The organism is Mycobacterium bohemicum DSM 44277, from assembly GCF_001053185.1.
Classification (GTDB): Bacteria; Actinomycetota; Actinomycetes; order Mycobacteriales; family Mycobacteriaceae; genus Mycobacterium; species Mycobacterium bohemicum.
Genome location: NZ_CSTD01000004.1, coordinates 1 through 57671 on the forward strand (window position 1 = coordinate 1; position 57671 = coordinate 57671).

The 57671-nt window shown below is 69.3% G+C and carries 45 protein-coding genes and 6 pseudogenes (1 of these 51 running past the window's edge); 20 read left to right on the plus strand and 31 right to left on the minus strand.

Features of this window, described 5'->3' with window-relative positions:
• On the minus strand, window positions 1–770 hold a 770-nt coding region (locus BN971_RS17205; RefSeq protein ID WP_428978065.1), incomplete at its 3' end, for a coiled-coil domain-containing protein.
• A gap of 240 nt (window positions 771–1010) precedes the next feature.
• Window positions 1011–1559: an Rv1476 family membrane protein gene (locus BN971_RS17210; protein ID WP_085179982.1), complete on the minus strand. Its 549-nt coding sequence runs from the start codon at window positions 1557–1559 to the stop codon at window positions 1011–1013.
• 279 nt (window positions 1560–1838) lie between these two features.
• Between BN971_RS17210 and BN971_RS17215 the strand changes: the two genes are divergently transcribed.
• Both BN971_RS17215 and BN971_RS17220 read left to right on the plus strand, forming a co-directional pair.
• Complete coding sequence (locus BN971_RS17215; RefSeq protein WP_139027129.1) at window positions 1839–4673, plus strand: aconitate hydratase; 2835 nt, start codon at window positions 1839–1841, stop codon at window positions 4671–4673.
• Window positions 4674–4684: 11 nt separating this feature from the next.
• On the plus strand, window positions 4685–5248 hold the full coding sequence (locus BN971_RS17220) for a TetR/AcrR family transcriptional regulator (protein WP_085179980.1): 564 nt from the start codon (window positions 4685–4687) through the stop codon (window positions 5246–5248).
• Here BN971_RS17220 and BN971_RS17225 read toward each other — a convergent pair.
• The 3 genes and pseudogenes from BN971_RS17225 to trxA form a co-directional block, all read right to left on the minus strand.
• The gene (locus BN971_RS17225; RefSeq protein ID WP_085179979.1) at window positions 5245–6873 is read right to left on the minus strand and encodes an ABC-F family ATP-binding cassette domain-containing protein; all 1629 of its coding nucleotides are present in this window, start codon (window positions 6871–6873) and stop codon (window positions 5245–5247) included. The two genes, BN971_RS17220 and BN971_RS17225, sit on opposite strands and share 4 nt — an antisense overlap.
• Before the next feature lie 19 nt (window positions 6874–6892).
• Window positions 6893–7720: pseudogene (locus BN971_RS17230) on the minus strand (enoyl-CoA hydratase); the annotation flags it as partial.
• An 18-nt stretch (window positions 7721–7738) separates the two neighbouring features.
• Window positions 7739–8098, minus strand: a complete 360-nt coding sequence (gene trxA / locus BN971_RS17235) for a thioredoxin (protein ID WP_085179977.1) — start codon at window positions 8096–8098, stop codon at window positions 7739–7741.
• Window positions 8099–8327: 229 nt separating this feature from the next.
• Here trxA and BN971_RS17240 point away from each other — a divergent pair, with 229 nt between their 5' ends.
• Together BN971_RS17240 and BN971_RS17250 are read left to right on the plus strand one after the other, a co-directional pair.
• On the plus strand, window positions 8328–10157 hold the full coding sequence (locus tag BN971_RS17240) for an acyl-CoA dehydrogenase (RefSeq protein ID WP_085180017.1): 1830 nt from the start codon (window positions 8328–8330) through the stop codon (window positions 10155–10157).
• 93 nt (window positions 10158–10250) lie between these two features.
• Window positions 10251–11039, plus strand: coding sequence for a hypothetical protein (locus tag BN971_RS17250; protein ID WP_245836593.1), 789 nt, complete (start codon window positions 10251–10253; stop codon window positions 11037–11039).
• Between the two features lie 21 nt (window positions 11040–11060).
• Here BN971_RS17250 and BN971_RS17255 read toward each other — a convergent pair whose 3' ends face one another.
• Window positions 11061–12398: an APC family permease gene (locus tag BN971_RS17255; RefSeq protein WP_085179975.1), complete on the minus strand. Its 1338-nt coding sequence runs from the start codon at window positions 12396–12398 to the stop codon at window positions 11061–11063.
• 160 nt (window positions 12399–12558) lie between these two features.
• Between BN971_RS17255 and BN971_RS17260 the strand changes: the two genes are divergently transcribed.
• Window positions 12559–13263: a DUF5666 domain-containing protein gene (locus BN971_RS17260; protein WP_372511818.1), complete on the plus strand. Its 705-nt coding sequence runs from the start codon at window positions 12559–12561 to the stop codon at window positions 13261–13263.
• Between the two features lie 29 nt (window positions 13264–13292).
• Here the strand turns inward: BN971_RS17260 and BN971_RS17265 are convergent, their stop codons facing one another.
• The 7 genes from BN971_RS17265 to BN971_RS17295 are packed head-to-tail and all read right to left on the minus strand — an operon-like array spanning window position 13293 to window position 19526.
• On the minus strand, window positions 13293–13640 hold the full coding sequence (locus BN971_RS17265; RefSeq protein ID WP_085179973.1) for a metal-sulfur cluster assembly factor: 348 nt from the start codon (window positions 13638–13640) through the stop codon (window positions 13293–13295).
• Window positions 13615–14082, minus strand: a complete 468-nt coding sequence (gene sufU / locus BN971_RS17270) for a Fe-S cluster assembly sulfur transfer protein SufU (RefSeq protein ID WP_090350471.1) — start codon at window positions 14080–14082, stop codon at window positions 13615–13617. Before sufU ends, BN971_RS17265 begins: the two co-directional genes overlap by 26 nt.
• A gap of 18 nt (window positions 14083–14100) precedes the next feature.
• Window positions 14101–15354: a cysteine desulfurase gene (locus BN971_RS17275; RefSeq protein WP_085179971.1), complete on the minus strand. Its 1254-nt coding sequence runs from the start codon at window positions 15352–15354 to the stop codon at window positions 14101–14103.
• A 5-nt stretch (window positions 15355–15359) separates the two neighbouring features.
• Window positions 15360–16142, minus strand: a complete 783-nt coding sequence (gene sufC / locus BN971_RS17280) for a Fe-S cluster assembly ATPase SufC (protein ID WP_085179970.1) — start codon at window positions 16140–16142, stop codon at window positions 15360–15362.
• Window positions 16139–17302, minus strand: a complete 1164-nt coding sequence (gene sufD / locus BN971_RS17285; protein ID WP_085179969.1) for a Fe-S cluster assembly protein SufD — start codon at window positions 17300–17302, stop codon at window positions 16139–16141. Before sufD ends, sufC begins: the two co-directional genes overlap by 4 nt.
• Window positions 17299–18705, minus strand: a complete 1407-nt coding sequence (gene sufB, locus BN971_RS17290) for a Fe-S cluster assembly protein SufB (protein ID WP_372511817.1) — start codon at window positions 18703–18705, stop codon at window positions 17299–17301. The genes sufD and sufB overlap by 4 nt, the downstream gene beginning before the upstream one ends.
• Window positions 18706–18743: 38 nt before the next feature.
• On the minus strand, window positions 18744–19526 hold the full coding sequence (locus BN971_RS17295; protein WP_090350389.1) for a helix-turn-helix transcriptional regulator: 783 nt from the start codon (window positions 19524–19526) through the stop codon (window positions 18744–18746).
• Window positions 19527–19597: 71 nt separating this feature from the next.
• Here BN971_RS17295 and mptB point away from each other — a divergent pair, with 71 nt between their 5' ends.
• The 4 genes and pseudogenes from mptB to BN971_RS17315 all read left to right on the plus strand — a co-directional run bounded on the left by mptB (window position 19598) and on the right by BN971_RS17315 (window position 24067).
• A complete protein-coding gene (mptB, locus tag BN971_RS17300) occupies window positions 19598–21283 on the plus strand; it encodes a polyprenol phosphomannose-dependent alpha 1,6 mannosyltransferase MptB (protein ID WP_085179967.1) in 1686 nt (561 codons plus the stop codon).
• A complete protein-coding gene (locus tag BN971_RS17305) occupies window positions 21280–22221 on the plus strand; it encodes an ABC transporter ATP-binding protein (RefSeq protein ID WP_085179966.1) in 942 nt (313 codons plus the stop codon). The genes mptB and BN971_RS17305 overlap by 4 nt, the downstream gene beginning before the upstream one ends.
• Before the next feature lie 62 nt (window positions 22222–22283).
• Window positions 22284–22994 carry an ABC transporter permease gene (locus BN971_RS17310; protein ID WP_276010670.1) on the plus strand — a complete coding sequence of 237 codons (711 nt, stop codon included), beginning with the start codon at window positions 22284–22286 and terminating at the stop codon, window positions 22992–22994.
• 150 nt (window positions 22995–23144) lie between these two features.
• A pseudogene (locus tag BN971_RS17315) lies at window positions 23145–24067 on the plus strand (COX15/CtaA family protein).
• Here the strand turns inward: BN971_RS17315 and BN971_RS17320 are convergent.
• Window positions 24017–24850 carry a hypothetical protein gene (locus tag BN971_RS17320; protein ID WP_085179963.1) on the minus strand — a complete coding sequence of 278 codons (834 nt, stop codon included), beginning with the start codon at window positions 24848–24850 and terminating at the stop codon, window positions 24017–24019. The pseudogene BN971_RS17315 and the gene BN971_RS17320 overlap by 51 nt on opposite strands.
• A gap of 19 nt (window positions 24851–24869) precedes the next feature.
• Here BN971_RS17320 and BN971_RS17325 point away from each other — a divergent pair, with 19 nt between their 5' ends.
• The gene (locus BN971_RS17325; protein WP_085179962.1) at window positions 24870–25844 is read left to right on the plus strand and encodes a quinone oxidoreductase family protein; all 975 of its coding nucleotides are present in this window, start codon (window positions 24870–24872) and stop codon (window positions 25842–25844) included.
• A 167-nt stretch (window positions 25845–26011) separates the two neighbouring features.
• Here BN971_RS17325 and BN971_RS17330 read toward each other — a convergent pair whose 3' ends face one another.
• Window positions 26012–26950: a heme o synthase gene (locus BN971_RS17330; RefSeq protein ID WP_085179961.1), complete on the minus strand. Its 939-nt coding sequence runs from the start codon at window positions 26948–26950 to the stop codon at window positions 26012–26014.
• Window positions 26951–27234: 284 nt separating this feature from the next.
• On the opposite strand from BN971_RS17330, the gene tkt reads away from it, so the two are divergent.
• Genes tkt through BN971_RS17360 form a run of 6 tightly spaced genes read left to right on the plus strand, consistent with a single transcriptional unit; the run spans window position 27235 to window position 34049 of the window.
• Window positions 27235–29325, plus strand: coding sequence for a transketolase (gene tkt, locus BN971_RS17335; RefSeq protein WP_085179960.1), 2091 nt, complete (start codon window positions 27235–27237; stop codon window positions 29323–29325).
• A 15-nt stretch (window positions 29326–29340) separates the two neighbouring features.
• A complete protein-coding gene (tal, locus tag BN971_RS17340) occupies window positions 29341–30462 on the plus strand; it encodes a transaldolase (protein WP_085179959.1) in 1122 nt (373 codons plus the stop codon).
• A complete protein-coding gene (gene zwf / locus BN971_RS17345) occupies window positions 30459–32000 on the plus strand; it encodes a glucose-6-phosphate dehydrogenase (RefSeq protein WP_085179958.1) in 1542 nt (513 codons plus the stop codon). Before tal ends, zwf begins: the two co-directional genes overlap by 4 nt.
• Entirely contained in the window at window positions 31997–32908 is a 912-nt protein-coding gene (opcA, locus tag BN971_RS17350; protein ID WP_090350472.1) for a glucose-6-phosphate dehydrogenase assembly protein OpcA, read from the plus strand. The genes zwf and opcA overlap by 4 nt, the downstream gene beginning before the upstream one ends.
• Entirely contained in the window at window positions 32905–33660 is a 756-nt protein-coding gene (gene pgl, locus BN971_RS17355; protein ID WP_085179957.1) for a 6-phosphogluconolactonase, read from the plus strand. Before opcA ends, pgl begins: the two co-directional genes overlap by 4 nt.
• A complete protein-coding gene (locus BN971_RS17360) occupies window positions 33660–34049 on the plus strand; it encodes an ATPase (RefSeq protein ID WP_090350391.1) in 390 nt (129 codons plus the stop codon). Before pgl ends, BN971_RS17360 begins: the two co-directional genes overlap by 1 nt.
• Before the next feature lie 3 nt (window positions 34050–34052).
• Here the strand turns inward: BN971_RS17360 and BN971_RS17365 are convergent, their stop codons facing one another.
• Window positions 34053–34880, minus strand: coding sequence for a DUF1206 domain-containing protein (locus BN971_RS17365; protein ID WP_245836591.1), 828 nt, complete (start codon window positions 34878–34880; stop codon window positions 34053–34055).
• 16 nt (window positions 34881–34896) lie between these two features.
• Window positions 34897–37183 (minus strand): annotated as a pseudogene (locus tag BN971_RS17370) (phosphoenolpyruvate carboxylase).
• A 159-nt stretch (window positions 37184–37342) separates the two neighbouring features.
• On the opposite strand from BN971_RS17370, the gene BN971_RS17375 reads away from it, so the two are divergent.
• A complete protein-coding gene (locus BN971_RS17375; protein ID WP_085179953.1) occupies window positions 37343–39370 on the plus strand; it encodes an APC family permease in 2028 nt (675 codons plus the stop codon).
• A 31-nt stretch (window positions 39371–39401) separates the two neighbouring features.
• Here the strand turns inward: BN971_RS17375 and secG are convergent, their stop codons facing one another.
• From secG to BN971_RS17415, 8 genes are all read right to left on the minus strand, one after another.
• Window positions 39402–39635 (minus strand): preprotein translocase subunit SecG, encoded by a 234-nt coding sequence (gene secG, locus BN971_RS17380; protein ID WP_085179952.1) that lies wholly within the window; start codon window positions 39633–39635, stop codon window positions 39402–39404.
• A 44-nt stretch (window positions 39636–39679) separates the two neighbouring features.
• A complete protein-coding gene (gene tpiA, locus BN971_RS17385) occupies window positions 39680–40465 on the minus strand; it encodes a triose-phosphate isomerase (RefSeq protein ID WP_085179951.1) in 786 nt (261 codons plus the stop codon).
• Window positions 40462–41697 carry a phosphoglycerate kinase gene (locus BN971_RS17390; RefSeq protein ID WP_085179950.1) on the minus strand — a complete coding sequence of 412 codons (1236 nt, stop codon included), beginning with the start codon at window positions 41695–41697 and terminating at the stop codon, window positions 40462–40464. The genes tpiA and BN971_RS17390 overlap by 4 nt, the downstream gene beginning before the upstream one ends.
• 5 nt (window positions 41698–41702) lie before the next feature.
• The gene (gap, locus tag BN971_RS17395; protein WP_085179949.1) at window positions 41703–42722 is read right to left on the minus strand and encodes a type I glyceraldehyde-3-phosphate dehydrogenase; all 1020 of its coding nucleotides are present in this window, start codon (window positions 42720–42722) and stop codon (window positions 41703–41705) included.
• A gap of 286 nt (window positions 42723–43008) precedes the next feature.
• Entirely contained in the window at window positions 43009–43893 is an 885-nt protein-coding gene (locus tag BN971_RS17400; protein ID WP_085179947.1) for a L,D-transpeptidase, read from the minus strand.
• A 151-nt stretch (window positions 43894–44044) separates the two neighbouring features.
• Window positions 44045–45472: a phytoene desaturase family protein gene (locus BN971_RS17405; protein ID WP_090350393.1), complete on the minus strand. Its 1428-nt coding sequence runs from the start codon at window positions 45470–45472 to the stop codon at window positions 44045–44047.
• Window positions 45469–47256, minus strand: a complete 1788-nt coding sequence (locus BN971_RS17410) for a DUF3556 domain-containing protein (RefSeq protein ID WP_090350395.1) — start codon at window positions 47254–47256, stop codon at window positions 45469–45471. Before BN971_RS17410 ends, BN971_RS17405 begins: the two co-directional genes overlap by 4 nt.
• A 261-nt stretch (window positions 47257–47517) precedes the next feature.
• Window positions 47518–47712: a hypothetical protein gene (locus tag BN971_RS17415; protein WP_090350396.1), complete on the minus strand. Its 195-nt coding sequence runs from the start codon at window positions 47710–47712 to the stop codon at window positions 47518–47520.
• A 61-nt stretch (window positions 47713–47773) separates the two neighbouring features.
• On the opposite strand from BN971_RS17415, the pseudogene BN971_RS17420 reads away from it, so the two are divergent.
• The 3 genes and pseudogenes from BN971_RS17420 to BN971_RS17430 form a co-directional block, all read left to right on the plus strand.
• Window positions 47774–48106: pseudogene (locus BN971_RS17420) on the plus strand (glycerol acyltransferase); the annotation flags it as partial.
• Between the two features lie 36 nt (window positions 48107–48142).
• The gene (fadD12, locus tag BN971_RS17425) at window positions 48143–49744 is read left to right on the plus strand and encodes an acyl-CoA ligase FadD12 (RefSeq protein WP_264028519.1); all 1602 of its coding nucleotides are present in this window, start codon (window positions 48143–48145) and stop codon (window positions 49742–49744) included.
• Window positions 49741–51030, plus strand: coding sequence for an alpha/beta hydrolase (locus tag BN971_RS17430; RefSeq protein WP_085179942.1), 1290 nt, complete (start codon window positions 49741–49743; stop codon window positions 51028–51030). Before fadD12 ends, BN971_RS17430 begins: the two co-directional genes overlap by 4 nt.
• A 4-nt stretch (window positions 51031–51034) precedes the next feature.
• On the opposite strand, the gene BN971_RS17435 is transcribed toward BN971_RS17430, so the two are convergent.
• The 6 genes and pseudogenes from BN971_RS17435 to BN971_RS17460 all read right to left on the minus strand — a co-directional run.
• Window positions 51035–52462, minus strand: coding sequence for a WS/DGAT/MGAT family O-acyltransferase (locus BN971_RS17435; RefSeq protein WP_085179941.1), 1428 nt, complete (start codon window positions 52460–52462; stop codon window positions 51035–51037).
• A gap of 83 nt (window positions 52463–52545) precedes the next feature.
• Window positions 52546–53492 (minus strand): annotated as a pseudogene (gene whiA, locus BN971_RS17440) (DNA-binding protein WhiA).
• Window positions 53489–54512: pseudogene (gene yvcK / locus BN971_RS17445) on the minus strand (uridine diphosphate-N-acetylglucosamine-binding protein YvcK). The pseudogenes whiA and yvcK overlap by 4 nt, the downstream one beginning before the upstream one ends.
• A gap of 8 nt (window positions 54513–54520) precedes the next feature.
• Window positions 54521–55426 carry an RNase adapter RapZ gene (gene rapZ, locus BN971_RS17450; protein WP_085179939.1) on the minus strand — a complete coding sequence of 302 codons (906 nt, stop codon included), beginning with the start codon at window positions 55424–55426 and terminating at the stop codon, window positions 54521–54523.
• Entirely contained in the window at window positions 55423–57405 is a 1983-nt protein-coding gene (gene uvrC / locus BN971_RS17455; RefSeq protein ID WP_085179938.1) for an excinuclease ABC subunit UvrC, read from the minus strand. Before uvrC ends, rapZ begins: the two co-directional genes overlap by 4 nt.
• A gap of 37 nt (window positions 57406–57442) precedes the next feature.
• A protein-coding gene (locus BN971_RS17460) for a DUF732 domain-containing protein (RefSeq protein WP_139027130.1) crosses the window boundary here: on the minus strand, window positions 57443–57671 show its 3' portion. 83 nt of this gene lie beyond the right edge of the window; the window shows 229 of its 312 coding nt (coding positions 84–312); its start codon lies off the right edge, out of view; its stop codon occupies window positions 57443–57445.

The following is a 57671-nucleotide window of genomic DNA, read 5'->3' on the forward strand; positions in this document are numbered from 1 at the left end:
TCCCAGCGGTCACCCGACCCCGGGGCCCCGGCGCCGCCCGGCCCCGCGGACCACTGCCGCCCGGCCTCCTGCTTGGCGGCCTCGAGCCTGGCTTCGGCCTCGTCGCGCTGGGCGGCCAGCGCGGTGATCTGTTCGCGCTGGTCCTCGAACTTGTGCTTGGAGTTCGTCAGCGCCTCGACCGCGGCGTCCTGGCTGGCCTTGGCGTCGGCGGCGGCCTTGTCGGCCTTCTGCTTGGCCAGCCGAGCCGCCGATTCTTTGTTCACCTGCTCGGTGCGGGCGCGCTGCAGCTTGGTGAGCACGGCCTGCGAGCTGGCCGCCAGGCTTTGCGACGCGGCCTGGGTGGCGATGATGTCCTCCGGGCTGCTCGCGGTCAGGTAGCTACCGGACGGCCCGTTCATGTAGGTCGCCGCGGCGAACGTGTCGAAACGCTTTTGCGCGGCGGCGATGGCCGCGTTGGCGTCTTTGACCGCCTGCTGGTCGGCCTCCAGGTCGTGTTCGGCGGCGGCGACGTTGTCGCGTGAGGTCTCCACGTCGACCAGGGCCTTGTTCACGCTTTCCTGCTCGGTCTGGATTTCGGCGCTCAGGTCCTGCAGGCGCTGGTTTGCCTTGGCGACGTCGGCGATCAGGGCGGCGATGCCGTCGGCGGAGGCATCGCCGTGGGCCAGCTCGGGCGTCCAGACGAGCATGGCCACGCTGATGATCGACGGGACAACAGGCCGGACCAGCCTCGCGACCGGTCGCGCGGAAGAGCCCCTGCGTGCGCGTCTCATTCGACTCAGCTCTCCCTATGGCTCCACGCGGACGGCGGCGCCAGCCACATTGCTCTCCGTGGCGCCAAAGACAACATCAGCATCATTTGCACCGTACGTCACAGAAGTCGCCATGCAAGCGCCCACAGAAAACTGCACTCTGTACGTGCGTTTAATGTGACCGAACAGTGACCTGTGGGGTTTGCCGCAAACTTGATCGGCCGGTTGCCCGACGGGGGCCCACGAGGCGGACGAGCGTGGTTAGGCGGTGTTGCTGGGCGTTGCCATCTGCGTTTCGGCGGCGTTCGCCGACGTTGCTGAGCGCCTCGCGCGCAGCTGCAGCAGCCGAACGCCGGCGGCCGCCGCCAGCACGGCGATCAGCAAAAAAATCGTCAGCCCCGTCCACGGGAATTCGCGGCCCTCCAGCTCATTGACAAAATGCTGCGCGGAGACCACGGGGTTGCCGGTCTTGGCAATGTCCTCGCCGGCCTCGAGCGTCACGCGCGGGAACTGGGTGCTGTAGGTCCCGACGAAGCTCGGGCTCAGGGTCAGCACGGTCGCGTCGTGGTAGTCCGCGCCGACGACCGTGGAGATGTCGCGCAGCGGGGTGTCGCTCGGGGGGTTGTGGTCGAGCAGCACGATCTTGAGGTTGATGCCGTGGGCGTGCGCCTGGTTGACCACGTCGAGCAGTCCGGGCATTTCGTTCGGCGGCGCGCTGACGCCGGCCGCGGTGACCTGGGCCTTGATCGCGGCCATGTCGACGTCTTGCGGAATGTAGAGCGGTACGACGAGGGAGTCGTGCCCGGTCATGATGTCCCTCCTGCGGTAGTGCTGAGAGGCACGCTACGCGAGTCACCCCGCGCCTCGGTCCGCGACACTTGCACCACGCACACGACACGCCGAACCGCGTGTGCCTGGTGCACGTCTCGCGAGCGCCCGGGCCTTTAAACGCCGGCCGCATCGGACAAGAGTGGGTGTTACGGGCGGCCCCCCGTAATGCAGGACAAGCGTACTGTTAAAGTTGGCTCGCTACTTTGAAGCGCCGCCGACACGGCCCGTCGGTGAAAGAACTAAATCCAGGGAGTTGATGTGACTAGCAAGGACTCGGTGAACTCGTTCGGAGCACGCGACACCCTCAAGGTCGGCGATAACAGTTACCAGATCTATCGCCTGGACGCGGTCCCCAATACCGAAAAGCTCCCCTACAGCCTCAAGGTCCTCGCCGAGAACCTGCTGCGCAACGAGGACGGCAGCAACATCACCAAGGACCACATCGAAGCCATCGCCAACTGGGACGCCAAGGCGAAACCCAGCATTGAGATCCAATACACGCCGGCCCGGGTCGTCATGCAGGACTTCACCGGAGTGCCGTGCATCGTGGACCTGGCCACCATGCGGGAGGCGATCGCCGACCTGGGCGGCAAGCCCGAGAAGGTCAATCCGCTGGCGCCGGCCGACCTGGTGATCGACCACTCGGTGATCGCCGACCTGTTCGGCCGCGCCGACGCGTTCGAGCGCAACGTCGAGATCGAGTACCAGCGCAACGGCGAGCGCTACCAATTCCTGCGCTGGGGCCAGGGCGCGTTCCGGGACTTCAAGGTGGTGCCGCCGGGCACCGGCATCGTGCACCAGGTGAACATCGAATACCTGGCGAGCGTCGTGATGTCGCGCGCCGACGCGCAAGGGACGGTAGTGGCCTACCCCGACACCTGCGTGGGCACCGACTCGCACACCACGATGGTCAACGGCCTGGGCGTGCTGGGCTGGGGCGTCGGCGGTATCGAGGCCGAGGCCGCGATGCTCGGCCAGCCGGTGTCGATGCTGATCCCGCGGGTTGTCGGCTTCAAGCTGACCGGTGAGATCCAGCCCGGCGTCACCGCAACCGACGTCGTGCTGACGGTCACCGAGATGCTGCGCAAGCACGGCGTCGTCGGCAAGTTCGTCGAGTTCTACGGCGACGGCGTGGCCGAGGTGCCACTGGCCAACCGCGCCACCCTGGGCAACATGAGCCCCGAATTCGGCTCCACCGCAGCGATTTTCCCGATCGACGAGGAGACCATCTCCTACCTGCGGTTCACCGGCCGCAAGCCCGAGCAGCTGGCACTGGTCGAGGCCTACGCCAAAGAGCAGGGCATGTGGCACGACCCCCGGCACGAGCCCGAGTTCTCCGAATACCTCGAACTCAACCTGTCCGACGTCGTGCCGTCGATCGCCGGCCCCAAGCGGCCCCAGGACCGGATCGTGCTGTCGGACGCCAAGTCGATGTTCCGCAAGACGATCCCCGGCTACGTCGGCGACGATCCCGACAAGCAGGAGTACTCGAAGCTCGACGAGGCCGTCGACGAGTCGTTCCCGGCGAGCGATCCCGGACAGCCACAGAACGGCCACGCCGACGACGCGCCGAAGATTCACTCGGCCGCCGAGCACGCCAACGGCCGGGTGAGCAACCCGGTGAAGGTGAAGTCCGACGAGTACGGCGAATTCGTGCTCGACCACGGCGCGGTGGTGATCGCGGCGATCACGTCGTGCACCAACACCTCCAATCCCGAGGTGATGCTGGGCGCGGCGCTGCTGGCCCGCAACGCCGTCGACAAGGGCCTCACGGCCAAGCCGTGGGTGAAGACCACGATGGCGCCGGGCTCGCAGGTGGTCAGCGACTACTACGAAAAGGCCGGGCTGTGGCCGTATCTGGAGAAGCTGGGCTTCTACCTGGTGGGCTATGGCTGCACCACCTGCATCGGCAACTCCGGCCCGCTGCCCGACGAGATCTCCAAGGCGATCAACGACAACGACCTGTCGGTGGCCGCGGTGTTGTCCGGCAACCGCAACTTCGAGGGCCGGATCAACCCCGACGTCAAGATGAACTACCTGGCGTCGCCGCCGCTGGTGGTCGCCTACGCGCTGGCGGGGTCGATGGACTTCGACTTCGACTCCGACCCGCTGGGTACGGACAAGGAGGGCAAGGACGTTTTCCTCAAGGACATCTGGCCGTCGCAGCAGGACGTCTCGGACACCATCGCGTCGGCGATCAACTCCGAGATGTTCACCAAAAACTACGCCGACGTGTTCAAGGGCGACGAGCGGTGGCGCAACCTGCCGACCCCAAGCGGCAACACCTTCGAGTGGGACCCGGAATCGACGTACGTGCGCAAGCCGCCCTACTTCGAGGGGATGTCGGCCGAACCCGCGCCGGTCGGCAACATCACCGGGGCCAGGGTGCTTGCGCTGCTGGGTGATTCGGTGACCACCGACCACATCTCCCCCGCCGGCAGCATCAAGCCGGGCACGCCCGCGGCCCGGTATCTCGACGAGCACGGCGTGGACCGCAAGGACTACAACTCCTTCGGTTCGCGGCGCGGCAACCACGAGGTGATGATCCGCGGGACGTTCGCCAACATCCGGCTGCAAAACCAGTTGCTCGACAACGTCTCCGGCGGCTACACCCGCGACTTCACCCAGGACGGGGCGCCCCAGGCGTTCATCTACGACGCCGCGCAGAACTATGCGGCGCAAGGGATCCCGCTGGTCGTCCTGGGCGGCAAGGAGTACGGCTCCGGATCGTCGCGCGACTGGGCGGCCAAGGGCACGCTGCTGCTGGGGGTGCGGGCGGTGATCGCCGAGTCGTTCGAGCGCATCCACCGCTCCAACCTCATCGGCATGGGCGTCATCCCGCTGCAGTTCCCCGAGGGGAAGTCGGCCAAGGAACTGGGTCTCGACGGCACCGAGGTGTTCGACATCACCGGCATCGACGCCCTCAACGACGGCAAGACGCCCAAGACGGTGCACGTCAAGGCCGCCAAGGAGGGGGCCGACGCGGTCGAGTTCGACGCGGTGGTGCGCATCGACACCCCCGGCGAGGCCGACTACTACCGCAACGGCGGCATCCTGCAGTACGTGCTGCGCAACATGCTCAAAGCTGACTGATCCGGCCTCCGGTGCCCAAGGTCAGCCAGGACCATCTGGCGGCTCGCCGCCGTCAGATCCTGGACGGTGCCCGCCGGTGCTTCGCCGAATACGGTTACGAGAAGGCGACGGTGCGACGGCTGGAACAGGCGATCGGGATGTCGCGCGGGGCGATTTTCCACCACTTCCGCGACAAGGACGCCCTGTTCTTCGCCCTCGCGCACGAAGACGCCGAGCGGATGGCCGACGTGGCGTCGCGGGAGGGCCTCATCCAGGTGATGCGCGACTTGCTCGCCGCGCCCGACCAGTTCGACTGGCTCGCAACGCGATTGGAGATCGCGCGCAAACTGCGCAACGACCCGGCGTTCAGCCGCGGATGGGCGGAGCGCTCCGCCGAGCTGGCGGCCGCGACCACCGATCGGCTGCGCCGGCAGAAGGCGGCGCAGCGGGTGCGCGACGACGTCCCCGGCGACGTGCTGCAGTGCTACCTGGAGCTGGTGCTCGACGGGCTGGTGGCCCGGCTGGCCTCGGGCGAGGACCCCAAGCGGCTGGCCGCCGTCCTGGATCTGGTGGAGAACTCGGTGCGCCGCAACTAGGCCAGCTCGATGAGGTCGCGGTACTCCTCGGACCAGTAGTCCTCGGTGCCGTCGGGCAGCAGCACGACCCGCTGCGGGTCCAGGGCCTCGGCGGCGCCGGGGTCGTGGGTGACCAGAACCACCGCGCCTTGGTAGCTGCGCAGCGCGTCGAGCACCTGTTCGCGCGACGCGGGATCGAGGTTGTTGGTCGGCTCGTCGAGCAGCAGCACGTTCGCGGTGGACGCCACCAGACCGGCCAGCGCCAGCCTCGTCTTCTCGCCGCCGGACAGCGTCCCCGCCGGCTGATCGAGCTGCGGGCCGCTGAACATGAACGCACCGAGCAGGCCGCGCAGCTCCTGCTCGCCGGAGTCGGGCGCGGCGTGGCGGATGTTCTCCCACACGGTCGCATCGTTGTCGAGGGTGTCGTGCTCCTGCGCGAAATAGCCGATCCGCAAACCGTGCCCGGGCTCGACGGCCCCGGTGTCGGGGCACTCGACGCCGGCGAGGATGCGCAGCAGCGTGGTCTTGCCGGCCCCGTTCAACCCCAGCACCACCACCCGCGAGCCGCGATCGATGGCCAGATCGACGCCGGCGAAAACCTCCAGCGATCCGTAGGACTTGCTCAGCCCCGAAGCCGTCATCGGTGTGCGACCGCACACGGCCGGGGTGGGGAACCTGATCCGGGCGACCTTGTCGGCGACCCGTTCCTCGTCGAGCGAGGCCATCATCCGGTCGGCGCGACGCAACATGTTCTGCGCCGCAACGGCTTTGGTGGCCTTGGCGCCCAGCTTTGCGGCCTGCGTGCGCAGCGCGGCGGCCTTGCGTTCGGCGTTGGCGCGCTCGCGCCGGCGGCGCTGCTCGTCGGTGGCGCGGGCGTCGAGGTACTTCTGCCAGTCCATGTTGTAGACGTCGACCTCGCCGCGCACCGCGTCCAGGAACCAGACCCGGTTGACGACGTCGGCGAGCAGCTCGACGTTGTGGCTGATGATCACCAGCCCGCCGGAATGGCCGCGCAGGAAGTCGCGCAGCCAGCCGATCGAGTCGGCGTCGAGGTGGTTGGTCGGCTCGTCGAGCAGCAGCGTGGTCGACGATCCGGCGCCGGTGTCCGAGGCCGCGAACAGGATGCGCGCCAGCTCGACCCGGCGGCGCTGGCCGCCGGACAGGGTGCGCAGCTTCTGGGTCAGCACCCGCTCCGGCAGGCCGAGGCTCGCGCAGATGCGGCTGGCCTCGCTCTCCGCCCCGTAGCCCCCCAGCGCGACGAACCGCTCCTCCAGCTGCCCGTAGCGGCGGATCGCGCGGTCGCGGGCGTCGTCGTCGGCGACCTCGGCCATCAGGGCCTGCTGCTTTTCCAGGTCGGTGAGCAGCACGTCGAGCCCGCGGGCCGACAGCACCCGGTCGCGGGCCAGGATGTCGAGGTCGCCCTCCTTGGGGTCCTGCGGCAGGTAGCCGATCTCACCGGCGCGCACGACCGATCCGGCGTAGGGCTCGCTCTCCCCGGCCAGGATGCGCAGGGTGGTGGTCTTGCCCGCGCCGTTGCGACCGACCAGGCCGATGCGGTCGCCGGGCTGCACGCGCAGGTCGGGGCCGTCGGGCGAGAGCAGGATGCGCGCGCCAGCGCGGACCTCCAGGTCCGTGGCCGTGATCACGATCGCTCCCTTGGTTGAGTTACTTGTCGTCGGTGAACACCGCGGGTCGGCGCTCTTTGCGCGCGGCGACCGCTTCTTCGAAGTTGCCGGTGAGAAGGCGGACGAACAGCTGTCCCAGGCCCTCGGCTTGCATGTGCGCTTCCAGGCTACCCGCGTCGAGCCCGCTCCACAGTGTGCGCTTGGTCAACTCGGTGCCCGGCCGGGAAAAGGCCGCGATCCGGGCGGCGATCCCGTAGCAGGCCTCCAGCAGCTCCCCGTCGGGCACCTGGGACGACACCAGGCCGATCCGCTCGGCTTCCTCGGCGGTGACGTCGCGCCCGGTGAGCATGATCTCCGACGCGCGCGACGACCCGATGGCCCGCGGCAGCAGGTAGCTCAGCCCGAGCTCGCTGGCCGTCAACCCGTTGTTGATCCCGGCGGCCCGGAAATAGGCGCTGCTCGCGGCCACCCGGATGTCGCAGGCCAGGGCCAGGCACAGCCCGCCGCCGATGGCAGGGCCGTTCACCGCGGCGATCACCGGCTGGTGCAACCGGCGCAGCGCCAGGATGACGTCGTCGAGCACCTCCATGGAGCGCAGGGCATAGGTGGGACGGGTCAGCCCGTCGACGTTGGGCACCGAGCCGGCGGACTTGTGGTCGGCGCCCGAGGAGAACCCCCGGCCCGCACCGGTCAGCACGACCACCCGAACGGAGTTGTCGTAGGTCACCTCGTCCAGGGCTTCCTTGAGTGGAACCATGACGTCGAAGGCCATGGAGTTCATCCGCTCCGGCCGGTTCAGGGTGATCAGCGCGACTCCGGGCCGCGGGTGCTCTAGCAGTACCAGGCTCACCCGTGAACGGTAGCGTGCAGCGCCGCGGCAAGCGTGTCAGGCCTGGTCGGACTGCTCCTGAACGGCGGCGTCGACGTCGAAGGCCCGGACCTGCTGCACGAGGTCCTCCAGCGCCGCGGGCGGCAGGGCCCCGGCCTGGTTGAAAAGCAGCTTGCCCTTCTTGAAGGCCATGAGCGTGGGAATGGACCGGATCTGGGCGGCCGCCGCAAGCTGTTGTTCGGCTTCGGTGTCGACCTTGGCGTGGACGATGTCGGGGTGTTTCTCCGACGACGCCTGAAAGGTCGGCCCGAACTGCCGGCACGGGCCGCACCACGATGCCCAGAAGTCGACGAGCACGATGTCGTTGCCCTCGATGGTCTCGTTGAACTTCTCTGCGGTGAGATCGACTGTTGTCACATTTGCCGTAACGCGGCAGCCGGTCCTGGTGTTCCCGGAAACCGGGCCGGCGCCTCCACCATAGGGATTGCTGATCGGAGACTTCGGTGCCCGAGGCATCAGCCCCGACGGCATGGGGCCGGCGGGCTGCTCTTCGGCGCGCACGGGTAGCCGCGCCTACTTACGGTTGCGTACGTTTTCTCCCCTCCGACACACTTAGCACCGATGAGCCTGAGTGGAGGGAATCGCGTTGGGCCACTACATCGCTAACGTTCGCGATCTCGAGTTCAACCTGTTCGAGGTGCTCGACCTCGGCGCGGTTCTGGGCACCGGGCGCTTCGGCGACCTCGACGAGGACACGGTCCGCACGATCCTGGCCGAGGCCGCCCGGCTGGCCGAAGGCCCGGTCGCGGAGACCTTCGCGTTCGCGGACCGCCATCCCCCGGAGTTCGACCCGGCGACCCACAAAGTCAGCATCCCACCCGAGTTGGCCAAGACCGTCGAGGCCATCAAAGAGGCCGGGTGGTGGCGCCTCGGCCTGGCCGAAGAGCTCGGCGGCATGCCCGCGCCGCCGCCGCTGGCCTGGGCGGTGAACGAAATCATCTGGTGCGCAAACCCTTCCGCCAGCTTCTTGAACTTCGGCCCCTACATGGCCCACGCGCTGTACCAGGTGGCCAACGAAGAGCAGCGCCGGTGGGCGGTGGAGGGCGTGGAGCGCGGGTGGCAGGCCACGATGGTGCTCACCGAACCCGATGCCGGCTCCGACGTGGGCGCGGGCCGCACCAAGGCCATCGAACAGCCCGACGGCACCTGGCATATCGAGGGCGTCAAACGGTTCATCTCCGGCGGCGACGTCGGCGACACCGCCGAGAACATCTTCCATCTGGTGCTGGCCCGACCGGAGGGCGCCGGCCCCGGCACCAAGGGGCTGAGCCTGTTCTACGTCCCCGAGTATCTCTTCGATCCGGACACGTTCGAACTCGGGGCCCGCAACGGGGTTTTCGTCACCGGGGTGGAGCACAAGATGGGCCTCAAGTCTTCGCCGACGTGCGAATTGACCTTGGGCGCAACGGATGTCCCCGCCGTCGGTTACCTGGTCGGGGGCGTGCACAACGGCATCGCGCAGATGTTCACGGTGATCGAGCAGGCGCGCATGACGATCGGCGTCAAGGCCGCGGGCACGCTGTCGACGGGCTACCTCAACGCGCTGGCCTTCGCCAAGGAGCGGGTGCAGGGCGCCGACCTGACCCAGATGGCGGACAAGACCGCGCCGCGGGTCACGATCATGCACCACCCCGATGTGCGTCGCAGCCTGATGACCCAGAAGGCGTACGCCGAGGGGCTGCGGGCCCTCTACATGTACGCCGCCGCACATCAAGACGACGCTGTCGCGCAACGGGTTTCGGGCGCGGACGCGGACATGGCGCATCGCGTCGACGATCTGCTGCTGCCGATCGTCAAGGGCGCGAGCTCGGAGCGCGCCTACGAGGTGCTGACCGAGTCGCTGCAGACCTTGGGCGGCTCGGGGTTCCTGATGGACTATCCCATCGAGCAATACATCCGCGACTCCAAGATCGACTCGCTGTACGAGGGCACCACCGCCATCCAGGCGCTGGACTTCTTCTTCCGCAAGATCGTTCGCGACCGCGGGCAGGCGCTGCGGTTCCTGACCGACCAGATCAGCCACACCATCGACACCTCCGACGAGGCGCTGAAGCCGCAAGCGATGGCGGTTCAGGCCGCGCTGGACGACGTCGCGGGGATGACCGCCGCCCTCACCGGATACCTCATGTCGGCCGGCCAGCACCCCACCGAGATCTACAAGGTGGGCCTGGCGTCGGTGCGCTACCTGCTTGCCGTGGGCGACCTGCTCATCGGGTGGCGACTGTTGGCGCAGGCCGGCGTCGCGCACGCGGCGCTCGCCGCGTCCCCCTCCGGCGCCGACGAGCCCTTCTACCGGGGCAAGATCGCGACGGCGGCGTTCTTCGCCAAGAACATGCTGCCGAAACTGAGCCCGCTGCGCTCGGTGATCGAGTCGATCGACGGCGACATCATGCGCGTGCCCGAAGACGCCTTCTGACCGATCGCATCACACAGCCCCCGCACAGCTGCGTCGGGTAAACCTTTCCCTGGTTCACACTCACTGGTTCGATTCACGATCGGGGGACATGCATTGATCACTGCCAGCAGGCCCGGGCTCACCCGGTTCGCCATTCTCGCCGTCACGGGAGCCACCGCGCTGTCGGTCGCCGCGTGCGGCTCGTCGAACAAGTCGGCCCCGACGTCCACCTCGACTTCCACGTCCACGGTGACCTCGACGACCACGTCGCCGGCACCGGCCCAGGGCGAGGCCAAGGTGAGCGGACTGATCGCCTCGGTGGCCGGCAACTCCATCCAGGTCACCAAGGAAGACAAGACCAACGCGACGGTGAACTTCACCTCCACGACGAAGGTCACCGAGGTCATGCCGGCCACGCTGAGCGATGTCACCACGGGCAGCTGCGTGACGGTGCGGCCCACGAAGGCCGAAGCCCCGGCCGGTCAGCCGGTCACCGCGGCGTCGGTGCGGGTCAGCCCGTCGGTCAACGGCACCTGCCCGCAGCCGAAGGCGGGGCCGGGCGCGAACACCACGTCGCCGTCGCCGTCGCCGGCACCCGAGCAGCCGAAGCCGGTGCGGGGCTCCGTCGCTTCGGTGAGCGGCAACACCGTCACCGTTGCGGGCACCGACGCCAGCGGCAACACCACCCAGACGGCCGTGACGGTCGACGACAAGACCAAGTACTCGAAGCTGGCCACCGCCACGCCCGAGGCGATCACGCAGGGCAAGTGCGTGATGGCGCGCGGGACGATGGACGGCGGAACCCCGGACAAAGCCACGCTGCAGGCGACGGCGATCACCTTGCGGCAGGCCGTCGGCGGCACGTGCGGCGGCAAGCCGGGCCAGCCGGGTCCGGGACGCTGATCGCGCGCCGGGTGTCCACGGTCAGCCGGCGTGGGGCTCGGGTCGGGGGGCGCTCGCCGCGGCCGGATCGAGCCTGAGGCGGCGGCCGCTGCGCCGTCGGTACGCGTACTCGACGACAAAGCTTCCCGCCAGGACCACCACCAGGGTGATCCACGTGCTGGGCGGGCCGGTGTAGACGCTGTATCCGAGGAGCAGCGCGAACAAGGCGAGGTTGAGCGTCACCGCGGTGACCAGAAGCCAGGGCTTGGCACCGGTCTCGCGCCAGACCCGCAGATGGCCGAGGCTGACCGTGCCGTAGACGATCAAGAAGGCCAGGCTGGCCATCTGCCCCACCGCCGCCAGCGGGAAGAACAGCACGAAGCCCGCGGTCAGCGCGGCCGCCCCGAACAGCCCGCCGGTTCCGCCGTGCCACACGCCGCGGGCGAAGCCGCGCGGCAGCTCCCCGGTCTTCGCGACCAGGAACGCCAGGTTGGCGTCCCCGAACATGGTGGCGTTGACCCCCGACGCGGTGGCCAACAGCGCGGCCAGCCCGATGACGATGAAGCCGGCCCGTCCGAGGACCTCGCGGCCGACCTCGGACAGCACGTGCCCGGAGGCGGCCTCGATGGCGGGCAGCGTCATCGTCATCACGACGACCGAACTGACCAGCAGGTACACCGCTATCACGATGCCGAGCGCGCAGAACATCGCCCGCGGGAGTTCGGCTGCCGGGTCGCGCATTTCGCCGGCCGAGTTCGTCACGACGCCGAACCCCTCGTAAGTGACATAGAGCAAGCCGGCGGCGAACAGGACGCCGATGAAGGTGTGGTCGCCGTTGTGGGCGAAGCGCCCCACATCCGTTTTGGTGAGTCCGAAGCCGACGAATGCGGCGAGTATCGCGACTTCGACGGCGACGACGAAGAATTCCGAGCGGCCCACGAACTTGCTGCCCACCAGGTTGACGAACACCACCGCGACGATCAGCGCGATCCCGATGGCCTTCTCCGACCAGTCGGGAATCTCCCAGGGCAGCAGGGCCCGCGCGTAACCGGCAAACCCGGCGGCGTAGAGCGCCATGGCGATGATCCAGCCCAGGAACTGGAAGATGTTGAGGCCCCCGGCGATCAGGCCGTCGCCGAAGCAGCGGATCAGAAATTGGGCGGCGCCGCCGCGGCTGGGGTACCGGGCGCCGAGCTTGGCGTAGGAGTACACGCTGAACACCGACACCACGCCGCCGATCAGGAAGGCGACCGGCAGCCACACGCCGGCCGTCGACGATGCCAGGCCCAGCAGCGTGTACAGCCCGGCGCCCATCATCCCGCCGACGCCGATGGCCGTGGCACTGGCGACGCTGATCATTGCCTTGGGCGTGGACTGCATGCGGGACAAACTATCGCGGTGGCCCGGTGTCGGCAGGGTACAAGCGCCCGAGAATCGCGTCACAGAAGGTGGGAAACATTTGAAAACGGCGTTCCAGCGGGTATCCGAGCGGGCGATGGCCGTCACCGCCCGGGTTAACCCCCTGCTGATTCGACTCGCGATGCTCGCGCTCGTCATCGCCACAATCGCGTTCGCGATCGCCATGTGCGCCCCCTCGAACGACGCGTCGCACGGCACCGGCAAGCCCGAGGTTTCGGCGATCCCGCCGAGCCGGCCACCGAACGCCGCCACGCCCGCACCGGCCCCCGCCCCACCACCCGCCGGTAAGGACTACGTCGAGGGCATGGTCGAATCGGTATCGGGCGGCTCGATCGCGCTGCGCACGCGAAGCGGTTCGGCCACGGTCGATTTCGCGCCGTCGACCCCCGTCTTCCGGGTCTCCCCGGCGCAGCTCACCGACGTCACGCCGGGCAGTTGCGTGAACGTCCGGGCCACGCCGCAGGGCGACCCGGGCGCGGGGTTCACCGCGCAGGCGGTCACGATCACCGCGGCCATCGACGACAAATGCCCGCCCCCCGCCGGCTTCTACGGGACGGTGGCCTCCGTCTCAGGCAACACGATCGCCGTCAACGGGATCGGCGGCCAGCCGGCCCCGACGACCGTCACCGTCACCGACACGACCTCCTACAAGAGGCAGACGGTGTCCAACGCGCAGGCGATCACGAACGGGACGTGCATGGGCGCCCAGGGCACCGACGACGGCGGCGCGCTGCGCGCGACGACGATCAGCCTCGAGCAGTGTCCGCCGATGGGGCCGCCGCGCCACCGGTTCCACCTGCCGCACCTCCCCCACCTGCACCTGTGAGGCGAAGGTCCCTATCAGGAAGTCCGCTATCAGACGGTGAAGCCGAGGGCGCGCAGTTGTTCGCGGCCGTCCTCGGTGATCTTGTCCGGACCCCACGGCGGGTTCCACACCCAGTTGATCCGCAACTCGTCGACCAGGCCGCTGCCGATCAGCGCGCTGCGCGACTGGTCTTCGATGACGTCGGTCAGGGGACAGGCCGCCGACGTGAGCGTCATGTCGATGAGGGCGATGGTGCCCTCGTCGCCCTCTTCGACGTTCAGGCCGTAAACCAGGCCCAGGTCGACAACGTTGATGCCGAGCTCGGGGTCGACGACGTCGCGCATCGCCTCCTCCATGTCGGCAAGCAGTTCGTCACCCGGTGCGGTGGTCTCGCTCATCACTAACCTCCTCGAAATCCGTAACCGCCTGGGCCAGCGCGTCTTTGAACGCCAGCCAGCCCAACAACGCGCACTTGACCCGCGCGGGGTAGCGGGCCACCCCGGCGAAAGCCACCCCGTCGCCCAGCACCTCTTCGTCGCCCTCGACCGTGCCGCGCGAGGACACCATGTCGGTGAAGGCGGAGACGGTGGCCAGCGCGTCGGTGACGGTCTGGCCGATCACCTGCTCGGCGAGCACCGAGGTGGCCGCCTGGCTGATGGAGCAGCCCTGTCCGTCGTAGGAGACGTCGGCGACGCGCTCGCCGTCCGCGGACAACGCGACGCGCAGCGTCACCTCGTCGCCGCAGACCGGGTTCACGTGAGACACCTGGGCGGCGTAGGGCTCCCGCAGGCCGCGGTGCTGCGGGTGCTTGTAGTGATCGAGGATCACGTCCTGATACATCTGCTCCAGGCGCACGGGTCAGTCTCTCCCGAAGAAATCGAGCGCGCGCCGCACCCCGGCCACCAGTCGGTCGACCTCGTCGGCCGTGTTGTACAGCGCGAACGACGCCCGCGCGGTGGCGGCCAGCCCGAAGTGGCGGTGCAGCGGCATCGCGCAGTGGTGGCCCACCCGCACCGCGACCCCGTCGTCGTCGAGCACCTGCCCGACGTCGTGGGCGTGCACGCCGTCGACGACGAACGAGACCGGCGAGCCGCGGTCTTCCATCGAGGTAGGTCCGACGATGCGCACGCCGTCGATGCCCGACAGGCCCTCGATGGCCGCGGCGACCAATTCGCGCTCGTGGGCTCCGACCGCGTCCATGCCGATGGCGCCGAGATAGCGGGCGGCCGCCCCCAATCCGACCACCTGCGAGGTCATCGGGGTGCCGGCCTCGAAACGCTGCGGGGCCGGCGCGTAGGTGGAGGTCTCCATGGTCACGGTCTCGATCATCGACCCGCCGGTGAGGAACGGCGGCAGCTTGGACAATACGGCGCGGCGCGCGTACAGCGCGCCGATACCGTTGGGCCCCAGCATCTTATGCCCGGAGAACGCCGCGAAGTCGACGTCGAGGGCGTGCAGATCGACCGGCTGGTGCGGCACCGACTGGCAGGCGTCGAGCACGGTCAGCGCGCCGACGGCCCTGGCCCGGGCGACCAGTTCGGCCACCGGCGCCACCGCTCCGGTGACGTTGGAGTGATGGCTGAAGGCAACGACTTTCACGCGCTCGTCGAGCCGCAGCGAGTCCAGGTCGATGCGGCCATCGCCGGTGACGGCGTACCAGCGCAGCGTGGCGCCGGTGCGCCGGGCCAGCTCCTGCCACGGGACGAGGTTGGCGTGGTGCTCGAGCTCGGTGGTGACGATGACGTCGCCCTCGCCCACCGCGCGGTCGAACCTGTTGTCCCCCAGCACGTATGACGCGAGGTTGAGCGCCTCGGTGGCGTTCTTGGTGAACACCACCTCGTCGGCGTCAGCGCCCACGAACGCCGCCACGTCGGCGCGACCCTGCTCGTAGGCGTCGGTGGCCTCCTCCATCAGCTGGTGCGCACCGCGATGCACCGCCCCGTTGGAGGTGACCAGAAAGTCGCGCTCGGCGTCCAGCACCGGCAAGGGCCGCTGCGACGTCGCGCCGGAATCCAGGTACGCCAACTGCTTTCCGCCGCGCATGACGCGCTTGAGGATCGGGAAGTCGGCACGAATGGCGGCGACATCCAGCGGCGTAACCGATGTCGTCATGTGGTCTACGCCCCCGCGGCCGCCGCTGAGGTGAAGCGCTCGTAGCCGTTTTCCTCCAGCTCGTCGGCGAGTTCCGGGCCGCCGGACTCGACGATGCGGCCCCCGACGAACACGTGCACGAACTGCGGGTGGATGTAGCGCAGGATCCGGGTGTAGTGCGTGATCAGCAGCACGCCGGCGTGCTCGGCCTCGGCGTAGCGGTTGACGCCCTCGCTCACCACGCGCAGCGCGTCGACGTCCAAGCCGGAGTCGGTCTCGTCGAGGATCGCGATCTTGGGCTTGAGCAACCCCAGTTGCAGGATCTCGTGGCGCTTCTTCTCCCCGCCCGAGAAGCCCTCGTTGACGCTGCGCTCGGCGAAGGCCGGCTCGATGCCGAGGTCGGTCATCGCGGCCTTGACCTCCTTGACCCAGTGCCGCAGTTTCGGCGGCTCGCCGCGGACCGCGGTGGCGGCGCTGCGCAGGAAGTTCGACATCGACACCCCCGGCACCTCGACCGGGTATTGCATGGCGAGGAAGAGGCCGGCGCGCGCGCGCTCGTCGACGCTCATCGCCAGCACGTCCTGGCCGTCGAGGGTGATGGAGCCCGACGTCACCCGGTACTTGGGGTGGCCGGCGATGGCGTAGGACAGCGTGGACTTTCCGGAGCCGTTGGGGCCCATCACCGCATGCGTCTCACCGGAGCTCACGGTGAGGTCGACGCCGTTGAGGATCGGGATGTCGCGCTCGGCCTCCGGCGCGTTGGGGTCTTCGACGCTGACGTGCAGGTCTTTGATTTCCAGGGTTGTCATGGGGTTACTGTCTTCTCCGCCTTCTCGGTGATGGCCAGTTCGTGTTCGATGGCTGCGGTCAGCCGCTCCCGAATGTCCGGGAGGGCGATCTTGGAAATGATCTCGCCGAAGAATCCGCGGATCACCAGCCGGCGGGCCTGCTCTTCGGGAATGCCTCGGGAGCGCAGGTAGAACAGTTGCTCGTCGTCGAATCGTCCGGTGGCGCTGGCGTGTCCGGCGCCGACGATCTCGCCTGTCTCGATCTCGAGGTTGGGCACCGAGTCGGCACGGGCGCCGTCGGTGAGCACCAGGTTGCGGTTGACCTCGAAGGTGTCGGTGTCGGTGGCCTGCGCGCGGATCAGCACGTCGCCCACCCAGACCGTGTGGGCTTCGGGCTTCGGTGATGCCGGATCCCCTTGCAGCGCACCCTTGTACAGCACGTTGGACTTGCAGTTGGGCTGCGCGTGGTCCACCAGCAACCGCGACTCCAGGTGCTGGCCGTCGTCGGCGAAGTACAGGCCGAGCAACTCGGCGTCCCCGCCCGGCGCGGCGTAGCGCACGTTGGCCGACATCCGAACGACCTCGCCGCCGAGGGTGACCGCGACGTGGCGCAGCACCGCGTCCTTGCCCAGCCTGGCGTGGTGCGCGCTGACGTGGACGACGTCGTCGTCCCAGTCGGCGATCCACACGACCGTGAGCCGGGCGGCGTCACCGACGACGAATTCGACGTTGTCGGCGTAGGTTCCGCCGCCGCGATGGTCGATGACGACCACCGCCTCGCCGAGCTCGTCGACCCTGATCTGCAGGTGCCCGTAGGCGACCGCGCCCGGGCCGGGGCCCGTCACGGTGATGTTGACCGGTTCGGCGATCTGGATGTCGCGCCCGACGGTGACCACCGTTGCGGCGTTGAACGACGAGAACGCTTGGGCGGCAACGCGGTCGGTGGGCACACCGCCCTGCCCCAGCCGCTCGTCGCCACGGCGGACCGTCTCGGTCCGCACGCCGGGTCGTTCGTCGACGGCGATGTGCGCGGCACCGGTCGCGGGCGCCGAGCCGTCGTGCAGGCCGCGCAGTCGGCGCAGCGGGGTGAAACGCCAGATCTCGTCGCGGCCGCCGGGGACCTCGAAGGCGTCGACGTCGAACGACGCGAACAACTCGCCTTTGTTCAGAGTGGCCGTCATCCGACGGAGCCCTCCATCTGCAGCTCGATCAGCCGGTTGAGCTCCAGTGCGTACTCCATGGGCAGTTCCTTGGCGATCGGCTCGACGAAGCCGCGCACCACCATCGCCATCGCCTCTTCCTCGGTGAGGCCGCGGCTCATCAGGTAGAACAGCTGGTTCTCGCTGACCTTCGACACGGTGGCCTCGTGGCCCATCGTGACGTCGTCCTCGCGGATGTCGACGTACGGGTAGGTGTCGCTGCGGCTGATCGTATCGACCAGCAGCGCATCGCATTTCACGCTGGAGCGCGACCCGTGCGCGCCCTTGTTCACCTGCACCAGGCCGCGGTAGGAGGTGCGGCCGCCGCCGCGGGCCACGGACTTGGAGATGATGTTGCTCGACGTGTTCGGCGCCAGGTGCAGCATTTTGGCGCCGGCGTCCTGGTGCTGGCCCTCGCCGGCGAACGCCACCGAGAGCACCTCGCCCTTGGCGTGCTCACCGGTCATCCACACGGCCGGGTACTTCATGGTCACCTTCGACCCGATGTTGCCGTCGACCCACTCCATGGTGGCGCCGGCCTCGGCGCGGGCCCGCTTGGTGACCAGGTTGTAGACGTTGTTCGACCAGTTCTGGATCGTGGTGTACCGGCAGCGGCCGCCTGGCTTGACGATGATCTCCACCACCGCCGAGTGCAGCGAGTCCGAGGTGTAAATCGGTGCGGTGCAACCCTCCACGTAATGGACGTAGGCGTTCTCGTCGACGATGATCAGCGTCCGCTCGAACTGGCCCATGTTCTCGGTGTTGATCCGGAAGTAGGCCTGCAGCGGAATGTCGACGTGCACGCCCGGCGGGACGTAGATGAACGAACCGCCGCTCCACACCGCGGTGTTCAGCGCGGAGAACTTGTTGTCCCCGGCCGGGATCACGGTGCCGAAGTACTGCCTGAACAGTTCCGGGTGCTCGCGCAAACCGCTGTCGGTGTCCAGGAATATGACGCCCAGCTTCTCCAGGTCCTCGCGGATGGAGTGGTAGACGACCTCCGACTCGTACTGCGCGGCAACCCCGGAGACCAGCCGCTGCTTCTCGGCTTCCGGGATGCCCAGCCTGTCGTAGGTGTTCTTGATGTCCGCCGGCAGATCGTCCCAGGTCGCCGCCTGCTTCTCGCTGGAACGCACGAAGTACTTGATGTTGTCGAAGTCGATGCCGCTCAGGTCCGAACCCCAGTTGGGCATCGGCTTGCGGTCGAAGATGCGCAGCGCCTTGAGCCGGGTGTCCAGCATCCACTCGGGTTCGTTCTTCTTCGCCGAGATGTCGCGGACCACCGCCTCGGAGAGCCCGCGCTGCGCGCTGGCGCCCGCGATGTCGGAATCGGCCCAGCCGTAGCCGTAGCGGCCCAGGGAGGCGATGGTCTGCTCCTGGGTCAACGGGCCGGAGGTGGCCAGGGCCTTGTCTGCCTCAATCGTCACAACGACGCTCCTTCTTGGGTGCTTGTGGTGCGGCGCGGGCTGGGCGCCTCGGTGGATGTCTGTGCCAGGGGGACGTGCGTGGTGCAGGCGCAGTTGCCGTTGACGATCGTGGCCAACCGCTGCACGTGGGTGCCCAGCACCTCGGCCATCGCCTGTTGTTCGGCGTCGCACAACTCGGGGAACTCCTCGGCGACGTGCGACACCGGGCAGTGATGCTGGCAGATCTGTACGCCGTGAATCGGTCCGCCGACGCGCGCGGTGGTGGCGACGTAGCCGGCGTTGGTCAGCGCACCGGCAATCCGCTCGGCGGCCGCCTCGACGTCCTCGTCGGCGGCGCTGTGGGCGGCGGGGACGTCGGCCAGGATGGCGTCGATCCGCTGCCGGGCGAACGCTTGCACGGCGTCCTCGCCGCCGATCGCCCGCAGCTGCCGCATGGCCGCCGACGCCAGGTCGTCGTAGGCGTGGTCGAGCTTGGCCCGCCCGGCCGGGGTGAGCCGGTAGCGCTTGGCGGGCCGGCCGCGACCGACCTGCTGCCAAGCCGCCGCCGCCGTCGACTCGGCGTCGCCCGCCTCGATCAGCGCGTCGAGATGGCGCCGCACACCGGCGGCCGATATACCGAGCCGGTCGCCGATCTCGCCGGCGGTGATCGACCCCGATTCGACCAGCAGCCGTACGATTGCGCGGCGGGTCTGCCCGTCCGCCACCGGGGCGGCCGGCAGCGCCGAGGCCGCGGGGATTTTCACAACACCAGTGTGACGCAATTCCGTGGATCGGTCCAGGGAGGGTCCCCTTCGCCGGAGTTGCGCTGGTCACACGGTAGATAAACGGCGGTCCCCGCTACGCTGCACAGATGGCCGCCCGCCACCACTCGCTGAGCTCGTCGATCGCCAGCCTGCACGGCGACGAGCAGGCGGTGGGCTCGCCGCTGAACGCCGCCGAACTCACCGCGCTCCGCCGGACCCGGCTGTTCGGCGCGACCGGCACCGTGCTGATGGGGATCGGCGCCCTGGGCGCCGGTGCCCGCCCGGTCGTGCAGGACCCCACGTTCGGGGTCCGGTTGCTGAACCTGCCGTCGCGGATCCAGACGGTGTCGTTGACGATGACCACGACCGGCGCGGTCATGATGGCGCTGGCCTGGCTCATGCTCGGCCGGTTCGCGCTGGGCCGCAGGAAGATGTCGCGCGGCGATTTGGACCGCACCCTGATGCTGTGGATCCTGCCGCTGCTGATCGCTCCCCCGATGTACAGCAAGGACGTCTACTCCTACCTGGCGCAGAGCCAAATCTCGCTGGAAGGGCTCGACCCCTACCGGGTCGGTCCGGCGTCCGGGCTGGGCCTGTCCCACGTGTTCACGCTCTCGGTGCCCAGCCTGTGGCGCGAGACGCCCGCGCCGTACGGCCCGCTGTTCCTGTGGATCGGGCGGGGCATCTCGGTCGTCACCGGCGAGAACATCGTCGCCGCGGTGCTGTGTCACCGGGTCGTTGTGCTGATCGGCGTGGCCCTGATCGTGTGGGCGACCCCGCGGCTGGCCCGCCGCTGCGGCGTCGCGGAGGTCAGCGCGCTGTGGCTCGGCGCGGCCAATCCGCTGCTGATCATGCATCTGGTCGCCGGCATCCACAACGAGGCCCTGATGCTCGGCATGATGCTGGCCGGCGCCGAGTTCGCGCTGCGCGGTATCGATTCGCCCCGGCTGATGCCCTCGTCGTGGCGGCTGGACGCCGACTGGGAGCCGGTGCTCATGCTGATCGGCGGCGCGATCTTGATCACACTGTCGTCGCAGGTGAAACTGCCGTCCCTGCTGGCGCTGGGGTTCGTCACGGTGGCCCTGGCTTACCGCTGCGGCGGCACGCTGAAGGCGCTGCTGCTGTCGGGCGCCGCAATGACGGCGCTCGCGCTGGCGGTGATGGCCGTCGTCGGCTGGGCCAGCGGTCTCGGGTTCGGCTGGATCTACACGCTCGGCACCGCCAACGTGGTGCGCAGCTGGATGTCGCCGCCGACGTTGCTGGCCCTGGGCACCGGCCAGGTGGGCATCCTGCTGGGCCTGGGTGATCACACCACCGCGATATTGGGGCTGACCCGTGGCATCGGCGTGCTGATCATCATGGTGGTGGTGGGCTGGCTGCTGGTGTCCGTCTTCCGCGGCCGCCTGCATCCGATCGGCGGCCTGGGCGTCGCCCTGGGCGTGACGGTGCTGCTGTTTCCCGTCGTCCAGCCCTGGTACCTGCTGTGGGCCATCATTCCGCTGGCCGCCTGGGCCACCCGCCCCGGCTTCCGCACGGCGGCGATCATCGTGACCCTGGTGGTCGGCATCTTCGGCCCGACGGCCAACGGCGACCGCTTCGCGCTGTTCCAGATCGTCGACGCGACGCTGGCCAGCACCGCGATCGTCGCCGCGCTCATCGCGGTGACCTACACGCGTCTGCCGTGGCGGCGCCTGCCCCCCGAGCCCGAGGCCGCCCCGGACGGCCCGACCGCCTCCGACGCCTCCCCTGAGGCGCCGGCCGCCCCGGCCGACGCCTACGCTGATTCCACGTGAGCTCGGCCTCGAAAACCCGCGAAACGGTCGTCAGGCTGCGCGGGGTCAGCAAGCACTACGGGCCCGTCGCGGCCGTGCGCGGCCTCGACCTGGAGGTGCGGGAAGCCGAGGTGCTGGCGCTGCTGGGTCCCAACGGCGCCGGCAAGACCACGACGGTCGAGATGTGCGAGGGCTTCGCTCGCCCCGACGCCGGCACCATCGAGGTGCTGGGCCTGGACCCAATCACCGACAACGCCCGCCTGCGCGCCCGCATCGGGGTGATGCTGCAGGGCGGGGGCGGCTACCCCGCGGCGCGCGCGGGCGAGATGCTCAACTTGGTGGCCGCCTATGCCGCCGACCCGCTGGACCCGGCGTGGCTGCTGGACACCCTCGGCCTCACCGACGCCGCCCGCACCACCTACCGGCGGCTGTCCGGCGGGCAGCAGCAGCGGCTCGCGCTGGCCTGCGCGCTGGTGGGCCGCCCCGAACTGGTCTTCCTCGACGAGCCCACCGCCGGCATGGACGCGCACGCCCGCCTGCTGGTGTGGGACCTCATCAACGCGCTGCGCCGCGACGGCGTGACCGTGGTGCTCACCACCCACCAGCTCAAGGAGGCCGAGGAGCTCGCCGACCGGATCGTCATCATCGACCACGGCGAGCAGGTGGCCGCCGGCACACCGGCGGAGCTCACCCGCACCGGCGCCAAGGACCAGTTGCGGTTCACCGCTCCGCCGCGGCTGGACCTGTCGCTGCTGTCCGCCGCCCTGCCGGAGGACTACCGGGCCAGCGAGATCACGCCCGGCGAGTATCTGGTCGAGGGTGCCGTCGACCCGCAGGTGCTGGCCACCGTGACGGCGTGGTGCGCGCAGATCAACGTGCTGGCCACCGACATGCGCGTCGAGCAGCGCAGCCTCGAGGACGTGTTCCTCGACCTCACCGGCAGGAAGGTGCGGCCGTGACCGAATCCGTCTTCCCGGCGGGCACTTTCACGCCCGACCCGCGGCCCAATGCCGTCCCGCGGATGCTCGCCGCCCAATTCGGCCTGGAGCTGAAGTTGCTGCTGCGCAACGGCGAACAACTGCTGCTCACCATGTTCATCCCGATCACGCTGCTGGTCGGGCTGACGCTGTTGCCGCTGGGCTCGTTCGGCGGCAACCGGGCCGCGACGTTCGTGCCCGTGATCATGGCGCTGGCGGTGATCTCCACCGCGTTCACCGGGCAGGCGATCGCCGTGGCGTTCGACCGCCGCTACGGCGCGCTCAAGCGGCTGGGCGCCACCCCGTTGCCCGTCTGGGGGATCATCGCGGGCAAGTCGATGGCGGTGGTCGCCGTCGTGTTTCTTCAGGCAATCATTTTGGGCGGCATAGGGTTTGCCCTGGGCTGGCGTCCCGCCCCGGCGGCGCTGGCGCTGGGCGCGGCCGTCATCGCGCTGGGCACGGCGGGTTTTGCGGCCCTGGGCCTGCTGCTCGGCGGGACGCTGCGCGCCGAGATCGTGCTGGCGGTCGCCAACCTGATGTGGTTCGTGTTCGCCGGCCTCGGCGCGCTGACGCTGGAGACGAAGATGATCCCCGCGGCGATCAAGTGGGCCGCGCGGATCACCCCGTCGGGCGCGCTGACCGAGGCGCTCTCGCAGGCGATGAGCCTGTCGGTGGACTGGTTCGGGATCGTCGTCCTGGCCGCCTGGGGCACGCTCGCGGCGCTGGCCGCGCTGCGCTGGTTCCGGTTCACCTAACGGCCGGCCCGGCCAGGCTGCCGCGACACGTGCACCACGCACACGACACGCCGACACGGGTGTACGTGGTGCAAGTCTCGGTGATCGCGGGCCCGTACTACAGACGGTAGTTGTCGCTGGCCTACGATCGGTGCGGTGAGACGAGCCCTGATGCGGCTGGTGGACCTGCTCCCCTATCCCAGCCTGCGCGTCCAGCGATCGATCGCGGCGCTGGTGATCCTCACCCAGGGCGGCATCGCGGTCACCGGCGCGATCGTGCGCGTCACGGCGTCGGGCCTGGGCTGCCCCACCTGGCCGCAGTGCTTTCCCGGCAGCTTCACCCCGGTGGCCCACGCCGAGGTGCCCCGCATCCACCAGGCCGTGGAGTTCGGCAACCGGCTGATCAGCATCGCGGTGGTGATCGCCGCGGCGCTGGCGGTGCTGGCCGTGACGCGGGCCCGGCGGCGCGCGGAGGTTCTCCTGTACGCGTGGCTGATGCCGGCGTCGACCGTGGTGCAGGCCGTGATCGGCGGCATCACCGTGCGCACCGGCCTGTTGTGGTGGACGGTCGCGATCCACTTGCTGACGTCGATGGCGATGGTCTGGCTGTCGGTCCTGCTCTACGTCAAGATCGGCGAACCGGACGCCGGGGCGGTGCACCCGCTGGTGGCCCGGCCGCTGCGCGCGCTGACCGCGCTCACCGGACTGAATCTGGCCGCAGTGCTGGTGACCGGCACGCTGGTGACGGCCGCCGGACCGCACGCGGGCGACCGCAGCGCCAGCCGGACGGTGCCGCGGCTGAAAATCGAGGTCGCGACGCTGGTGCACGCGCATTCGTCGCTGCTGGTCGCCTACCTGGCGCTGCTGGTCGGGCTGGGCTCCGGGTTGCTGGCGGTCGGTGCGGCGCGGCCCATCCTGCTGCGCCTGGGCGTGCTCCTCGCCCTGCTCGTTGCGCAGGCCGCCGTCGGCACCGCGCAGTACTTCACCGGCGTGCCCGCCGCCCTGGTCGCGGTGCACGTGGGTGTACGGCGGCGACCGCGGCGCTATGGGCCTCGATGCGAGAACGGTCCGAGGCCCAGCCGCTCGAGGGCTGACTCCACCGCCAGCGCGAAATCGCGCTGGGCGAGGTCGCGGGCCCCCGGGTCCAAGCGTCCCCACTGCAGCGACGGGTCCACCAGCTGCAGGTCCAGCAGCCGGTTGCCCACCAGATGCGCACTCGCATACAGCAATTCGCCGACCTCGACGCCCACCCGGGCGGCGGCCGCGGCCAACGCCGCCGCGCCCACGTCCCACACCTCCAGGTCGGGCTCCGCGTGCGGCAGCGCGTGCGACGGGCTGCCCCCGAGGAAGACCAGCACCGTCTCTTCGCCCCGCCCGCCCGGCTGCACGAACACGCCGCGACCGGCCGCGTGCAGGCCGGCGGCGTAGGCCTTGGCGGTAGGCCGGTCGTCGCAGCGGCGGGTCCCGGTGCCGACGGTCCCGCCGACGTAGACCGCCCCGGTGCGCGGCCAGCGGATCGGCTCACCGGGCCCGAAGGCCTCACCGGGCACCGTCGGCACCCCCGCGTCGGCCAGGTCGCCGAGGTAGCCCCGCCCGGCGTTCCAGGCGACGACGGCGGGCGCGTTCAGCACGTTGCGCATTCGGGTGGTCCAGGCCAGGAACTCGTCGAGCCGCTCGGCGTAGTCGCGGGTCGCGCGCAGGATCACCAGGTCCGCGCGGCTGGTCTGCGGGTCGTCCCACGCCAGCCAACGGGCGTGCAGGCCGCGCCGTCGCAAAGCGCCGACGAGCCCCGCGTCGTCGGGATCACCTGCGATCAGCCCTCGGCAGGCCGCCAGCACGATGCGGGGATGGAAGACGTCCGGGCGGGCCAGCTTCATGCCCGGGCATGATATCCACATGCACGCAATCGAAGTCGGCGAAACCGGCGGTCCCGAAGTCCTGCGCTACGTCGAGGCGCCCGAGCCCACCCCCGGCGCCGGCGAGGTGCTGATCAGGGCCGAGGCGATCGGCGTCAACTACATCGACACCTACTTCCGGTCCGGGCACTATCCGCGGTCGTTGCCGTTCATCCTGGGATCGGAGGTGTGCGGCAGGGTGGCCGCCACCGGCGAGGGGGTCGACGGTTTCACCGAGGGTGACCGGGTGCTGACCGCAGCGGCGTCCGGGGCATATGCCGAGTTCTCAACGGCCCCAGCGTTTTTGACGGTCAAGGTGCCGGACGCCGTAAGCTCGGACGCGGCGGCGTCGGTGCTGCTGAAGGGCCTGACCGCGCACTATTTGCTGAAGTCGGTGTATCCGGTGCAGCGCGGCGACACCGTCCTCGTGCACGCCGGCGCCGGCGGGGTGGGCCTGATCCTCACGCAGTGGGCCACCTCCCTCGGCGTCCGCGTGATCACCACGGTCTCCACCCCGGAGAAGGCCCGGATGTCGCGGCAGGCGGGCGCCGACGAGGTGCTGGACTACCCCGACGACGCCGAGCGGTTCGGGCAGCGGGTCCGCGAGCTGACGGGCGGCGCCGGCGTGCAGGCGGTGTACGACGGCGTCGGCGCGACGACGTTCGACGCCAGCCTGGCCAGCCTCGCCGTCCGCGGGACCCTGGCGCTGTTCGGCGCCGCCAGCGGACCCGTGCCGCCGTTCGATCCGCAGCGACTCAACGCCGCGGGCTCGGTGTTCCTGACCCGGCCGTCGCTGGCGCACTTCGTCCGCACCGGCGACGAATTCACCTGGCGCGCCACCGAACTGTTCGACGCGATCACCGGCGGGGACATCACGGTCGAGGTCGGCGGGCGGTACCCGCTCGCCGAGGCGGCCCAGGCTCACCGAGACCTGCAGGGCCGCAAGACCACGGGGTCGATCGTGCTGCTCCCCTGACCTGCTGCACGGAAGTCACCCGCGTCTCGCCGGCGGAGGAGTGTGCCTGTTTGCCCGCCTCACAGCGACAATCCGGCTGCCGGAGAAGAATTGTCGCTATGAGGCGGGCACAAACAGTGCCACCTCCCGGCGGGAACGCCTGTGGCGGATGAGGCTTCGGCGCCGGGTCAGAACAGCGTCGGCAGCCCGATCGCGGAGTCGACGGCCAGCGCGCAGAAGACCACCGCCAGGTAGTTGTTCGACTGCAGGAACAACCGCAGCGGCTTGACCGGCTCGCCCGCGCGAACGCCGGCGTAGAGCTGGTGGGCCATCGCCAGGAACCACACCCCGGCCGCCACGGCGACCGCCGCGTACAGCCAACCCGCGGCCAGCGCCAGCACCAGCGTCGCGAGCACCGTCAGCCACGTGTAGATGAGGATCTGCTTGGTGACCTGACGCTCGGTCGCCACGGCCGGCAGCATCGGGACGCCGGCCGCCCGGTAGTCGTCCTTGTAGCGCATGGCCAGCGCCCAGGTGTGCGGTGGCGTCCAGAAGAAGATGACCGCGAACATCGCCAGCGCGGGCCAGCCGATCGTGCCGGTCACCGCCGACCAGCCGATCATCACCGGCATGCAGCCGGCCGCCCCGCCCCACACCACGTTCTGCGGCGTGCGGCGCTTGAGGAACAGCGTGTAGACGAACACGTAGAACGCGACGGTCGCCATCGCCAGCAGCCCGGACAGCAGGTTCGTCGTCCACCACAGCCAGCAGAACGACACCGCGGTGAGCAGCAACCCGAACACCAGCGCGTTGCGGGTCGGGACGGCCGCGCGCGCCAGCGGCCGGCGGGCCGTGCGCTTCATCACCTTGTCGATGTCGGCGTCGGCCACGCAATTGAGCGTGTTGGCGCCGCCGGCGGCCAGCATCCCGCCGATCAACGTGTTGACGATCAGCAGCGGTTGCACACCGCCTCGGTGGGCCAGCAGCATCGCGGGAATCGCCGTGACGAGCAGCAGTTCGATGACCCGGGGCTTGGTCAGCGCCAGGTAGGCCAGCACCGTGCCCCGTACCCGGCCCGGCAACCGGGCCGGTACCTGGCTGGGGGCGACGCGCCCGCGAACGCTCACGCATCAACTCCTCGGGATCGCACTGGCGCGCAGCGACTACTACGCACGATGGTAGACGGCGCTCCGGCACCGGCGTGCCCGCAGGGTCCATCCAACGACGATTCTTCCGGCATTTCCGAACGGAATGCAAAGCGCCGGCAACGAGCGAGTGTTTTCACAGTTTTTCGGGGGGCCCCGCGTGGGGTATCCGACAACCTGCACTGCGTAAGCCCGTACTCCCGCACTAGGGTGGGATTGATCAGCTCGATGACCCAAGGACGCTCGATGACCCAAGGACAGAGTCTGTGACGACACTCGAAGAGATCTCCACGCTGACCCAACCGCACCTCCCCGACGACTGGACCGAGATCGACTCCGCGGCCGTCGACACGATCCGGGTGCTGGCCGCCGACGCGGTGCAGAAGGTCGGCAACGGGCACCCCGGGACCGCGATGAGCCTGGCGCCGCTGGCCTACACGTTGTTCCAGCGAGCGATGCGCCACGACCCCAGCGACGTGTACTGGCTGGGCCGCGACCGGTTCGTCCTGTCCTGCGGCCACAGCAGCCTGACCCTGTACATCCAGCTGTACCTGGGCGGGTTCGGCCTGGATCTGTCCGACATCGAGGCGCTGCGCACCTGGGGCTCCAAGACGCCCGGTCACCCGGAGTTCCGGCACACCAAGGGCGTGGAGATCACCACCGGGCCCCTGGGTCAGGGCCTGGCGTCGGCGGTGGGCATGGCGATGGCGTCGCGCTACGAGCGCGGGCTGTTCGATCCCGACGCCGAACCGGGCACCAGCCCGTTCGACCACTTCATCTATGTGATCGCCTCCGATGGCGACATCGAAGAGGGCGTGACGTCCGAGGCGTCGTCGCTGGCGGCCGTGCAGCAGCTGGGCAACCTCATCGTCTTCTACGACCACAATGAGATCTCGATCGAAGACGACACCCACATCGCGCTGTGCGAGGACACCGCCGCCCGCTACGAGGCCTACGGCTGGCACGTGCAGCGGGTGGAGGGCGGCGAGAACGTCGTCGGCATCGAGGAGGCGATCGCCAACGCCAAGGCCGTCACCGACCGGCCGTCGTTCATCGAACTGCGCACCATCATCGGCTATCCCGCCCCCCACCTGATGAACACCGGCAAGGCACATGGCGCCGCCCTGGGCGACGACGAGGTGGCGGCCGTCAAGCGGGAGCTGGGCTTCGACCCCGACAAGACGTTCGAGGTGCGCGACGAGGTGATCGCCCACACCCGCAAGCTGGTCGACCGCGGCAAGGAAGCCCACGAGAAGTGGCAGACCGAGTTCGACGCGTGGGCGCAACGCGAACCCGAGCGCAAGGCACTGCTGGACCGGCTGACGGCCGAAGAGCTGCCCGAAGGATGGGACGCCGACATCCCGACCTGGACGCCGGAAGACAAGCCGCTGGCCACCCGTGCGGCGTCCGGCAAGGTGCTGAGCGCGGTGGGCCCGAAGCTGCCCGAGCTGTGGGGCGGTTCGGCCGACCTCGCGGGCAGCAACAACACGACGATGGACGGCGTGGACTCCTTTGGGCCGCCGTCGATTTCGACGAAGGACTACACCGCGCACTGGTACGGCCGCACATTGCACTTCGGGGTTCGTGAACACGCGATGGGATCGATCCTTTCGGGCATCGTGCTGCACGGCCCGACCCGGGCGTACGGCGGGACGTTCCTGCAGTTCTCCGACTACATGCGCCCGGCGGTGCGGCTCGCCGCGCTGATGGACATCGACACCATCTACGTGTGGACGCACGACTCGATCGGCCTCGGCGAGGACGGCCCCACGCACCAGCCGATCGAGCACCTCGCGGCGCTGCGCGCCATCCCCAAGCTATCGGTCGTGCGACCGGCGGACGCCAACGAGACGGCCTACGCGTGGCGCACGGTCCTGGCCCGCGGCAACGGCAGCGGCCCGGTCGGGCTGATCCTGACCCGGCAGGGCGTCCCGGTGCTCGAGGGCACGAGCCTCGACGGCGTTGCCCGCGGCGGCTACATCCTGGGCGAGGACGGCGGCGACGAGCCCGACGTCGTGCTGATCGCCACCGGCTCCGAGGTGCAGCTGGCGGTGGGCGCGCAGAAGCTGTTGGCCGACAAGGACATTGTCGCCCGGGTGGTGTCGATGCCGTGTGTGGAGTGGTTCGAGTCCCAGCCGGAGGACTACCGCGACAGCGTGCTGCCGCCGTCGGTGTCGGCGCGGGTCGCCGTCGAGGCCGGGATCGCGCAGTCGTGGCACAAGCTGGTGGGCGACACCGGACGAATCGTGTCGATCGAGCACTACGGCGAGTCGGCCGACTACAAGACCCTGTTCCGTGAATTCGGCTTCACACCTGAGGCCGTCGCTGCCGCCGCGGAGCAGGTCGTCGATAACTGAGAGAGGGTGGTTCACATGGCCGGTCAGAACCCCAACCTGGCGGCGCTGTCCGCCGCGGGCGTATCCGTGTGGCTCGATGACCTATCGCGGCAACGATTGCAGTCGGGCAATCTGCAGGAGCTGATCGACACCAAGTGCGTCGTCGGCGTCACCACCAACCCGTCGATCTTCCAGAAGGCCCTCGCCGACAGCGACACCTACAACGACCAGATCTCCGAACTGGCCGAGCGCGGCGCCGACGTCGACGCCACCATCCGCACGGTGACCACCGACGACGTCCGCAACGCGTGCGACGTGCTGAGGCCGCAGTGGGAGGCCTCCGACGGGGTGGATGGCCGGGTGTCCATCGAGGTCGACCCGCGGCTGGCCGCCGAGACGGAGAAGACGACCGCGCAGGCGGTCGAGCTCTGGAAGATCGTCGACCGGCCCAACCTGTTCATCAAGATCCCGGCGACCAAGGCCGGCATCCCCGCCATCACCGCGGTTCTCGCGGAAGGCATTTCGGTCAACGTCACGCTCATCTTCTCGGTCGAACGGCACCGCCAGGTGATGGACGCCTACCTCGAGGGCCTGGAGAAGGCGCGCGAGGCCGGCCACGACATCTCCAAGATCCATTCGGTGGCATCGTTTTTCGTCTCCCGGGTGGACACCGAGATCGACAAGCGGCTGGAGAAGATCGGCAGCGAGGAGGCCAACGGGCTGCGCGGCAAGGCCGGTGTGGCCAACGCCCGCCTGGCCTACGCGGCCTACCAGGAAGTCTTCGAGGGCGGCGACCGCTACCAGGCGCTCAAGGCCGACGGGGCCCGTGTGCAGCGCCCGCTGTGGGCGTCGACCGGCGTCAAGAACCCGGATTACTCCGACACCCTGTACGTCACCGAGCTGGTCGCCCCGCACACGGTGAACACCATGCCGGAGAAGACGATCGACGCCGTGGCCGACCACGGCGAGATCACCGGCGACACCGTCACGGGCACCGCGGGCGCCGCCCAGGAGCTGTTCGACAAGCTGGCGGAAATCGGGATCGACCTGACCGACGTGTTCAGGGTGCTGGAGGACGAGGGCGTCGAGAAGTTCGTGGATTCCTGGACGGAGCTGCTGGAGGAGACCCAGAAGCAGCTGGGTTCCGCGGCCAAATGAGCCCTAGCAAATCCGCACAATGGCATAACCCCTTCCGGGACAAGCGCGACAAGCGGCTGCCCAGGATCGCCGGCCCGTGCGGGATGGTGATCTTCGGCGTCACCGGCGACCTGGCCCGCAAGAAGGTGATGCCCGCCATCTATGACCTGGCCAACCGCGGTCTGCTGCCGCCGACCTTCTCCCTGGTGGGCTTCGCGCGCCGGGACTGGGACACCGAGGATTTCGGTCAGGTGGTCTACAAGGCGGTCAAGGAGCACTGCCGCACGCCGTTCCGGGAGGAGAACTGGGAGCGCCTGGCCGAGGGATTCCGTTTCGTGAACGGATCCTTCGATGACGACGAGTCGTTCTCCCGGCTCGCCGAGGCGTTGGAGAAGCTGGACGCCGAGCGCGGCACGGGCGGTAACCACGCCTTCTACCTGGCGATCCCGCCCAAGTCGTTCCCGGTGGTGTGCGAGCAGCTCTACAAGTCGGGGCTGGCGCGTCCGCAGGGCGACCGGTGGAGCCGGGTGGTCATCGAGAAACCGTTCGGCCACGACCTGGCGAGCGCGCAGGCCCTGAATCAGGCGGTGAACGCGGTCTTCCCGGAGGAATCGGTCTTCCGCATCGACCATTACCTGGGCAAGGAAACCGTCCGCAACATCCTGGCGCTGCGATTCGCCAACCAGCTGTTCGATCCGATCTGGAACGCGCACTACGTCGACCACGTGCAGATCACCATGGCCGAGGACATCGGGCTGGGCGGTCGGGCCGGCTACTACGACGGCATCGGCGCGGCCCGCGACGTCATCCAGAACCACCTGATGCAGCTGCTCGCGCTGACCGCGATGGAAGAGCCGGTCAGCTTCAATCCCGCTGCGCTGCAGGCGGAGAAGATCAAGGTGCTCTCGGCAACCCAGCTCGCCGAGCCGCTCGACGAGACCACCAGCCGGGGCCAGTACACCGCCGGCTGGCAGGGCGGCCAGAAGGTGGTCGGGCTGCTGGACGAAGAGGGCTTCGCCAAGGACTCCAAGACCGAGACGTTCGCCGCGATCACGCTGGAGATCGACACCCGCCGCTGGGCCGGTGTGCCGTTCTACCTGCGCACGGGTAAGCGGTTGGGCCGCAGGGTGACCGAGATCGCCCTCATCTTCAAACGCGCACCGCACCTGCCCTTCGACGCCACCATGACCGACGAGCTGGGCACCAACGCCATGGTCATCCGGATCCAGCCCGACGAGGGCGTCACGCTGCGGTTCGGCTCCAAGGTGCCGGGCACCGCGATGGAGGTGCGCGACGTCAACATGGACTTCTCCTACGGCTCGGCGTTCGCCGACGAGTCCCCGGAGGCTTACGAACAGCTGATCCTCGACGTGCTGCTCGGTGAGCCGTCCCTGTTTCCGGTCAACGAGGAGGTCGAATTGGCTTGGCAGATACTCGATCCCGTTCTCGACAACTGGGCCGAAAGCGGTAAGCCGGAGCCGTACGAGGCCGGGACCTGGGGGCCGCAGTCGTCGTTTGACATGCTGCGCCGCACCGGAAGGGAATGGCGGCGCCCATGATCGTCGACCTGGAGGACACCACGACCAACGCGGTCACCAAGAAGCTCGACGAACTGCGGGAGAAGGCCGGCGCCGTCACGATGGGCCGGGTGCTGACCCTGATCATCGCCCCCGACAGCGAAGAGGTGCTCGAGGAGTCCCTCGAAGCGGCCAACGACGCCAGCCACGAACACCCGAGCCGGATCATCGTGTCGATGCGGGGCGACCCGTACTCCGACGAGGCCCGTCTGGACGCGCAACTGCGCGCGGGCGGCGACACCGGCGCCAGCGAGGTGGTGATCCTGCGGCTGTCCGGGCCGTTGTCCGCGCACGCCGCCAGCGTGGTGATGCCCTTCCTCCTCCCGGACATCCCGGTGGTGGCCTGGTGGCCCGACGTCGCCCCGGCCGTGCCCGCCCGAAACCCGTTGGGCAAGCTGGCGATCCGGCGGATCACCGACGCCACCAACGCCGTCGACCCGCTGGCGGCGATCAAGAGCCGGCTCGGCGGGGACACCGCCGGGGACACCGATCTGTGCTGGGCGCGCATCACCTATTGGCGCGCGCTGCTCACCTCCGCGGTCGACCAGCCGCCGCACGAACCGATCGAGTCGGCACTGGTGTCCGGGCTGAGAAACGAACCGGCGCTTGACATTCTCGCGGGCTGGCTGGCCAGCCGGATCGACGGCCCGGTGCGCCGCGCGGTCGGGGAGCTGAAGGTGGAGTTGTCCCGCAAGAGCGAGACCATCGTGTTGAGCCGCCCGCAGGACGGCAGGACGGCCACGCTGAGCCGCTCGGCCAGACCCGACGCATTGGTTCCGTTGCCGCGCAGGGAAACCGGCGAATGCCTCGCCGAGGACCTGCGGCGGCTGGATGCCGACGAGATCTACCAGACGGCGCTGGAGGGAATCGAGAAGGTGCAATACGTGTGAGCACCGAGATCGAGGTATTCCCGGACAGTGAGGCTCTGGTCGGCGCGGCCGCCCGGCGACTCGTCGACGCGATCGAGGCCGCCGCGGCGGCGCGGGGCCGGGCGCTTGTCGTGCTGACCGGCGGCAGCAACGGCATCGGGTTGCTGCGGTCGCTGGCGACGGCGGGACGCGAGATCGACTGGTCGACGGTGCACCTGTTCTGGGGCGACGAACGCTACGTGCCCGAGGACGACGACGAGCGCAACGACAAGCAGGCGCGCGAGGCGTTGCTCGACCACATCGACATCCCGTCGAGCCACGTGCACACGATGCCGGCCAGCGACGGCGAGTTCGGCACCGACCTGGCGGCCGCGGCCCTGGCCTACGAGCAATTGCTGGCGGCCAACGCCGAATCCGGCCAGCCGGTGCCGACTTTCGACGTGCACCTGCTCGGGATGGGGCCGGAGGGCCACGTCAACTCGCTGTTCCCCGACACCCCGGCCGTCCTGGAGGCCACCCGGATGGTGGTCGCCGTGGAGGATTCCCCCAAGCCGCCTCCGCAGCGAATCACGTTGACGCTGCCCGCCGTTCAGCGTTCCCGCGAGGTCTGGCTGATGGTGTCCGGTTCGGAGAAGGCCGACGCGGTGGCCGCCGCGATCGGCGGCGCCCCGCCGGTCTCGGTTCCCGCGGCCGGCGCCGTCGGGAGCGAGCTCACGCTCTGGCTGCTCGACGAGGAAGCCGCGGCTGAACTTCCCGCCCGCCCTGGGGGATAATTGCCCGCATGGCAGACAGAACCGTGCGCGGCGGGCACGAGCGGAGCCGCATCAAGACGCTCACCCAGGCGGCGCTGAACGCCGACAAGACGGTGGAGCAGGTCGAGGATGTCCTCGACGGCCTGAGCAGGACGATGACCGAGCTCAACAGTTCGCTCTCGGCCCTCAACGCCACGGTCGAGCGCATGGAGAAGGGCCTGGATCACCTGGACGGCACGCTGTCCAGCCTCGACGATCTGGCGCGGCGGCTCATCGTGCTGGTCGAGCCCCTCGAGGCGATCGTCCATCGCGTCGACGACATGATGAAGGTCGGCGAGACCATGATGACGCCGCTGTCGGCAACCGAGCACGCGGTGCGTGGCGTCATCGACAGGCTGCGCAATCGCTGAGGCTCACATTCTGGTGGATCGGGCCATGACGAAGCTGTACAGGCCATAGGTGATGATGCCGAGACCGGCCGCGATCAGCAGCGCCGCGCCATAGGGCTGAGAGCCCAGGGTTTTCAGCGCGCCGTCCAGCCCGGTGGCCCGCTTGGGTTCCGAGCGGCACGCGGCGACGACGACCAGCGCGCCGGTGGCCGCGAGCACCACGCCCTTGCCGATGTAGCCGGTGACACCGAGCCGTCGCACCAGGTCCCCCGACTTGCCCTTGAGGTCGTCGACGAAGTTGCGGCTCACCCCCTTATAGACGTGGTAGCCGCCGACCGCGACGATGATCAGCCCGCACGCGATGAGGGCGGCGGTGCCCGCGGTGGTCTGCATCAGGCGCGCACTGATCGACGAATTCTGTTGGTCCGCAGGCCTTCCGGCGCCGCGGGCGAATCCGAACGCCGAGTAGGCGAACGCCAGGTAGACCGCGGCCAGGCCCAGCGCCTTGGCCCGGTCCCACGTGCCCGACGACGCGCCGTCGGTCCTGCGGTCGCTCGACCGGCCCAGTGCCGTCTCGACGAGCCGCCACAGGCCCATCGTCAGCAGGGCGCCGGCGGCGACCCACAGCGCGATCGGGCCGCCGGGCTTGGCCGCCAGCGCCGCCAGGGCCCCGGTCTGATCGGCGGTGCCGCCCGCGCCGAAGGCGATCCGGATCGCGAGGTAGCCGACGATCAGGTGCAGCAGACCGTTGACGACGTAGCCGCCTCGGGCGGCCCGTTCGAAGACGCCGTTCTGCGCCAGCTCGGTCGGGGTGACGGGCGGCGGGTTGCCGGGCGCCGATGAGGTCGACACCGATACCGGATGCCCGTTATCCGCTGTTGCGTAACGCGCTCGCGAGTCCATTCATCGTCAGCAGGATGCCGCGCTGGACGAGTTCGTCGTCGTCGCCCGAGCGGTACCGGCGCAGCAACTCCATCTGCAGGTGGTTGAGCGGTTCGAGGTAGGGGAAGCGGTTGAACACCGAACGCGCCAGCGCCGGGTTGTCGGCCAGCAGGTCGTCCTGGCCCGTGATGAGCTTGTGCATCTCGATCGTGCGCCGGTGCTCGTCGACGATCTTGTCGAAGACCCGGTGCCGCAATTCCTCGTCGGCCACCAGCTCGGCGTAGCGCGCGGCCAGGCCCATATCGGTCTTGGCCAGCACCTGAGCCAGATTGGACAGCACGCTGCGGAAGAACGGCCACCGCTCGTACAGCTCGTGCAGCGTCTGGACCCGCTCGGCCTCGCTCTCGGGCCCCTCCTTGATCCACTGCTCGAACGCCGATCCCGTGCCGTACCACCCCGGCAGCATCACCCGCGACTGGCTCCAGGCCAGCACCCACGGGATGGCCCGCAGGTCCGAGATCGACTCCGTCGGCTTGCGCGACGTCGGCCGGCTGCCGATGTTCAGCGACCCGATCTCGCTGACCGGGGTGGAAGCCTTGAAATATTCGACGAAACCCGGTGTGTCATGGACTAATTCGGCGTAGGCGCGGTGCGCCAGGTCCGCCACCTCGTCGAGCACCGCGTACGCCGGATCCGCCGCGTCGCCCAGGCCCTCGACATCCAGCAGCGTGGACTCCAGCGTGGCGGCCACCAGGCTTTCCAGGTTGCGGCGCGCCAGCTGCGGCTCGGCGTACTTGGCGGCGATCACCTCGCCCTGCTCGGTGAGCCGCAGCGAGCCGCCCACCGCGCCCGGCGGCTGGGCCAGGATCGCCTGGTAGCTCGGGCCGCCGCCGCGCCCGACCGTGCCGCCGCGACCGTGGAAGAGCCGCAACCGAATTCGGCTCTTGCGGGCGACCTCGACCAGGGCCAGCTCGGCCCGGTAGACCGCCCAGCTGGAGGCCAGATACCCGCCGTCCTTGTTGGAATCCGAGTAGCCGAGCATCACCTCCTGGCGCCCCCCGCGGGCGTCGACCATCGCGCGGTAGACGGGAAGTTCCAGCATCGCGCGCAGGATCTCCGCGCCGTTGTGCAGGTCTTCGATGGTTTCGAAGAGCGGCGAAATGCCCACGGGGCAATAGGGTTCCGGGCCGGTCGCGTCCAACAGGCCCGCCTCCTTGAGCAGGATCGCGGTCTCCAGGACGTCGGAGACCGAGCGGCACATCGAGATGACGTAGTTGGGCACCGCGGCGGGGCCGTAGAGGCCAGGTTACCCGTCAACACCGCATTGATCGCCGCATTGATGTCCGCACCCAGGTTAGCTCGCTCAGGTAGTGCGACAGCGCCGTGAACGCGGCGCTGCCGGTGGCCTCGCGGACCACGTCGGCGGTCACGTTGGGGTTGCCGTCGCGGTCGCCGCCGATCCAGGAGCCCGGCTGCACGATCGGCCCGGGTAGCAGGTCGGCGTCGGGCCACCGGGCCTGCAGCGCATCGCGAACCTCGGCGTTCAGCTTGGGTATCACCGTGAAGAACGCGGCGGGGTAATAGCGCAGGCCCACCTCGATCTCGTCGGTGATCTGCAGCCGGGACAGCCGCAGCAGCGCGGTCTGCCACAGCGTCAGGACCTGGCGCCGCAGCTCGAACTCGATGCTGCGGCCGTCGTCGGTCTCGACGTGGCCCTCGGCGTGCAGCCGCATCAGCTGGGTGATGCGGTGCTGGGTGACGAAGACGGTGCGCCGGCGGGTCTCGGTGGGATGCGCGGTGATCACCGGCGACACCAGAGCCCCCCGCAGCGCCTCGGCGACCGTGGCCGAATCCAGCCGGGCGCGGTCGAGTTTCGCGTAGGTCGCGGCCAGGGTGCTGTCCTGCGGCGGCTCGCCGGCCTTGACGTGGACGGCGCGCCGGCGCTCGCGGTGGATGTCCTCGGCCACGTTGGCCAGCAGCGCGAAGTGGCTGAACGCGCGGATGACGGGGATCGCCCGGTGGATGTCGAGCCCGGCGAACATCCGCGCCATCTCGGCCCGGTCGATCTCGGAGTGCCGCACGCGGAACGATTCCACCCGGGCGCGCTCGACGAGGTCGAAGACCTCGTCGCCGTTCTGCTCGCGGACGGTGTCGCCCAGGATGGCGCCCAGCAGCCGGATGTCGGCCCGCATCGGCTCGGTCGCCTCGCGTCCGACCCGGGTGCGTTGCACGGCACCGATCGGTTCCAGCGCGGTGTCGGGAGCCTCAGCCATGGGTTCCAGTATCGGGGCCAGGCTCAGTGTCCGCTTGCCGGCGGGGTAGCCACCGCTCCGAGACGCGTGCGGCAGCCAAGGCGGTTACGGGCCGAAAATTTACGGAATTTCTACGGCCGAGACACGTCCCGCATGGGGCCATGACACTACGCTCCTAGCGTGTCGTCACCGACGTCGCTGGTCAAACGCCTAATCGTGGGCCGTCCGTTCCGCAGCGATCGGATGCACCACACCCTGCTGCCCAAGCGCATCGCATTGGCAATCTTCGCCAGCGACCCGTTGTCGTCGGTGGCCTACGCAACGCAGGAGATCCTGCTGATCCTGACGCTCGGCGCCCTCAGCTACCTGTACTTGGCGCCGTGGATCGCGGCCGCGGTGGTGCTGCTGCTCGGTGTCGTTGTCCTGTCCTACCGACAGGTGGTGCAGGCCTATCCCAGTGGCGGCGGGTCATACGAGGTCGCCTCCAGAAATCTGGGGCCACGCGCGGGACTGGTGGTGGCGGCCGCGCTGCTGGTGGACTATGTCATGACGGTCGCGGTGTCCGTCGCGGCCGGGGTCGACAACATCATTTCGGCAGCGCCCGAACTGAATCCGTCTCGGGTGGCAATCAACATCGGTTTCATTGTCGTGCTAACCGCGATGAATCTTCGCGGTGTCCGTGAGTCCGGGCGGGCATTCGCGGTGCCGACATACGCCTTCGTCGCCAGCGTGATGCTGATGATCGTCATCGGTTTGGTTCGCACCTTCCTCGGCGACCCCCCGCAGGCGGAAAGTGCTCACTACGGAATCCATGCTGAGCAGTCCGGACTCAACACGCTGGCGATCGCTTTGCTGGCGCTGCGGGCGTTTTCCTCCGGCTGCACCGCGCTCACGGGCGTTGAAGCGATCTCGAACGGGGTTCCGGCCTTCCAAAAGCCCAAGGCGCTCAACGCGGCACGAACGATGTCACTCATGGGGGCACTGGCGATCACGATGTTCGTCGGCGTGACCGCGCTGGCGTTGATCGCTCGCACTCGTGTCGTCGAAAACACCTGCGATCTCATCGGGTTCCACGGTGATTGCACACGGGATCCGCAGCGTACGGTGATCGCTCAGATCTCCGCGGCGGTCTTCGGCAACAACAGTGTGATGTTCTATTTCCTGCAGGGCGCGACGGCGTTGATCCTGATCCTGGCCGCCAACACCGCCTACAACGGGTTTCCGCTGCTCGGCTCGATCCTCGCCCAAGACCGCTATCTGCCACGGCAACTGCATACCCGCGGTGACAGGTTGGCGTTCTCCAATGGCATCATTCTGCTCGCCGCGATCGCCGGCGGCCTGATCTATGCGTTCGACGGCTCCACGACCCGGCTGATCCAGCTCTACATCCTGGGCGTGTTCACCTCCTTCACGTTGTGCCAAACGGGCATGGTGGGGCATTGGAATCGGATACTGCGCGACGCCGACAACCGCGCACAAAGATTGAGGATCAACCGCGCCCGGGCCATCAACGCGCTGGGCGCATGTTTCACCGGTGTGGTCTTGGTGGTGGTGATGGTCACCAAATTCACGCACGGCGCTTATCTGGTGGTGATCGCGATCCCGGTGCTGTGCCTCGTGATGCAGGGAATAAGAAAGCATTACTCGACCGTCGGCTCCGAACTACGCATCGCGGACGAAGACGAGCAGATCAGGCCGAGCCGAGTGCATGCCATCGTGCTGGTATCGAGTTGGCACAAGCCAACCTTGCGCGCGGTGATGTTCGCCCGGGCCACCAACCCGCACACCCTGACCGCGTTGACCGTCAAGGTCGACCAACCCGATACCACCGCGCTGGTCGAGGATTGGGCGAAGCTGAGGGTCGATGTTCCGCTGAAGGTCATCGAGTCGCCCTACCGGGAGGTCACCCGTCCCGTGATCGATTACATCAAGCGGCTGCGAAAGAGCGGGCCCCGCGACGTCATCAACGTGTACATCCCCGAATACGTCGTCGGCCGTTGGTGGGAGAACCTGTTGCACAACCAGAGCTCCTTGCGGCTCAAGGGACGGTTGCTGTTCGAGCCCGGCGTGATGGTCACCAGCGTGCCGTGGCAACTGCGGTCGTCCGAGCGCCTCGATCTGTCACGCGACGAAAACCGGGCCGGCGACGTCCGCAGCGGCATCGACCGCGCCGAGTCGGGCGAAACCCCGGAGGCGAGGACGCGTTAGGCGGGGTCGGCGGCCGCAACCCGGGGCGGATTCAGCGGTACTTGACCAGCAGGGCCATGCCGACGATGCAGACCAGCCAGATGCCGGTGATGAACAGCGTCAGCCGGTCGAGGTTCTTCTCCACCACCGTCGACCCGGACAGGCTGGACTGCACGCCGCCGCCGAACAGCGTCGACAGGCCGCCACCCTTGGCGCGGTGCAGCAGCACCAGAAGCACCACCAGGATGCTGGTGACCACCAGGGTGATCTGCAGGGCCAGTTGCATGACAGGCAGCTTACCGGTGCCACCGCGGCAACCGGGCAACCGCCCTAGGGCAGGGGCCCCCCGGCGGCGATCGCCGCCAGCGTCGCGAACTGCTCCCCGTCCAGCGACGCGCCCCCGACCAGCGCGCCGTCCACGTCCTCGCAGGCGATCAGCTCGCCGATGTTCTTGGCGTTCACCGACCCGCCGTAGAGCACCCGGACGGTGTCGGCGACCTGCGGTGACGCCAGCTCGGCGAGCTCCGCGCGGATTGCCGCGCACACCTCCTGCGCGTCGGCGGCGCTGGCGACCCGCCCGGTGCCGATGGCCCAGACGGGTTCGTAAGCGATGACGACCGTGCCGATCTGCTCGGCGGACAGGCCGGCCAGCGACCCGCGCAGCTGCTCGACGTTGTGGTCGACGTGGTTTCCCGCCTCGCGGACGTCGAGGTGCTCGCCGATGCAGACGATGGGGGTCAGCTCGTGCTTCAGCGCGGCGGCGGCCTTCGCGGCCACCAGGGCGTCGTCCTCGGCGTGGTAGGTGCGCCGCTCGGAGTGGCCCACGACGACGAAGCTGCAGCCCAGCTTGGCCAGGAAGGCGCCGCTGACCTCGCCGGTGTAGGCGCCCGCGTCGTGCTTGGACAGGTCCTGGGCGCCGTAGGTGAGCCGCAGCTTGTCGCCGTCGACCAGGGTCTGGACGCTGCGCAGGTCGGTGAACGGCGGCAACACCGTGACGTCGACCTTGTCGTAGTACTTGTCGGGCAGCGCGAAGGCGATCTTTTGCACCAGCGCGATCGCCTCGAAGTGGTTGAGGTTCATCTTCCAGTTGCCGGCGATCAGCGGCTTGCGGCTCATGCGTCAGCCCCGTCCGGCTGCGGCCGACCGAGGACCTCGATGCCCGGAAGCGTCTTGCCCTCCAGGAACTCCAGCGACGCGCCCCCGCCGGTGGAGATGTGGGAGAAGTCGTCCTCCGGGATGCCCAGGGCGCGCACGGCGGCCGCGGAGTCGCCGCCGCCGACCACACTGAACGCGCCCTTGCCGGTCGCGCCGGCGATCGCCTCGGCGACCCCCTTGGTGCCCGCGGCGAACGCCGGGAACTCGAACACCCCCATCGGTCCGTTCCAGAAGATCGTCTTGGCGTTGGCCAGCAGCGTCGTGAACCGCTTGACCGAACCCGGCCCGATGTCCAGGCCGATGCGATCCTCGGGAATCGCGTCGGCGGCGACGGTCTGCGGCGGGGAGTCGGCGGCGAACTTCTCGGCCACCACGATGTCGACCGGCAGGCGCAGCACGTCGTGATAGGTGTCCAGCAGCCGGCGGCAGGTGTCGATCATCTCGGATTCCAGGAGCGAATTCCCGACCGAAAGCCCTTGAGCGGCAAGGAAAGTGAAACACATGCCGCCGCCGATCAGGATGCTGTCGGCGTTGGTGGCCAGCTGTTCGATGACGCCGAGCTTGTCCGACACCTTCGAGCCGCCGAGGACCACCGCGTAGGGCCGCTCGGTGGAGCTCGTCAGCTGCTCGAGCACCCGCACCTCGGCGGCGACCAGCTCGCCGGCGTAGTGCGGCAGCAGCGTTGCCACGTCGTACACCGAGGCCTGCTTGCGGTGCACCACCCCGAAGCCGTCGGAGACGAAAGCGCCTCCGGGCGAGACCAATTCGGCCAGCTGCCGGGCCAGCGCCAGGCGCTCGCCGTCGTCCTTGCTGGTCTCGCGCGGGTCGAAGCGGACGTTTTCCAGCAGCAGCACGTCACCGTCGGTGAGACCCTCGGCGCGGGCCAGGGCGTCGGCCCCGACCAAGTCGCCGGCCAGTTGCACGTGCCGGCCCAGCTGCTCGCCGAGCGCCGCCGCGACCGGGGCCAGCGAGAACTTCGGGTCGGGCCCGTCCTTCGGGCGGCCCAGGTGGGCCGTGACGACGACTTTGGCGCCCGCGTCGACGAGCGCGCGCAGCGTTGGCACCGACGCGGTGATGCGCCCGGGATCGGTGATGGCCCCGTCCTCGAGCGGAACGTTCAGGTCGGAGCGCACCAACACGCCGCGGCCCGAAACGCCTTGCGCGAGAAGGTCTTCGAGTGTCGGAACGGCCACGGCGCCTACAGCGACTTGCCGACCAGCGCGACCAGGTCGATGAGGCGGTTGGAGTAGCCCCATTCGTTGTCGTACCAGGACACGACCTTGGCCTGGTTGCCGATCACCTTGGTCAGCCCGGAATCGAAGATCGAGCTGTGCGGGTCGGTGACGATGTCACTGGAGACGATCGGGGCGTCATAGTACTTGAGGATGCCCTTGAGCCGGCCCTCGGCGGCGGCCTTGAACGCGGCGTTGATCTCGTCGGCGCCGGCCTCCTTGGCCAGCTCCACGGTGAGGTCGGTGACCGAGCCGGTCGGGATCGGCACCCGCAGCGCGTAGCCGTCGAGCTTGCCCTTGAGTTCGGGCATCACCAGGCCGATCGCCTTGGCCGCGCCGGTGGAGGTGGGCACGATGTTCAGCGCCGCCGCCCGCGCGCGCCGCAGGTCCTTGTGCGGCCCGTCCTGCAGGTTCTGGTCCTGGGTGTAGGCGTGGATGGTGGTCATCAGGCCCCGGACGATGCCGAATTCGTCCTGCAGGACCTTGGTGACCGGCGCCAGGCAGTTGGTGGTGCACGACGCGTTGGAGATGATGTTCTGGCTGCCGTCGTACTTGTCCTCGTTGACCCCGAGCACGATCGTGATGTCGGGATCGGTGGCCGGCGCGGAGATGATCACCTTCTTGGCGCCGGCCTCCAGGTGGCCCTTGGCCTTGGCGGCGTTGGTGAACAGGCCGGTGGACTCCACCACCACGTCGACGCCGAGGTCGCTCCAGGGCATCGCCGCCGGGCCCTCCCGGACCTCCAGCGCCTTGATCTTGTGGCTGCCCACCACGATGGTGTCCTCGCCGTCCAGGCTGACGTCGTAGGGCAGCCGGCCGAGGATGGAGTCGAATTTCAGCAGGTGAGCCAGCGTGTGGTTGTCGGTGATGTCGTTGACGGCGATCACCTCGATGTCGGCGGTGCCCTGCTCCTGTTGAGCCAATAAAGCCCGGTAAAAGTTGCGGCCGATTCGGCCGAAGCCGTTGATGCCTACCCGGACCGTCACTTGCCTCGCCCTGCCTTTCCCTGTTCGCTGATGAGCGCTTTGCCGTCAGCCTAGATCAGTGCCGGCAGCCCGCGCGCCGCCGGTAACTGTGCCCGGCCCCGGGGGCCGCGCGGGTCCGTTCCGTTTGCGCGTCAACACGGCTCGATTCGCGGCCGGGTTGCGGCGGCGTCGGTCCGGCGTCAAAGCAGGGCCGCGCCACCAAAGATCATCGACCCCGGAAACACGATCCGAATCTGGGTGGCGCCTCGTCACGACGGGCAGGCCGCCGTCGAGTCGGCGACGCGGGTCAGCTGGGCGGCGCTTCCCACAGCAGCGGAGGCTGGCGCTGCGGGGACGGCTGCGGGGGTGGCTGCGGGGAATCCTCAACGATGACCGGGTCGCCGACGTTGACCGTGTTGAAGTACCACTCGGCGTCCTCGGGACTCAGGCTGATGCAGCCGTGGCTGACATTCTCCAGACCCATCGCGTTGACGGCCCAGGGGGCCGAATGAACGTAGAGGCCGTGGTTGGTGATCCGGACGGCGTAATCCACCGGGATGCGGTAGCCGTCGGGATCGTCGACGGGGATGCCGACGCTGCTCGAGTCCATGATCACCGTGCGGTCCTTGGCCAATACGGTGTACGAGCCGACGGGAGTCGGGTACTCCGGCCTGCCCATCGAGGCCGGCAGCACCCCCTGCTCTCCCCAGTGGGGCCGGTGGTGCGGAGCCGGAAGGGAAGGCGGCGGTCCCGTCGGAACCCCGTCGATGCTCACGGTGAACGTATGGTCGGAGATGTTGGCAACGCCGACCACGGCTGCCCCGGTGTGGAATTCGGTGGGCGCGCCGCCCACCGAGAGCGCCACCGTGCTGTGCGCCGGCCAAAACCGGTCGGGAACCCACTGCACGACGTCGTTGTCCAGCCATTCGTACTTGCCGGTCATCGCCGGCGCGGACCTGACGTCCAGGGCGCGCTCGGCCGCGTGCCGGCTGGCCGCGCCGACGACGGGCACGCCGAAACGCACCACCACGGGATGCGCCACGCCGACCGCCTGGCCCCGGGCCGGCAGAACCGACGCGATCGCCGACCTGTACGACTGGGTCACCGCCGCCCGGCTCGGGCCGGCCGGCCCCACGATCACGGTCGCAGCGATGCCGACAACGGTCAGAACGCACCGAACAACCGCCCGCATGGCTCCGATTCCCTTTTATTGACACCCTTGCAATAGCGATGTTAGGGCCCGGGTCAACAACGGAAGCGCAAGGGCGCGTGCGCAATTCGGTCAAGCCTGAGTCACGTTTCGGCCACAAGCCGCGGCGATTCGACCCTGGCCTGGCGCTTCGTCAGAGGGTGCGGCGCTTGCGCAGCCACCGCAACGCCGACTCCGCGGCGTAATACCCACACAATCCGTGGATTCCGGCCCCCGGCGGCGTGGACTGCGAACACAAGTACACGCCGGGCACACCCGTCGCGTAGGGGTCGAGGGCGATGCGCGGGCGCAGGATGACCTGCAGCCCGTCGTTGGCGCCGCCGATGATGTCGCCGCCGATGAAATTCGGGTTGTAGGCCTGCAGTTCGGCCGTGCTGGTGCTGACCGTGGCGACGACGCGGTCGCGGAATCCCGGTGCGAATCGCTCGATCTGGGCGATGACGGCGTCGGTGGCGTCGCCACTGTAGCCGAACGGCACGTGGGCGTACGCCCAGATCGGGTTGATGCCGCCGGCCGAGCGCGACGGGTCGGCCAGGTACTGCTGCCCGACGAGCACGAACGGCCGCTGCACCATTTTGCCCTGTGCGCGTTGGCGTTCGGTGTCGGCCACCTCGGCGAACGTGCCGCCGAGGTGGACGGTGCCCGCGCGCCCGCAATCGGGGTTGGTCCACGGGACGTGGCCGTCGACGGCGAAGTCGACCTTGAACGCCGAGGACCCCTCGCGGTAGCGCTGAAACGATCGCCTGACGCGACTGGGCATGGCGTCGCCGTAGAGCTGCAGCGCCAGGGCCGGGCTCAGGTCGAGCATGACGACATCGGCGTCGGGAACGTCGGCGCGGGCGGCGACCATCACCCCGGTGGTGACGCTCCCGCCGTGGTCCTGCAGGGCGGCGGCCAGCGCCTGGGTGATCGAACCGGAGCCCCCCTCGGCGACGGGCCATCCGTACCGGTGCCCGCTGGCCAGGATCATCAGGCCGAGCGAGGCGGTCAGCGGCCGGTCCAGCCGGGTGTAGACGTGGGCGGCCGAGCCGCCGAACAGCGCCCGCGCCTGCTCGGTGCGAAACCAGCGGGCCATCGTCGTCGCGGGGAGCAGCGCGCGCGGCCCGAACGCGGCGAGGCGCACCGGGTGCCGCGGAACGTTGATGACCGGACGCATCAGATCCTGCGCCAGGTCGTCGAAGCCCTCCGCGAGGTCGCCGACGGCGCGGCGCCAGCGGGCGGCGTCGGGTCCCAGGCCCGCGGTGGTCCTCTCGATCGACTGATGGAGCACTCCGGCGGTGCCGTCGTCGAGCGGGTGCGCGCAGTCGACCTCCGGCCACTTCCACCGCAGGCCGTAGCGCTGCAGGTCGATCTGCCTCCAGAACGGCGAACCGACACCCAGGGGGTGAAACGCCGAGCAGTGGTCGTGGACGACGCCCGGCAGGGTCAGCTCCCCCGAACGCGCTCCCCCGCCGACGGTTTCGCGTGCCTCCAACACGTGGACATCGACGCCGTGGCGGGCGAGGGGGATGGCGGCGGCCAGGCCGTTGGGCCCGGCCCCGACGACGACCGCGGTCGTCATCGGGTGCCGTGTTGGGTCGTGCGCGGCGATCGCGGGCGCCGCGGGTCGCCGCCAACGGTGACGTGCACCGGGAACTCGTCGCCGGGCGCCGGCCACGGCTGGCGCGTCAGCATGTCCTTGACGTTGACGTAGCCCGCCTCGATCACGCCGCGCTTGGCGTCGACGATGCGATACCACTGCCGTTGGCTCTGGATCGGTTGACCCTCGAGGACGATCACCCGGACGTCGCCGTCCTCGAAGTGGCAGCGCCGTTGCACCGCCTCCAGGAGCTGCTCGTTGTGCAGGTGGCCCTCCCCGAAGTTCCACCCGACCAGGGGACCGGCGACGATCTCGCCCTCGCGGATCTTGTAGTTCGCCTCGTCGTCGATGGCGCGCGGCAACAGGCCGTTGAGGGCCCGGCCGTGGACGTGCATCGCGCGGAATGCGGCGGTCTTGTCCGCCATGATCTCGGCGGTTGCCGGGTCGTACAGCCGTGCCAGCTGGTTGACCACGAGCGCGGAGCTCTTGACGATGTCGGCGTCGATCTTCTCCTCGGCGCCGGCGCGGAAGCACCATACGCTGCTGGCCCAGTTGCCGGCGTAGTACCGCATGGCGGGCAGGAACGAAATCTTCTCGGGGAACATGTTTCCCGCGATGACGACCAGCAGCGCCAGGATCAGCATCGCCAGCAGCAGGGGCGAGCGAAGGTCGGTGGCCCGGATCGCAGCGTAGTGCCCGAACAGATAGAACAGCGAGAAGATGAAGAAGACGTTCCACTCCAACGGCACCCCCATCGGGAGGTTGGAAATGATGTTGAGGTGGAAGATCACCATGAACCCGATGAGGAACCACCGCCACGGGTGATCGGCGGCGAAGAACACCAGCAGCGTGGGAACCACGAATTCGGCGGTGGTGCCGCCGACGTGGGCCATCAGCTTCGGCAGCGTCGACGGCCGCAGGTCGTTGACGTGGTCGAGGTAGAGCGTGTGCTTGATCGGGTTGAACAGCCTGGGCCGCAGCAGCGCGTTGTTGCTCGTCATCACCGCCACCACGTAGGGGAAGTGGTGGTTGAGCTTGGAAGTCGCTGCGCCCCACCACAGGAAGAGCATGATGATCTTGAACGCGGCGATCTGGTCGGTGAACGGGAAGAAGAACACGAACAGCTTCAGCCAATAGTGTTCGGCGCGGGCGGCCAGGAAGATGGTCTTGTCGCGCAGCCCCAGCAACGCCAGGGCGACGATGGTGGGGATGACCAGCACCGGGTCGATGAGGCCGACATCGCCGGCGCCGGTGACCGGGCCGCCGTGACCGGGTGACAACAGCGCCCACACCCCGCCGGCCAGGACGATGGCGTAGAGGGCGACGTCGACGACGGTGCGGGTGTCACCGGCGGTGAGCGGGACCCTGCCCGGCCAGGCGGGCAGGCGAATCGTGTTGGGCCGCAACCAATACAGGAATCCCCCGACGGGTGGCATGAAGCGGCCGGTGAGCGGGCCGGAACCGCAGCCCAGGCCCAGGACCTCGAACAACAGCGTGAAGACGATCACCTTCTGGTACACGATCGGCTGCGTCCACCAGTCGCCGATGCGGCCCAGCCCGCCCAGGCCGGGGGTGAGCGAGATGATCGCGGCCGGGGCCGCGATGTAAAGCGCGATCTTGAGCAGGTAGAGCAGATACACCGCGTAGGGGGTGCCGAAGCCGTGCTCGGCCCAGTGCCGTGTCACCACCTGTAGCCGGGTCGCCCGCGGCAATGTGGGCCAGGTGTCGTGGTCGACGTCCGGAAGCACCGGTGTCATGAATCCCATGTCGTCCCCTTCCCATGACGGTGGGCCACATCACACACCATATGCCGCTCAGCGAAAGCTCACGGCGCACATGCGCCACGAGCACCGGGTCGTCGACATCGATCCCGTACGGTCCCGCCGCCCTGGCAAAGGGAAGTTTCAATGAGGTTGCGGTCCAACACCATTGCCACCGCCGACCGCGTGGGAGATGGACAAAAACCCGAGAAAGCAGTGCACAGGCCCCACGCCCGGCGCGCAGCGGCGCGGCCCGGGCGCCCGCCGTCAGGACCGCCGGGGAAACCGCCGGTGCAAGCTTTCGATCATGGCGTCGAGCACCCGGCGGTCTCGTTCCTCGCCGACCACCGTGCGCCGGAAGGTGACGACGCCTTCGACGTCGCCCTTGGCCTCCGCGGCGGCGATCGCCTTGCGGTACCCGTCGATCCGGTGGTCGATGAGGCGGCGGTTCTGGGCGAGCAAACGCAGGAAGTAGTCGGCCTGCAGCTGGTCGGCCGCGTCGGGCCGGGGCGCGACCGACTCCCCGACGGGTGCCGCGGTGTCGATCGGTGGCCAACAGACCCAGCTCTACCTGTCCCGCGGAACCTGGCTCGCCGAGCGGCTCGGGGTGAAGCGGCTGCTGCGCAGCGACATCCTGCCGTTGTCGTTCGGTTTCCCGTTCGGGTTCAGCGCCGCCATCCCGCCCAACGTGCCGCTGCCCACCAAGATCGTGACGCGGGTGCTCGAGCCGATCGACATCACCGCGCGCTTCGGGGACGACCCCGACATCGACGAGGTCGACGAGCACGTCCGGTCGGTGATGCAGCACGCCCTCGACGAGCTGGCCGCCAAGCGCCGCTTCCCGATTCTGGGCTGACCCGTGGCATCAGTCGTCGACCGGGGCCTCGGCGTCCTGGGCATCATCCAGACGATGAGGCGCGCCGGCATCATCGCGCCGATGCGGCCCGACCGCTACCTGAAGATCGCCGCGGCCATGCGCCGGGAGGGCATGGGCATGACGGTGGGCTTCGCCGGCGCCGCGCAGCGCTGCCCGGATCGGGCCGCCCTGATCGACGAACTCGGCACGCTGACGTGGCGTCAGCTCGACGAGCGGATCAACGCGCTGGGCGCGGCGCTGCAGGAGCTGCCGACCGGCCGGCCGCAGGCGATCGGGATCATGTGCCGCAATCACCGGGGTTTCGTCGAGGCGGTGGTGGCCGCCAGCCGGATCGGCTCCGACGTGGTGCTGCTCAACACGTCGTTCGCCGGTCCGGCGCTGGCCGAGGTGGTCGGTCGCGAGGGCGTCGACACGGTCATCTACGACGAGGAGTTCACCGCGACGGTCGACCGCGCGCTGGCCGACAATGCGGCGGCCACCCGGATCGTGGCCTGGACCGACGGGCCGCGGGACGAACCGACGGTCGAGGGGCTGATCGCCGCGCACAGCGGCCGGCAACCGCGACGCACCGGCGGCAAGGGCAGGATGATCCTGCTCACCTCGGGCACCACCGGAAGTCCCAAGGGCGCCAACCAGTCCGGCGGCAACGCGGGAATCGGCACCCTCAAGGCGATCCTGGACCGCACGCCGTGGCGCACCGAGGAACCCGTCGTGATCGTGGCGCCGATGTTCCATGCGTGGGGCTTTTCGCAGTTGGTGTTCGCCGCGACGATGGCGTGCACGGTGATCACCCGGCGCAAGTTCGACCCGGAGGCGACGCTCGACCTCATCGACCGGCACGACGCGACCGGCCTCATCGTCGTCCCGGTGATGTTCGACCGCATCATGGAGCTGCCCGACGAGGTGCGAAAGCGCTACAGCGGCAAGTCATTACGGTTTGCCGCCGCATCGGGGTCGCGAATGCGGCCCGACGTGGTCACCGCGTTCATGGACGAGTTCGGCGACGTGATCTACAACAACTACAACGCCACCGAGGCCGGCATGATCGCCACCGCGACGCCGGCCGACCTGCGCGCGGCCCCCGACACCGCGGGCCGGGCGGCGGAGGGAACCGAAATCCGGATCCTGGACTCGGAATTGCACGAGGTGCCCACCGGCGAGGTCGGGACGATCTACGTCCGCAACGACACCCAGTTCGAGGGCTACACCTCCGGCGCCAGCAAGGACTTCCACGCCGGCTTCATGTCCTCCGGCGACGTCGGCTACCTCGACGCCAACGGGCGCCTGTTCGTCGTCGGACGCGACGACGAGATGATCGTCTCCGGCGGCGAGAACGTCTACCCCATCGAGGTCGAGAAGATCCTGACCGCGCACCCGGACGTGGCGGAGGCGGCGGTGATCGGCGTCGAAGACGAGCAATACGGCCAGCGGTTGGCCGCCTTCGTGGTGCCGGCCCCCGGCGCCTCGACCTCTCCCGACGACCTCAAGCAGCACGTGCGGGAAAACCTGGCCAACTACAAGGTGCCCCGCGAGATCGCGATCGTCGACGAACTCCCCCGCAGCAGCACCGGCAAGATCCTGCGCAACGAGCTGCAGTCCAGGGTCGCCGGCTCGTGAGGCTGGAAAGGCTCCGACGGCGGGTGCGCACGCCGAGACCGCTGACCCGCGGGGCGATCGAATTGCTGAACGCGGTCAACGGTTTACATCCCGTGAGCCGCAATCCCTACGTCTCGGTGCTGGTGTTCTGGTTCGGCTGGCCCACCTCGGAGGTGCCGGGGCTCTACGCCACCGCCTCGATGCTCGACGCCTTGCGCCGCGGCCGGCGCGGCGACTTCGCCGGCCGCAAGGGAAAGCTGGCGCTGGCCCTCACGGCGGCGTCCTGGCCGGTGCTGGCGATGATCCGCTACCGGGCGACGACCACCCCGGCCCCGGTGCTGGAGGCCGGACTGAGCCAAGGGCTCGGTCCCGACTACGCCGACGAGCTGGCCGAGCTGGCCGGCGGGCCGACCCGCGCCGGGCGGCGCAACCTGCCGCTGCGCACCACCGTGGCGAGGCGACGATTCGTCGACAAGCAGAACATCATCTCCTACGGGCCGCACGGGCGCGCCAACCTGGCCGACATCTGGCGCCGCAACGATCTGCCGCGCGACGGCAAGGCGCCGGTCCTGCTCCAGGTGCCCGGCGGCGCGTGGATGATCGGGTGGCGCCGTCCGCAGGCCTATCCCCTGATGGGCCATCTGGTTTCGCAGGGCTGGGTGTGCGTGTCGATGAACTACCGCGTCTCGCCGTGGCACACGTGGCCCGACCACATCGTCGACGTCAAGCGGGCGCTGGCCTGGGTCAAGGAGAACATCGCCGCCTACGGGGGCGATCCCGACTTCGTCGCGATCAGCGGCGGCTCCGCCGGCGGTCACCTCAGCGCGCTGGCCGCCCTGAGCCCCAACGATCCCAAGTTCCAGCCCGGCTTCGAAGCGGCCGACACGTCGGTGGTGGCCGCGGTCCCGTACTACGGCCGCTACGACTGGTACTCCACCGAGGCCGACGGCCGCGCCCAGTTCATCGAGGTGCTCGAAAGGCTGGTCGTCAAGCACAAATTCGACACGCACCGGCACATCTACCTCGACGCCTCACCGATCCGGTACGTGGGGCCCGACGCTCCGCCGTTCTTCGTCCTGCACGGCGCCGACGACTCGCTCATCCCGGTCGAAGAGGCGCGGGAGTTCGTCGAGGAGTTGCGCGCGGTGTCCAAGTCACCGGTGGCCTACGCCGAATTGCCTTACGCCCAGCACGCTTTCGACATCTTCGGCTCCCCCCGTGCGCACCGGTCCGCCGAGGCGGTGGCGCGCTTCCTGTCGTGGGTGTACGCGACCACCCGCCCGGCCGACGGGCGTCGCCGCGACTGAGTCATCAGCGCCGGGTGGTCCGGCGGCGCGACTTGGTCTTCTGCTGCAAAGCCGCGGCGGCCGTCTCGAGTTCGATCAGCGCCGGCTCGATGAGGTCGGCCATCTCATCGATGTCGTTGGCCACCTGCGGTGTGGTCACGAAGCCGAAATCCAGGTAGTCGGTGTAGGAGAAGCAGGTGATGTTCAGCGCCACGTCCATCACCGGCGGACCCAGCGGCACCAGCGAATCCAGTTTTGCGCCGGCCATGTACAGCGGGAACGGCGGGCCGGGCACGTTGGACACGACCAGGTTGATGGGCGCGAGGTTTCGCGACAGCCCGGTGGCGGTGTAGGCCCGCGCGGCCAGGTGCAGCAGGCCGGGCGGGGTGGTCTCGGTCAGGCCCATGATCTGGTGCGCCGACAGGGCCTTGGCCATCTCCTTGGCGCTCTGCGTGCTGGCGTGGATGGCCAGCAGCCGCTCGCCCGGGTCCTTGATGTCGGTGGCCAGGGACGCGGTCATCGAGCTGATCTGGTTGCCGACGTCGTCCTTGGTGTCGTCGCCGCGCGTGGAGACCGGGATCTGCGCGATGAGCGGCTTTTGCGGCAGCTCGTTGCGCTTCAGCAGGTATTCGCGCACGGCGCCGGCCACCATCGCCAGCACGACGTCGTTGAGCTTGACACCGAAGGCGTCCTTGACGGCCTTGGCCCGGGCCAACTCGACGCGGGAACCCGAGATCCGGCGGTGCGGGGTCACCGGGGCGTTGAACCGGGTCGCGGGCCCTTCGAAATAGTGCGGCGGCCTGCTGCGCACGCCCAGAGCGGCAATCTGCTGGCGCAGCGTCTGTTCCAGCAGGCGCGCGATGCGGAACGGGGTCATGACGCCGAGGTTGAACAGGGCGCCCAGCGCCCGTCGTTCCAGGCTCGGGAGCTTGGATCCGGCCAGCGACCCGACCATCTCCTGTTGGGCCGGCCGCGGTTCCGGCGTGACGTCGAGCAGGATTTCGCCCAGCCCCGCGCCGGAGACGCCGTCGACGATGGCGTGATGCATCTTCGTCAGCGTCGCGACCCGGCCGCCCTCGACCCCGTCGATGACCCACAGTTCCCACAGCGGCCGGGACCGGTCGAGCTTGTACGACATCAGCCGGCCCACCAGCTCCTCGAGTTCGCGGCGCCCGCCCGGCGCGGGAACGGCGATGTGCCGGATGTGGAAGTCGGGGTCGAGTTCCTCGTCCTCGACGAACCAGGGGCGGTCCAGCCCCAGCGGCGCCCCGGTGACCTTCCAGCGCAACTGCGGCAGCTCGGGCAACCGGTCGATGATCAGCTCGCGCAGGCGGGCGAAGCTGTACTCGGGCGCCTTGCGCGGATCGGCGATCGCCAACGCGCCCACGTGCATGTGCCAGCCGGACGTCTCCGCCGACCAGAACGCCGCATCAACACTGGAAAGCCGTTTCATGCCCTGACCGTAGCTGCCGATCAGGCATCTGCCAATCGCCTAACTCGCCCCCACCGCGCGCCGCCTCGCGGCGCGCATCGTCGTCAGGCGTCCTCCAACAGGTCTGGGGTTACCGCCGACTCCGTGTCCGGGATGCCCTCAACCTTCGCCTTGCGATCGGCCATCGACAGCAACCGCCGAATGCGGCCCGCCACAGCGTCTTTCGTCATCGGCGGGTCCGCGAGCCGGCCGAGTTCCTCCAGCGAGGCCTGCCGGTGCTCGACGCGCAGCTTGCCCGCCGAGGCCAGATGGTCGGGCACCGTGTCGCCGAGGATCTCCAGCGCCCGTTCCACGCGGGCGGCCGCCGCGACCGCGGCGCGCGCCGAGCGGCGCAGGTTGGCGTCGTCGAAGTTGGCCAGCCGGTTGGCCGTCGCGCGCACCTCGCGGCGCATCCGGCGCTCCTCCCACACCAGCCGGGTGTCCTGGGCTCCCATCCGGGTGAGCAGCGCCCCGATCGCCTCGCCATCGCGCACCACCACCCGATCGGCGCCGCGCACCTCGCGGGCCTTCGCGCTCACGCCGAGCCCTCCGGGCCGGGGCAGCTGACCTCCAGCGCCGAGGAACGGCCGGGCTCGGTCAGCGAGCCGTGGGCCAGAAACGCTCCGCGCCAGGCGGCTTCGGCGTCGGCGACGCTGCCGCCGACGACCTGGGCGGGCAGGCCCCGCACCGGGCGCCCCCGGTTGTCGAGCAGGCCGGTCTGGCGAGCCAGCGCCTCACCGTCGTTGGCGACCCGCAGCACGTAGCGGGTGCTCTTGCGAATCCCGCTGGCCGACAAGACATGCACGACGGCGTTGTAGCCATACAGCTCGAAGATGTCCTTGCGCAGCCGCCGCGCGATGTTGCCCAGGTCCACCTCGGCCTCGACGACCACCCGCCCCCCGACGATGTGCAGCCCGCCGGCGAACCGCAGCAGGGACGTCACCTCGGCGCGCCGTGCGCTGACCGACTTCACCACCAGACGGCTCAGTTCGTCCTTGACCTCGGTCGTCATCGCCACGCGCCGTCACCCCTTACTGTCACCGTCGACCCGGATCTCCGCAGTGGTGACGGGAGGCGCTCCCGCGCCCGTGGGGCCCGCCAGCACGCCGTCCAGGGCCGCCGCGAGCTTGCCCGGATCATGTAAAGGTGTACCAGGTCTGGCCACCTCGGCGAAGTGGACTTCGGCTTCGAGCAGGGTCGCGGTGCGGCGCAGCTGCTCGCGTTCCCGCTCACTGGGCACCCGTTCGGCGTCGATGATGATGTCGTGCACGGTGAAACCGGGTGCGTGCTGGGCCAGGACGTGCAGGTGACGCTCCACCGAGAAGCCGGCCGTCTCCCCCGGTTCGGCCACCAGGTTGAGCACCAGCGCCCGCCGGGCGGTGGTGGCCCGCAAGGCCGCGGCCAGCCCCGGCACCAGCACGTGCGGGATCACGCTGGTGAACCACGACCCGGGCCCGAGCACCACCAGGTCGGCGCCCATGATGGCGTCGACGGCCTGCCGGGTCGCCGGCGGATTGTCCGGCAGCAGCCGCACCCGTCGCACCTTGCCGGGGGTGGTCGCGATCGCGACCTGGCCGCGGATCAGCCGGAACATTCGCGGGTCGGCCTCCAGACCCGACACGTCGGCCTCGATCTCAAGCGCGATCGGGCACATCGGCAGCACGCGGCCCTTGACGCCGAGGATGCGTCCGAGTTCGTCGAGGGCCGCGACGGGGTCGGCGAGCACCTCCGAGAGGCCGGCGAGCATCAGGTTGCCGATCGGGTGCCCGGCCAGGGCGCCGTTGCCGCCGAACCGGTGCTGCAGGATGGTGGCCCACAGCCGGCCGTGCGGGCTGTCCGATGCCAACGCCGCCAACGCCATTCGCAAGTCGCCCGGCGGGACCACCCCGAGCTCGCCGCGCAGCCGGCCCGACGAGCCGCCGTCGTCGGCCACGGTCACCACGGCGGTGACGTGCGGCGTCAGCCGGCGCGCCGCCGACAGCGTCGCATAGAGCCCGTGCCCGCCGCCCAGCGCGACGATGCCGTGGTTGATCGATGCGGTCATTCGCGGCCCAGATCCCGGTGCAGCACCCGCACCCCCAGCCGGGCGTCGCCGCCAAGCAGCCCCATCAGCGCCTCGGCGATGGCGACGCTGCGATGCTTGCCGCCGGTGCAGCCCACGGCGATCGTCATGTAGCGCTTGCCTTCCCGCCGGTACCCGTCGACGACCAGGGCCAGCAGCCGGTGGTAGGCATCGAGGAATTCGGCGGCGCCCGGCTGGCTGAGCACGTAGTCCCGCACCGCGGGGTGCTGGCCGGTCAGCGGGCGCAACTCGTCCACCCAGTGCGGGTTGGGCAGGAACCGAACGTCCATCACCATGTCGGCGTCCATCGGCAGGCCGTACTTGAAGCCGAAGGACTCGACGGTGACGGCGGTGGACGCCCCGGTGTCGCCGCCGAACGCGCGCTCGATGCTTTCCCGCAAGCCGCGCACCGACAGCGTCGAGGTGTCGATGATCAGGTCGGCGGTGGCCCGCACCGGGGCCAGCATCTTGCGCTCGGCGGCGATGCCCTCGGCCAGGGTCTGCGCGCCCTGCAGCGGATGGCTGCGCCGGTTCTGCTCGTAGCGGCGCACCAGCATGTCGTCGGAGGCCTCCAGGAACACCACCCGCGGGCTGATGTTGCGGGTGGCCAGCTCGGTGCGGACCTCGTCGAGGTCGCCGGTGAAGCCGCGGGAACGAACGTCCATCACCACGGCCAACTGCGTGATCCGCGACCCGGCCGCCAGCCCGAAGTCCACCATCCGGGTGATCAGCTGGGGCGGGAGGTTGTCGGCGACGTACCAGCCGAGGTCCTCGAGCACCTTGGCCGCCGTCCCGCGCCCCGCGCCCGACAGACCGGTGACCAGCACGACGTCGATGTCGGGTGCGGCCGGGCGGCTCTCGACCACGTCACCCTGACCGGTCATTCCGTGACCCCCGTGCCCGCCGCGGTCTCGCTGGCCTCGGGTCGCAGCGCCTCCAGGACGGCCGCGGCCGTTGCCGCGCCGATTCCCGGAACGGCGGTGATCTGCTCGACGGTGGCCTCCTTGAGGCGGGCTATCGATCCGAAATGGGTCACCAGCGCCTTGCGCCGATGTTCTCCCAATCCTGGCACCGAATCCAGCACCGATGCGGTCATTCGCTTGGATCGCTTGCTGCGATGGTAGGCGATGGCGAACCGGTGCGCCTCGTCGCGGACGCGCTGCAGCAGGTAGAGGCCCTCGCTGTTGCGCGGCATGATGACCGGGTCCGGCTCGGACGGCACCCAAACCTCCTCGAGCCGCTTGGCCAGCCCGATCACCGCCACGTCGGTGACGCCGAGTTCCTCCAGGACCGCGCTGGCCGCGTTGACCTGCGGGGCGCCGCCGTCCACGACGTACAGATTGGGGGGGTAGGCGAACCGGCGGGACTTGCCTTCCGGGGAAAGCACATTCGGGGCGGTTCGGTCGCCGTGATCGCTGAGGTGCCGCAGGAACCGGCGGCGGGTCACCTCGGCGATGGAGGCGACGTCGTCCGAGCGCCCCTGGCCGGCGGCCTCCCGGATCGCGAAGTGGCGGTAGTCCGATTTGCGCGGCAGGCCGTCCTCGAAGACCACCAGCGATCCGACGACGTCGGTGCCCTGCACGTGGCTGACGTCGACGCATTCGATGCGCAGCGGGGCCTCCGACAACCCCAGGGCGTCCTGAATGCTCTGCAGCGCAGCCGATCTCGCGTTGAAATCACCGGCTCTTTTCAGCTTGTGTTGCTGCAGCGCCTCTTTCGCGTTGCGCTGCACGGTCTCGGCCAGCGCGCGCTTGTCACCGCGGCGCGGCACCCGCAGGGCCACCCTGGAGCCGCGCAGGCCCGACAGCCAGTCGGTGAGCTCGCCGGAGTTCGACGGCAGGCACGGCACCAATACCTCGCGCGGCACCGGGTTGGTGGATTCGTCGGGCGCCCGGTCGGTCTCGAAGCCCAGTTCGGCCTGCTCGCCGTAGAACTGGGTGAGGAACTGCTCCACCAGCCGTTCCTCGCCCGACTCCCCCGGGTCGCCGGACTTCTCGACGATCCAGCCGCGCTGCCCGCGCACCCGGCCGCCGCGGACGTGGAACACCTGCACCGCCGCCTCGAGTTCGTCGTCGGCGAAGGCGACCACGTCGGCGTCGGTGCCGTCGCCGAGCACCACGGCCTGCTTCTCCATCGCCCGCTTCAGCGCGCCCAGGTCGTCCCGCAGCCGGGCTGCCCGCTCGAAGTCGAGCTGCTGCGCCGCGGCGTTCATCTGCTGTTCGAGCTCGCGGGCGAACCGGTCGGTCTTGCCGGACAGGAAGTCGCAGAAGTCCTCGACGATCTGGCGATGCTGCTCGGCGCTCACCCGGCCGACGCAGGGCGCCGAGCACTTGTCGATGTAGCCGAGCAGGCAGGGGCGGTCGATCTGCTTGTGCCGCTTGAACACTCCGGCCGAGCAGGTGCGCGCCGGGAAGACCCGGGTCAACAGGTCCAGCGTCTCGCGGATGGCCCAGGCGTGCGAATACGGCCCGAAGTAGCGCACCCCCTTGCGCCGCGGCCCGCGGTAGACCATCAGCCGGGGGTATTCCTCGTTGAGGGTGACGGCCAGCACCGGGTAACTCTTGTCGTCGCGGTAGCGGACGTTGAACCGCGGGTCGAACTCCTTGATCCAGTTGTACTCGAGCTGCAGCGCCTCGACTTCGGTGTTGACCACCGTCCACTCGACCTTGGCGGCCGTGGTCACCATCTGCCGGGTCCGCGGGTGCAGGCCGGCGACGTCGGCGAAGTAGGACGTCAGTCGGCTGCGCAGGCTCTTGGCCTTACCGACGTAGATGACGCGGCCGTGCGAGTCCCGGAATCGGTACACGCCCGGCTCGACCGGGATGGACCCGGGCGCAGGGCGATACGTGGCGGGATCTGGCACCCATCCAGGCTAATAGGCCGCTACGACCCCGCGGCGCCTACCGACTGCCGGCCTGCCTGACCAGCGCGAGGTTCGACGGACAGTACGTCGCCGCCGATTGACTGACCGCGCTGGCCGCGTCGCGGAGGCTGAACCCGGTATCGTGCGAGATCTTGAGGGAGAGCCTGAAGATGTCGCCCGTGCTCTGGGCCTTGTCGAGTTCACCGCACACCACCTTGCCCTTGCGGGCGACGTAGTCGTCCACGGGAGCGGCGTGAGCCGCCGCC

Coding starts and splice junctions, on each gene's coding strand:
- BN971_RS17260 (WP_372511818.1), top strand. CDS start 12,559: ATGCTCGCGCTCGTCATCGCCACAATCGCGTTCGCGATCGCCATGTGC.
- BN971_RS17210 (WP_085179982.1), bottom strand. CDS start 1,559: ATGACCGGGCACGACTCCCTCGTCGTACCGCTCTACATTCCGCAAGAC.
- BN971_RS17255 (WP_085179975.1), bottom strand. CDS start 12,398: ATGCAGTCCACGCCCAAGGCAATGATCAGCGTCGCCAGTGCCACGGCC.
- BN971_RS17435 (WP_085179941.1), bottom strand. CDS start 52,462: ATGAAACGGCTTTCCAGTGTTGATGCGGCGTTCTGGTCGGCGGAGACG.
- BN971_RS17265 (WP_085179973.1), bottom strand. CDS start 13,640: ATGAGCGAGACCACCGCACCGGGTGACGAACTGCTTGCCGACATGGAG.
- tpiA (WP_085179951.1), bottom strand. CDS start 40,465: ATGAGCCGCAAGCCGCTGATCGCCGGCAACTGGAAGATGAACCTCAAC.
- mptB (WP_085179967.1), top strand. CDS start 19,598: ATGGCCGCCCGCCACCACTCGCTGAGCTCGTCGATCGCCAGCCTGCAC.
- BN971_RS17310 (WP_276010670.1), top strand. CDS start 22,284: ATGCTCGCCGCCCAATTCGGCCTGGAGCTGAAGTTGCTGCTGCGCAAC.
- sufU (WP_090350471.1), bottom strand. CDS start 14,082: ATGTATCAGGACGTGATCCTCGATCACTACAAGCACCCGCAGCACCGC.
- BN971_RS17320 (WP_085179963.1), bottom strand. CDS start 24,850: ATGAAGCTGGCCCGCCCGGACGTCTTCCATCCCCGCATCGTGCTGGCG.
- BN971_RS17325 (WP_085179962.1), top strand. CDS start 24,870: ATGCACGCAATCGAAGTCGGCGAAACCGGCGGTCCCGAAGTCCTGCGC.
- BN971_RS17410 (WP_090350395.1), bottom strand. CDS start 47,256: ATGGGATTCATGACACCGGTGCTTCCGGACGTCGACCACGACACCTGG.
- BN971_RS17400 (WP_085179947.1), bottom strand. CDS start 43,893: ATGCGGGCGGTTGTTCGGTGCGTTCTGACCGTTGTCGGCATCGCTGCG.
- BN971_RS17275 (WP_085179971.1), bottom strand. CDS start 15,354: ATGACGACATCGGTTACGCCGCTGGATGTCGCCGCCATTCGTGCCGAC.
- sufD (WP_085179969.1), bottom strand. CDS start 17,302: ATGACGGCCACTCTGAACAAAGGCGAGTTGTTCGCGTCGTTCGACGTC.
- BN971_RS17405 (WP_090350393.1), bottom strand. CDS start 45,472: ATGACGACCGCGGTCGTCGTCGGGGCCGGGCCCAACGGCCTGGCCGCC.
- secG (WP_085179952.1), bottom strand. CDS start 39,635: ATGCAACTGGCCCTGCAGATCACCCTGGTGGTCACCAGCATCCTGGTG.
- opcA (WP_090350472.1), top strand. CDS start 31,997: ATGATCGTCGACCTGGAGGACACCACGACCAACGCGGTCACCAAGAAG.
- sufC (WP_085179970.1), bottom strand. CDS start 16,142: ATGACAACCCTGGAAATCAAAGACCTGCACGTCAGCGTCGAAGACCCC.
- rapZ (WP_085179939.1), bottom strand. CDS start 55,426: ATGACCGGTCAGGGTGACGTGGTCGAGAGCCGCCCGGCCGCACCCGAC.
- tal (WP_085179959.1), top strand. CDS start 29,341: ATGGCCGGTCAGAACCCCAACCTGGCGGCGCTGTCCGCCGCGGGCGTA.
- zwf (WP_085179958.1), top strand. CDS start 30,459: ATGAGCCCTAGCAAATCCGCACAATGGCATAACCCCTTCCGGGACAAG.